Source organism: Symplocastrum torsivum (assembly GCF_059505465.1).
The window spans coordinates 90484-147809 of sequence record NZ_JCACKQ010000113.1; the positions used below are offsets into that span (position 1 = coordinate 90484).

At 45.5% G+C, this 57326-nt stretch carries 55 protein-coding genes and 2 tRNA genes (2 of these 57 only partly in view); 28 read left to right on the top strand and 29 right to left on the bottom strand.

The genetic code is table 11. The features are described 5' to 3' along the window. Both AC5JL3_RS26770 and AC5JL3_RS26775 read left to right on the top strand, forming a co-directional pair. A protein-coding gene (locus AC5JL3_RS26770; RefSeq protein WP_496077372.1) for a sulfurtransferase crosses the window boundary here: on the top strand, positions 1–358 show its end. 620 nt of this gene lie to the left of the window's left edge; 358 of the gene's 978 nt are visible here — the last part of the coding sequence; its start codon lies off the left edge, out of view; it ends in the stop codon at positions 356–358. A 230-nt stretch (positions 359–588) separates the two neighbouring features. Then, a complete protein-coding gene (locus tag AC5JL3_RS26775; protein ID WP_192222610.1) occupies positions 589–747 on the top strand; it encodes a hypothetical protein in 159 nt (52 codons plus the stop codon). 310 nt (positions 748–1057) lie between these two features. On the opposite strand, the gene AC5JL3_RS26780 is transcribed toward AC5JL3_RS26775, so the two are convergent. From AC5JL3_RS26780 to AC5JL3_RS26790, 3 genes are all read right to left on the bottom strand, one after another. Next, positions 1058–1139: transfer RNA gene (locus AC5JL3_RS26780), tRNA-Leu, on the bottom strand. 129 nt (positions 1140–1268) lie between these two features. Then, positions 1269–1877 (bottom strand): fasciclin domain-containing protein, encoded by a 609-nt coding sequence (locus tag AC5JL3_RS26785; RefSeq protein ID WP_496077373.1) that lies wholly within the window; start codon positions 1875–1877, stop codon positions 1269–1271. A 190-nt stretch (positions 1878–2067) separates the two neighbouring features. Further along, the gene (locus tag AC5JL3_RS26790) at positions 2068–2850 is read right to left on the bottom strand and encodes an SDR family oxidoreductase (RefSeq protein WP_192222757.1); all 783 of its coding nucleotides are present in this window, start codon (positions 2848–2850) and stop codon (positions 2068–2070) included. A gap of 228 nt (positions 2851–3078) precedes the next feature. Between AC5JL3_RS26790 and AC5JL3_RS26795 the strand changes: the two genes are divergently transcribed. Next, entirely contained in the window at positions 3079–3402 is a 324-nt protein-coding gene (locus AC5JL3_RS26795) for a hypothetical protein (RefSeq protein WP_496077374.1), read from the top strand. A gap of 67 nt (positions 3403–3469) precedes the next feature. On the opposite strand, the gene AC5JL3_RS26800 is transcribed toward AC5JL3_RS26795, so the two are convergent. Continuing rightward, on the bottom strand, positions 3470–3754 hold the full coding sequence (locus AC5JL3_RS26800; protein ID WP_192222614.1) for a DUF427 domain-containing protein: 285 nt from the start codon (positions 3752–3754) through the stop codon (positions 3470–3472). A gap of 74 nt (positions 3755–3828) precedes the next feature. Between AC5JL3_RS26800 and AC5JL3_RS26805 the strand changes: the two genes are divergently transcribed. Together AC5JL3_RS26805 and AC5JL3_RS26810 are read left to right on the top strand one after the other, a co-directional pair. Then, positions 3829–4539 carry a response regulator gene (locus AC5JL3_RS26805; protein WP_496077375.1) on the top strand — a complete coding sequence of 237 codons (711 nt, stop codon included), beginning with the start codon at positions 3829–3831 and terminating at the stop codon, positions 4537–4539. Positions 4540–4543: 4 nt separating this feature from the next. Further along, positions 4544–5680 carry a sensor histidine kinase gene (locus AC5JL3_RS26810; RefSeq protein WP_496077376.1) on the top strand — a complete coding sequence of 379 codons (1137 nt, stop codon included), beginning with the start codon at positions 4544–4546 and terminating at the stop codon, positions 5678–5680. Between the two features lie 75 nt (positions 5681–5755). On the opposite strand, the gene add is transcribed toward AC5JL3_RS26810, so the two are convergent. Both add and AC5JL3_RS26820 read right to left on the bottom strand, forming a co-directional pair. Further along, positions 5756–6790, bottom strand: coding sequence for an adenosine deaminase (add, locus tag AC5JL3_RS26815; protein WP_496077377.1), 1035 nt, complete (start codon positions 6788–6790; stop codon positions 5756–5758). A gap of 312 nt (positions 6791–7102) precedes the next feature. After that, complete coding sequence (locus tag AC5JL3_RS26820; RefSeq protein WP_192222619.1) at positions 7103–7483, bottom strand: hypothetical protein; 381 nt, start codon at positions 7481–7483, stop codon at positions 7103–7105. 387 nt (positions 7484–7870) lie between these two features. On the opposite strand from AC5JL3_RS26820, the gene AC5JL3_RS26825 reads away from it, so the two are divergent. After that, entirely contained in the window at positions 7871–8464 is a 594-nt protein-coding gene (locus AC5JL3_RS26825) for a M23 family metallopeptidase (RefSeq protein WP_496077378.1), read from the top strand. A gap of 163 nt (positions 8465–8627) precedes the next feature. Here the strand turns inward: AC5JL3_RS26825 and ftsH are convergent, their stop codons facing one another. Next, positions 8628–10583 carry an ATP-dependent zinc metalloprotease FtsH gene (ftsH, locus tag AC5JL3_RS26830; protein WP_496077379.1) on the bottom strand — a complete coding sequence of 652 codons (1956 nt, stop codon included), beginning with the start codon at positions 10581–10583 and terminating at the stop codon, positions 8628–8630. Between the two features lie 418 nt (positions 10584–11001). Here ftsH and AC5JL3_RS26835 point away from each other — a divergent pair, with 418 nt between their 5' ends. Beyond that, entirely contained in the window at positions 11002–11547 is a 546-nt protein-coding gene (locus tag AC5JL3_RS26835) for an NADPH-dependent FMN reductase (RefSeq protein ID WP_496077380.1), read from the top strand. Positions 11548–11650: 103 nt separating this feature from the next. On the opposite strand, the gene AC5JL3_RS26840 is transcribed toward AC5JL3_RS26835, so the two are convergent. Beyond that, a complete protein-coding gene (locus tag AC5JL3_RS26840) occupies positions 11651–12799 on the bottom strand; it encodes a ferrochelatase (protein ID WP_496077489.1) in 1149 nt (382 codons plus the stop codon). A gap of 303 nt (positions 12800–13102) precedes the next feature. Between AC5JL3_RS26840 and AC5JL3_RS26845 the strand changes: the two genes are divergently transcribed. Next, positions 13103–13705 carry a Coq4 family protein gene (locus AC5JL3_RS26845; RefSeq protein WP_496077381.1) on the top strand — a complete coding sequence of 201 codons (603 nt, stop codon included), beginning with the start codon at positions 13103–13105 and terminating at the stop codon, positions 13703–13705. A 63-nt stretch (positions 13706–13768) separates the two neighbouring features. Here the strand turns inward: AC5JL3_RS26845 and AC5JL3_RS26850 are convergent, their stop codons facing one another. The 4 genes from AC5JL3_RS26850 to AC5JL3_RS26865 all read right to left on the bottom strand — a co-directional run bounded on the left by AC5JL3_RS26850 (position 13769) and on the right by AC5JL3_RS26865 (position 16832). Then, positions 13769–14335, bottom strand: coding sequence for a hypothetical protein (locus AC5JL3_RS26850; protein WP_496077382.1), 567 nt, complete (start codon positions 14333–14335; stop codon positions 13769–13771). Between the two features lie 137 nt (positions 14336–14472). Then, positions 14473–16212, bottom strand: a complete 1740-nt coding sequence (gltX, locus tag AC5JL3_RS26855) for a glutamate--tRNA ligase (RefSeq protein ID WP_496077383.1) — start codon at positions 16210–16212, stop codon at positions 14473–14475. Between the two features lie 83 nt (positions 16213–16295). Continuing rightward, a tRNA-Asp gene (locus tag AC5JL3_RS26860) sits at positions 16296–16369 on the bottom strand. Between the two features lie 97 nt (positions 16370–16466). Then, positions 16467–16832: a response regulator gene (locus tag AC5JL3_RS26865; protein WP_496077384.1), complete on the bottom strand. Its 366-nt coding sequence runs from the start codon at positions 16830–16832 to the stop codon at positions 16467–16469. A 199-nt stretch (positions 16833–17031) separates the two neighbouring features. Between AC5JL3_RS26865 and AC5JL3_RS26870 the strand changes: the two genes are divergently transcribed. Next, complete coding sequence (locus AC5JL3_RS26870) at positions 17032–18309, top strand: S41 family peptidase (RefSeq protein WP_496077385.1); 1278 nt, start codon at positions 17032–17034, stop codon at positions 18307–18309. A 209-nt stretch (positions 18310–18518) separates the two neighbouring features. On the opposite strand, the gene AC5JL3_RS26875 is transcribed toward AC5JL3_RS26870, so the two are convergent. From AC5JL3_RS26875 to ispG, 4 genes are all read right to left on the bottom strand, one after another. After that, a complete protein-coding gene (locus AC5JL3_RS26875; RefSeq protein ID WP_496077386.1) occupies positions 18519–20075 on the bottom strand; it encodes a TM0106 family RecB-like putative nuclease in 1557 nt (518 codons plus the stop codon). A 106-nt stretch (positions 20076–20181) separates the two neighbouring features. Next, the gene (locus AC5JL3_RS26880) at positions 20182–21474 is read right to left on the bottom strand and encodes an FGGY-family carbohydrate kinase (RefSeq protein ID WP_496077387.1); all 1293 of its coding nucleotides are present in this window, start codon (positions 21472–21474) and stop codon (positions 20182–20184) included. Positions 21475–21498: 24 nt separating this feature from the next. Further along, on the bottom strand, positions 21499–22086 hold the full coding sequence (locus AC5JL3_RS26885) for a Uma2 family endonuclease (RefSeq protein WP_496077388.1): 588 nt from the start codon (positions 22084–22086) through the stop codon (positions 21499–21501). A 232-nt stretch (positions 22087–22318) separates the two neighbouring features. Continuing rightward, entirely contained in the window at positions 22319–23536 is a 1218-nt protein-coding gene (gene ispG / locus AC5JL3_RS26890) for a (E)-4-hydroxy-3-methylbut-2-enyl-diphosphate synthase (protein WP_496077389.1), read from the bottom strand. A 292-nt stretch (positions 23537–23828) separates the two neighbouring features. Between ispG and AC5JL3_RS26895 the strand changes: the two genes are divergently transcribed. Beyond that, positions 23829–24194 (top strand): hypothetical protein, encoded by a 366-nt coding sequence (locus AC5JL3_RS26895; protein WP_496077390.1) that lies wholly within the window; start codon positions 23829–23831, stop codon positions 24192–24194. A 194-nt stretch (positions 24195–24388) separates the two neighbouring features. On the opposite strand, the gene glnT is transcribed toward AC5JL3_RS26895, so the two are convergent. Continuing rightward, the gene (gene glnT / locus AC5JL3_RS26900; protein ID WP_496077391.1) at positions 24389–25714 is read right to left on the bottom strand and encodes a type III glutamate--ammonia ligase; all 1326 of its coding nucleotides are present in this window, start codon (positions 25712–25714) and stop codon (positions 24389–24391) included. 513 nt (positions 25715–26227) lie between these two features. On the opposite strand from glnT, the gene AC5JL3_RS26905 reads away from it, so the two are divergent. Beyond that, positions 26228–27091 (top strand): Npun_R2479 family HD domain-containing metalloprotein, encoded by an 864-nt coding sequence (locus tag AC5JL3_RS26905; RefSeq protein ID WP_192222633.1) that lies wholly within the window; start codon positions 26228–26230, stop codon positions 27089–27091. Positions 27092–27318: 227 nt separating this feature from the next. Here AC5JL3_RS26905 and AC5JL3_RS26910 read toward each other — a convergent pair whose 3' ends face one another. Beyond that, positions 27319–28053 carry an aspartate/glutamate racemase family protein gene (locus tag AC5JL3_RS26910; protein ID WP_496077392.1) on the bottom strand — a complete coding sequence of 245 codons (735 nt, stop codon included), beginning with the start codon at positions 28051–28053 and terminating at the stop codon, positions 27319–27321. A gap of 207 nt (positions 28054–28260) precedes the next feature. Between AC5JL3_RS26910 and AC5JL3_RS26915 the strand changes: the two genes are divergently transcribed. From AC5JL3_RS26915 to AC5JL3_RS26930, 4 genes are all read left to right on the top strand, one after another. Further along, complete coding sequence (locus tag AC5JL3_RS26915; protein WP_496077393.1) at positions 28261–29496, top strand: LL-diaminopimelate aminotransferase; 1236 nt, start codon at positions 28261–28263, stop codon at positions 29494–29496. Between the two features lie 126 nt (positions 29497–29622). Next, positions 29623–31554 carry an RNA/DNA-binding domain-containing protein gene (locus AC5JL3_RS26920; protein ID WP_496077394.1) on the top strand — a complete coding sequence of 644 codons (1932 nt, stop codon included), beginning with the start codon at positions 29623–29625 and terminating at the stop codon, positions 31552–31554. A gap of 296 nt (positions 31555–31850) precedes the next feature. After that, entirely contained in the window at positions 31851–32279 is a 429-nt protein-coding gene (locus AC5JL3_RS26925; protein ID WP_496077395.1) for a hypothetical protein, read from the top strand. Between the two features lie 4 nt (positions 32280–32283). Next, on the top strand, positions 32284–32976 hold the full coding sequence (locus tag AC5JL3_RS26930) for a chromophore lyase CpcT/CpeT (RefSeq protein ID WP_496077396.1): 693 nt from the start codon (positions 32284–32286) through the stop codon (positions 32974–32976). Between the two features lie 287 nt (positions 32977–33263). On the opposite strand, the gene AC5JL3_RS26935 is transcribed toward AC5JL3_RS26930, so the two are convergent. The 5 genes from AC5JL3_RS26935 to AC5JL3_RS26955 all read right to left on the bottom strand — a co-directional run bounded on the left by AC5JL3_RS26935 (position 33264) and on the right by AC5JL3_RS26955 (position 38677). Continuing rightward, positions 33264–33512, bottom strand: coding sequence for an endonuclease domain-containing protein (locus AC5JL3_RS26935; RefSeq protein ID WP_496077397.1), 249 nt, complete (start codon positions 33510–33512; stop codon positions 33264–33266). A 342-nt stretch (positions 33513–33854) separates the two neighbouring features. Beyond that, positions 33855–34955: a hypothetical protein gene (locus AC5JL3_RS26940; RefSeq protein ID WP_496077398.1), complete on the bottom strand. Its 1101-nt coding sequence runs from the start codon at positions 34953–34955 to the stop codon at positions 33855–33857. Between the two features lie 59 nt (positions 34956–35014). Further along, entirely contained in the window at positions 35015–37624 is a 2610-nt protein-coding gene (gene acnB, locus AC5JL3_RS26945) for a bifunctional aconitate hydratase 2/2-methylisocitrate dehydratase (protein WP_496077399.1), read from the bottom strand. Positions 37625–37984: 360 nt separating this feature from the next. Then, positions 37985–38365 (bottom strand): arginine synthesis PII-interacting regulator PirA, encoded by a 381-nt coding sequence (gene pirA / locus AC5JL3_RS26950; RefSeq protein ID WP_496077400.1) that lies wholly within the window; start codon positions 38363–38365, stop codon positions 37985–37987. Between the two features lie 129 nt (positions 38366–38494). Further along, positions 38495–38677 (bottom strand): DUF4278 domain-containing protein, encoded by a 183-nt coding sequence (locus AC5JL3_RS26955; RefSeq protein ID WP_192222645.1) that lies wholly within the window; start codon positions 38675–38677, stop codon positions 38495–38497. Positions 38678–39314: 637 nt separating this feature from the next. On the opposite strand from AC5JL3_RS26955, the gene AC5JL3_RS26960 reads away from it, so the two are divergent. From AC5JL3_RS26960 to AC5JL3_RS27000, 9 genes are all read left to right on the top strand, one after another. Next, positions 39315–40316, top strand: coding sequence for an endonuclease/exonuclease/phosphatase family protein (locus tag AC5JL3_RS26960; protein WP_496077401.1), 1002 nt, complete (start codon positions 39315–39317; stop codon positions 40314–40316). 56 nt (positions 40317–40372) lie between these two features. Beyond that, positions 40373–40507, top strand: coding sequence for a hypothetical protein (locus tag AC5JL3_RS26965; protein ID WP_496077402.1), 135 nt, complete (start codon positions 40373–40375; stop codon positions 40505–40507). 160 nt (positions 40508–40667) lie between these two features. Further along, positions 40668–40994 carry a hypothetical protein gene (locus AC5JL3_RS26970; protein ID WP_192222647.1) on the top strand — a complete coding sequence of 109 codons (327 nt, stop codon included), beginning with the start codon at positions 40668–40670 and terminating at the stop codon, positions 40992–40994. 255 nt (positions 40995–41249) lie between these two features. Then, positions 41250–42779 carry a photosystem II chlorophyll-binding protein CP47 gene (psbB, locus tag AC5JL3_RS26975; RefSeq protein ID WP_496077403.1) on the top strand — a complete coding sequence of 510 codons (1530 nt, stop codon included), beginning with the start codon at positions 41250–41252 and terminating at the stop codon, positions 42777–42779. Between the two features lie 119 nt (positions 42780–42898). Beyond that, on the top strand, positions 42899–42997 hold the full coding sequence (locus AC5JL3_RS26980; RefSeq protein WP_192222649.1) for a photosystem II reaction center protein T: 99 nt from the start codon (positions 42899–42901) through the stop codon (positions 42995–42997). A 274-nt stretch (positions 42998–43271) separates the two neighbouring features. Beyond that, the gene (gene nrdR, locus AC5JL3_RS26985; RefSeq protein WP_496077404.1) at positions 43272–43814 is read left to right on the top strand and encodes a transcriptional regulator NrdR; all 543 of its coding nucleotides are present in this window, start codon (positions 43272–43274) and stop codon (positions 43812–43814) included. Between the two features lie 231 nt (positions 43815–44045). Continuing rightward, the gene (locus tag AC5JL3_RS26990) at positions 44046–45083 is read left to right on the top strand and encodes a 30S ribosomal protein S1 (protein WP_496077405.1); all 1038 of its coding nucleotides are present in this window, start codon (positions 44046–44048) and stop codon (positions 45081–45083) included. Between the two features lie 102 nt (positions 45084–45185). Beyond that, positions 45186–45926, top strand: a complete 741-nt coding sequence (locus AC5JL3_RS26995; RefSeq protein ID WP_496077406.1) for an HAD family hydrolase — start codon at positions 45186–45188, stop codon at positions 45924–45926. 85 nt (positions 45927–46011) lie between these two features. Further along, on the top strand, positions 46012–46575 hold the full coding sequence (locus tag AC5JL3_RS27000) for a Uma2 family endonuclease (protein ID WP_496077407.1): 564 nt from the start codon (positions 46012–46014) through the stop codon (positions 46573–46575). A 91-nt stretch (positions 46576–46666) separates the two neighbouring features. Here AC5JL3_RS27000 and AC5JL3_RS27005 read toward each other — a convergent pair whose 3' ends face one another. From AC5JL3_RS27005 to AC5JL3_RS27020, 4 genes are all read right to left on the bottom strand, one after another. Continuing rightward, complete coding sequence (locus tag AC5JL3_RS27005; RefSeq protein ID WP_496077408.1) at positions 46667–48679, bottom strand: ABC transporter ATP-binding protein; 2013 nt, start codon at positions 48677–48679, stop codon at positions 46667–46669. A gap of 147 nt (positions 48680–48826) precedes the next feature. Further along, positions 48827–49996, bottom strand: coding sequence for a glycosyltransferase family 4 protein (locus tag AC5JL3_RS27010; protein ID WP_496077409.1), 1170 nt, complete (start codon positions 49994–49996; stop codon positions 48827–48829). Between the two features lie 240 nt (positions 49997–50236). Next, positions 50237–50443, bottom strand: coding sequence for a hypothetical protein (locus tag AC5JL3_RS27015; protein WP_496077410.1), 207 nt, complete (start codon positions 50441–50443; stop codon positions 50237–50239). 138 nt (positions 50444–50581) lie between these two features. Further along, positions 50582–52261 carry a glycosyltransferase family 39 protein gene (locus tag AC5JL3_RS27020; protein ID WP_496077411.1) on the bottom strand — a complete coding sequence of 560 codons (1680 nt, stop codon included), beginning with the start codon at positions 52259–52261 and terminating at the stop codon, positions 50582–50584. 131 nt (positions 52262–52392) lie between these two features. On the opposite strand from AC5JL3_RS27020, the gene gloB reads away from it, so the two are divergent. From gloB to dnaB, 3 genes are all read left to right on the top strand, one after another. Beyond that, on the top strand, positions 52393–53166 hold the full coding sequence (gene gloB, locus AC5JL3_RS27025; protein WP_496077412.1) for a hydroxyacylglutathione hydrolase: 774 nt from the start codon (positions 52393–52395) through the stop codon (positions 53164–53166). Positions 53167–53334: 168 nt separating this feature from the next. After that, positions 53335–53793, top strand: coding sequence for a 50S ribosomal protein L9 (gene rplI, locus AC5JL3_RS27030; RefSeq protein ID WP_496077413.1), 459 nt, complete (start codon positions 53335–53337; stop codon positions 53791–53793). 407 nt (positions 53794–54200) lie between these two features. Continuing rightward, positions 54201–55553 carry a replicative DNA helicase gene (gene dnaB / locus AC5JL3_RS27035; protein WP_496077414.1) on the top strand — a complete coding sequence of 451 codons (1353 nt, stop codon included), beginning with the start codon at positions 54201–54203 and terminating at the stop codon, positions 55551–55553. A gap of 203 nt (positions 55554–55756) precedes the next feature. On the opposite strand, the gene AC5JL3_RS27040 is transcribed toward dnaB, so the two are convergent. Further along, positions 55757–56317, bottom strand: coding sequence for an FKBP-type peptidyl-prolyl cis-trans isomerase (locus AC5JL3_RS27040; RefSeq protein ID WP_496077415.1), 561 nt, complete (start codon positions 56315–56317; stop codon positions 55757–55759). A gap of 23 nt (positions 56318–56340) precedes the next feature. After that, positions 56341–56664, bottom strand: a complete 324-nt coding sequence (locus AC5JL3_RS27045; protein ID WP_192222662.1) for a phasin family protein — start codon at positions 56662–56664, stop codon at positions 56341–56343. A 437-nt stretch (positions 56665–57101) separates the two neighbouring features. Between AC5JL3_RS27045 and AC5JL3_RS27050 the strand changes: the two genes are divergently transcribed. Continuing rightward, positions 57102–57326, top strand: the 5' portion of a protein-coding gene (locus AC5JL3_RS27050; protein ID WP_496077416.1) for a TIGR03792 family protein. 84 nt of this gene lie beyond the right edge of the window; the window shows 225 of its 309 coding nt (coding positions 1–225); its start codon is at positions 57102–57104; its stop codon lies beyond the right edge, outside the window.

Here is a 57326-nt window from a genome sequence, read left to right on the forward strand (position 1 = left end):
CAGACCGCCAAAGGTATTCCAGGGTGAGGAAAATATTTGGGTACGCAACGGGCATATTCCAGGTGCAAAAAATATTCCTTGGCCTACCTTTACCGTCGGAAACGCAGCTACCGATGAAGGTAATTTTCACCAGTTGAAACCCTTAAGCGAAATTCAGAAGCTGTTAACTGACCGAAGGATTACTCCAGACCAAGACATCATTGTGACGTGCAGCACGGGACGCGAAGCAACGCTACAATATGTCGTCCTTAAACACTTGCTAGGTTATCCCAAAGTGAGAATCTACGAAGGTTCGTGGACTGAGTATAGTTCTCAGCCGGACTTACCAGTAGCGACTGGTCCAGAAAAGGCTGCATAGCAACAAAATGCTATTTACGAGCAGTTTGTCGGTCAGATAAGTTGTTGTGCATTTAAATTGCAGTTTGGAATCGCTAAAAGGCTTAGCTCTATCGGTTCGCACGATTTTGGCTTTAGACTTGCTCAATACCCTCCTCCGCTATATCAAAAGTAGCTGGTGGAGGATTTGTTTCCTTCATCAGTTAACCTCTAATTGCCTGAAGTATTTGGAACCCATGGAGGTCTTTAACCATGAAACTCAGTATTTTATCAATCGTGGGACTACTAACCGCGTTCAGTTTAGTTACCTCCGTTATCGCTGAAAGTGCGAATCCGGAGAGTATTGTTAGTTGCGGTCCAACTCCGAGTCCTGATCGCAAACCGCCAAATCCAGACCAACCCACTACCTAAGCCAATGGCTATTCAATGTGCCTGGTGAGAGGCAGGAGACGCAGGATGAGAGGATTATGCAATGGCTAGACCCTCCTCTCACAAACCATCTAAGTAAAAGGCGATCGCTTCTTTTTAAGCAATTGCTCTTGAAAATCTCGTGTACATTAAAGAGCTATTTGTCGCGTTTAAATACTTGTTGTCCCGGTCAAACCCTCGTACAGCAAAGGCTTTAGCCTTGACACTAGCTGCTTAAATTAGACAAAAATCTCTTCTTTGTAGTACAAGCATACTACAAAAATACTACAAATTTTATTTACTCAGTCTTATATGCGGATGAAAGGACTTGAACCTTCACACCTTGCGGTACTAGAACCTAAATCTAGCGCGTCTGCCAATTCCGCCACATCCGCGAACATCGCCTTGGCTATCATAGCAAAAACTTGAGCATTATATGAACTTAAGTCAAAAGACGACAACGCCCTGCTTAAACGCTGCCGTCCTGGTTAATCAAGCTTAGGTTCTCACAATCGAAGACCTGCTTAGGTTTGAGGAGGCATAATCACTTTATCAACAGCGTGGATAACACCATTGCTTGCCTCAATATCTGGCTGAGTCACTGTCGCATCGTTCACTTTAACGGCACTACTGGCGCTATCCACCTGAACATTGACGGGTGTTCCCTGAACAGTGCCTACTTCTCCAGGCTTGATTTGGCTAGAAGTTACTTTACCCGGTACCACATGGTAAGTCAGAAGCTGCACCAACTGTTCTTTGTTTTCCGGCTTCAACAAGTTGTCTACTACCCCATCTGGCAAAGCTTCAAACGCAGCATCAGTTGGAGCAAAGACTGTATAAGGCCCTTGTGCTGATAGCGTTTCCGTTAAATCTGCGGCTTCAACGGCTTTGGTGAACGTTTTAAAGGAATCATTGGTAGATGCTAACTCTACAATTGTTCCGCTCGCTGCGGCATCAGGAGAGGCTGTAACGGCTGGACTATTTGCAGGAGGTACCTCAGGAGCTTCAGCAACAGGTGATTGGCTGACATTAGCCTCTGGTGTATTTTGGCTACAAGCAGATAACGCAGCGACACTGCTCAAACTCACAAGTCCAACGAGAACGATCTTGGAAATACCGTTGATACGTTTCATATGGGATTCTGGGGTGCAGATAATGTTAAGAACTTTTAACAACCCTAACTACTTCTTAACATTAATGCCCTCAGCCTTCCGGAGGGCGATCGCTTCTACCCCCAGACAGACACAGAACGATCGCTTTCTCATTAAGTGATCGCCTAAAGTCTATTTCTTCATAATGCTCAACAGCTAAAAGCTTCCTGCTTCACCCCATCAGCAGGGACTCACCACCATCAATCCACATTTCTGTTCCCGTGATGTGGCTAGAAGCATCCGAGGCTAAAAATAACACTAGCTGTGCTACTTGTTCAGATGAACCCGGTTTACCGTCCGTTAGCGGAATTTTTCCTTCAGGAAATTCCACAGGTTCGCGAATCTCGTCTAAATCTCGTTGCTCGGTGCTTTCTTCAATATTCGTTGTAATTGCTCCTGGGCAAACAACGTTAACACGGACGCGGTGTTCTGCAAGTTCCAGAGCAACCATTTTGGTAAAGGCTACCTGAGCCGCTTTGGTACAGGAATAAGCAGTAGCCCCCGTATTGCTGAAGATGCGCGTACCGTTGACGGACGATGTCACAATAACTGAGCCACCCTGTTTTTTCAGATAAGGTACGGCATACTTGACAGTCAAAAATGTTCCTTTGAGATTGACGTTGATTGTCTTGTCCCACTCATCAGGTTCCAGTTCCTCCAAAGGTGCCCAAACGCCATTAATTCCAGCGTTGGCAAACACAATATCAAGACGCCCCCATTGATTCACAATCTTTTGAACCGCTTGTTGCATCTCATCAGGCTGTGAGATATCAGCCCCTACTGGAATGGCTTCTCCACCAGCATCTTTTATCTGAGTAACGGTTTCTTGGAGTTCATCCTCAGTTCTACCCAGCGCCGCAATTTTTGCCCCTTCTTTCGCCAGCAGCAGTGCGGCTGCTTTGCCAATGCCGGAACCGGCACCCGTGATCAACGCGACTCTTTCTGCCAGTTGCATCGGCTTTTTCTCCTTCGATTCTCTAACCTGATGGTTAAACATCGAGAGAGGCTGAACATCCCTCTTGTGAGGGAAGTCTGGAGGTGTCGCGTTTAGAGTGTGTATACTCAACTACTGGCTGTAGCAAGAGCCTTATCGTGCTAGTTCCTCACTCCATATAAACGGTGTCAAACGGGAGTAGAGTCTCAAGTCTTGCAATAAAATCAAAAAGTTTTAAAGAGTCTAGCCATGTCATTCCACGAACAGAACATCGAAGCCTTTATTCAGTTGTTGAAAAATCAGCGATCGCTTTTTTCGGCTCAACATCGGGCAAGCCTGGATAAACTTGCCGCTACTCTTCCCGATGATGAAGAAAAGATATCAGAAGCGATCGCTTCTTGGTACGAGCAACACCCAAAAATTCTTGACGCTCAGCTAGATACCCTCAATACCCTGCTTACTAACGAAATCAACGTCAGTAGAGCGATTGCTAGAACAGACTCCAGCGCTAGCGACGAAGAGGAAAATTACCGAAAAAAGCTGATTGACGCGATTAAAACAAGTGCCAGATAAAACCAAATAAGTCTGCCTAGGCAGACTTACTTCCATCGAACAGCGACTCAACGAATTAAAGTATTCGCTATACCTCGACTTTTACACCTTTCCAGAAAGCGATATAGCCTTCAATGTTCTTCGCCTTGTCTTTTGCCGTTGGGTAATACCAGGCAGCATCCTTGTTCTGTTGCCCATCTACTTCAATGGTGTAATAACTGGCTTGTCCTTTCCAAGGACAGCTAGTGTGGGTACTGCTTTCTTGAAAATACTGCTTGTTGATCGAGTCGGGTGGGAAATATTGGTTACCTTCCACGACTTCGCACTTGTCGCTCTCGGCGAGAACTGCACCATTCCAGATTGCTTTTGGCATTGTTACTTTACTTAATAAACTTTCTAACTACTATTATGAGGCGATAAGTACGAGTAAAACTTAGTCGTGAGCTTATGGATATTTTAATTGTTGAGGATGAACCAGAAATCGCCAAGCTCATCCAGCTAGCTTTAGAAAGAGAAGGGTTTTCCTGCCACTGGTGTCGTGATGGACTAGAAGCCTTGCAGGCGTTTGGGAAGCAGCAACCCGATGTCATTATTTTGGATTTGATGCTTCCTGGTTTAGATGGTTTGGAGCTATGTGCGAGAATTCGTCAAAAACCAGGTGCAAAAGACCCCTATATTTTGATGCTGACCGCTAGAGGGGAGGAAATTGACCGTGTAATCGGTTTATCGACTGGTGCGGATGATTACATGGTCAAACCGTTTAGCCCGACAGAACTGGTTGCGAGAGTTCGGGCACTACTACGGCGTAGTCTACGACATGGCGGACAGCATCTGGTTTACCAGACTCAACATTTTGCTGTTGATGTAGATCAACGCATTGCGACACGCCAACTCGATGCTGGCAAGTCAGAAGCCTTAGACTTAACAACGCTAGAATTTAACCTCCTAGCAACGTTTATCAGTCAGCCAGGTCGTGTCTGGAACCGGACTCAGCTCATCGATAAACTTTGGGGTAATGACTTTTTTGGGGATGAACGGGTGGTAGATACGCATGTGGCACGGTTACGGAAAAAAATAGAGCCTGACCCAGCTAATCCAACATTTGTAAAGACAGTTATCGGTGTCGGCTATAAGTTTGAAGATGTAGCTGTTGCTTAAAGCGATGAGTAAGACTGGTTTACGTAAAACGAAGTCTTTGCCCCTGGTATCACGCCTCTTCCTCTCTCATCTCCTAGTCATGATGGTGGCAGTGAGTTCTCTTGTGATCATTGGCAAGTTGTCTTCCCCGCGTTTCTTTGTTTTGCATCTGCAACAACTCGAAGGTAGAGGGGTTACTTTACGCTATGCCCGTACCAATTTAATAAAAGGGTTTGAAACCGCTTGGAATCGCAGCACGTTCTGGGCAGTGATTGCGGGTGGCACAGCGGCGGGTGGACTCAGTTATTGGGTTTCTAAACGGATTGTGCAACCTTTGACTCAGATTGAGCAAATTACTCAAAGGTTTGCCGCAGGACATTTGGATGAACGACTGCCGCCGAGTGAAATTCCCGAAATCAATCAACTGACGACCAGTTTTAACCGTATGGCAGTCAGTTTAGAAGATGTGGAACATAGACGTAGAGAACTAGTAAGTGACCTCACTCATGAATTGCGAACTCCGTTAACTGTTCTTCGTGGTTATCTAGAAGAACTTGCAGATGCCCGGATTGAGCCAACCCCAGGGGTTTATCAGCAACTAGCAAAAGAAACTAGACGCTTAGAACGCTTAATCAATGATTTGCAGGAACTTTCCAAGGCAGAAGCTGGCTATCTACCGATTCATTTGCAAGCGGTTAACTTGCGTCCGTTGTTGGAGTCGCTAGTACAAAAATTTTCTGACCAGTTGCTAGAAGATGGGCCATTATTACGATTGGAATGTCCTGACCAACTACCGAGTGTACTCGCTGACCCTGATCGTGTAGAACAGGTTCTGGTTAATCTTATTGGTAATGCCCTAACTTACACCAAAACAGGCTCGATTACTGTTCGGGCTTGGACAGAAGCTGAAGGAGCAACTAGCCGCTTACCTCAACTGTGGATTGCGGTGACGGACACGGGAATTGGGATCGCCGCCCAAGATTTGCCCCATGTTTTTGAGCGTTTCTGGCGTGCTGAAAAGTCTCGAAATCAGCACACTGGAGGCACTGGTATTGGTCTTGCAATTTCTCAACGCTTGGTTGAACTGCAAGGTGGGCAGCTTGAAGTCGAAAGTCAACTAGGTATAGGCAGTACATTTCGGTTTTACTTGCCTTTGGCGTAAGTTGACTGGATTGGGATAACGACAAGTGAGTACCATAAACATTTGCTGTACCAAATATTTGCTTATTTTCTCTCCCTATTCTTGCCAAGCCGCATCGCTGTAAAATGAGGCAGCAAGCTGTTGTTTCTGATCTTCTGATAACCAAGATGACTCTATTCCATGAATAATCAGCATTCGGATATCATGGCGAGAAAAGCCTAGTTTTTCTTCTAGTAGTTGATACTCTTGGGCTAAGGAGTTATTAAACATTTTTGGGTCATCGGTATTGATAGTTACGACGATACCCTGCTCAAAATAGCGTTTTACTGGGTGCGCTTCCAGAGATGAGACTACCCCAGTTCTTAGATTAGAAAGGGGACACATCTCTAGGGGAATTTGGTGTTCAGCTAAGTAGTCAAGCAGAGACTCATCTTCCTCAGCGCGAGTTCCATGTCCGATGCGATCGCATTGTAAACTGCGGATAGCTCCCCAAATACTCTCAGCTCCTGCTACTTCTCCTGCATGGACACTGGTACAAAAGCCGAGATGACGTGCCTTATCGTACACTTGGGCAAATGGTTCTGGTGGATACTCATGTTCTGAACCGCCAATCCCAATCCCAATAACGCCCAAGCTCTTGATCTCACTGACTTCTGCCAGGGTCACAGTTGCTCTCTCTGGTCCAAAATCTCGAATCAAATCGGCTACTAATGCCACTTCAATGCCTGGAACTTGAGTAAGTCCTTTCCGGATGGCTTCAGTTAACTCCTGGGTTTTTAAGCCATGCCGAGCAAAGTCACCTGGGGAATAAAAGGCTTCTACATAGCGAATATTTTGCTGCTCTAGGTCTTGTGCAATGGCTTTTGCAATAAAGGTAAAGTCTTCGTACTCTCGGAGAAACTGGTTTTTCCAAAGCCAAGTGTCAATAAAGTGAGGAAAATCGCGGTATTTAAACCGTTGTTGGAGTGCTTCAAGGGTTGAAACTGATGGGTCACCTCCATATTTTTGTACAAGTTCCCACAAGGCTTCATGGGGAATTGCTCCCTCTAAGTGTAGGTGCAATTCAACTTTCGGGACTTGCTCAAACCAGGTCTTTCCTGAACGTAAAGCCATATTAGTAGCTTGATTCATCTTAAAAGTGTAAGCATTTCTACTGACTTGGAGTAACAATAAAGTTTTACTCTGTAGTCGCGTCAAGATAAGCACTAAGAAGAAAAGCTATCATAAGCCAGAGCGTTGCCGTTTTAGCAAGTCGATAATATCTTTTCAATAATTTAATAAGCCAATGTGCATTCAAATTGCATATAGGAATAAGCCTAACTGCTTGCTACTCCTAAGACGAGGGAAAAAGCGATCGCATATACCAAGGACTGACATTGAAATACGGATAATTCACCCAGTCCCGCTCCACAAATAGGCTGGAAACTCGACAAGATTTAAAACTCAAGACTGACCATCACGACGCCCCAGTTCATAGACACCACACCCCATACAGGCAAGGATACCCATACTAATTGCCCAGCTACGACCTAGACTCAGTTCAACGCCCCAGTTACACAAGCTACCAATAAGTAAAAAAGGCACAATACTCAATAGTGATGCGTATAAAGCATTTTGTGCTTCTCTACCCTTACGAGTTTTCTCAAATTCCTCCACTGAGGTATAGAGCAATCGTTCAGCAAAGTTAAACCAACGATTGAGTTGCTCCATCACCCACTGGGTCAAGGACGAGAAGCTTAAATACAGTGCCAGCGACCATAAGGACGCACCTGCGATCGCACTAGCATCTAGATCGAATCGGAACGGGAATAGTTGAGTCAGCATCGGTTGAGGGACAGGCTCAGTTGCAGTAGATTGAAGCCTATTCAGGCATCTTAACAAAACTACAGGATTCTGAATACTTACAAAGTCTCAAACCTGTCTAAGAGTAGAAATTGAACACTTAGCAAACCTTTAATAGGGTGTTGACAGAGCAACACTCTAGAGTATGATCTTGCGAAGAATTAAATTTGTGTGAGCAAAAAATTCACGAAACAAACTCTTACTACTCAAAACACAGTAGAGGGTGTGAACGATTGCTTGGGTGTCAGCTACTGAACCATAGCCACCACCAATCATAAGAGTGAACAAATGCAGCAAGCGTCTAAACCCCAATGGCATCCAAATCACAAGAGGTTACTTCTAAGCCTTCTATTTTTGCTAGGGCTGACTATGAGCAGTTTTATTACGCTAGGAGGGGTAAGGCACGAATCGGTGAGTGCCTCAGAAGCTAAGTCAGTTCAGGCAGCAAACTCCAATTCCTGGAAAGGAGCTTCCTTTCCTGTAGAAAATTTTCAAGGCTACACCTCTGGTTTCGGCTACCGTCGCTCGGCTACAGGCGGTTCTGGTAGGGAATTTCATCGAGGCTTAGACATGGCAGCGCCAGACGGAAGTTACATCCGCAACTGGTGGACGGGTCAAGTTGTAGAAGTTTCTGATAATACGCTGTGCGGCACTTCAATCAAAATCCAGTCAGGAGAGTGGACACACATCTACTGCCACATGAAAGGACACGTTGAAGGAGGGTCAAGTGGTCGTTACTTCATTGACCGTACTGGTGGTATTCAAATCTGGGAAGGTCAACAAATACTAGTTGGCGCAAGAATTGGTCGAGTTGGGATGACAGGTCGTACTACTGGACCTCATCTACATTGGGGTCTAAAGTACGCTGACCAATATATAGACCCAGCGACTGTGCTTCGGGCAATGTACACTGACCAAGGGAGCGCTGGGAACGTTTCCAGCAACATGCAACAGCGAGACTAAACAGAAAGCGGCGGGAAACTCCTGCCTTCTACGAAGGTGAGGAATAGCCGTCCGCCGCTTTGTTATTTGTTCTTTGCTCTTTGTTGTTTGTTAAAGAATACGAATAACCAATAACCAACAACAAATAACGCTTTGATCCACGTCCTTGCTGACAAGGGATGAGTTAACCAGAAACGACTAACTTTTCCCCTTGTAACTGGCTTTGCTCATTCATGATTTCCAGCAACTGGTCACCGTCAATTGTTTCTTTCTCAATCAACAGCTCAACTAATTGGTCAATGACAACGCGATTGTCACGGATGATTTGACGAGCTTTGTCATGGCAGTGTTCAACAATTGTGTGGACTTGGGCATCAATCCGGGCAGAGATTTCCTCTGAGTATTCCGCCGACCTCGACATGAAGCCGCCCCCCAGAAAGACTTCTCCTCCTTGTGTTTCTAGGGACAGAGGGCCTAAGTCACTCATGCCAAAGCGCGTCACCATTTGCCGTGCCAAAGACGTTATGGTTTGCAAGTCACCACCAGCACCTGTTGTCACTTCGGCATCGCCAAACACTTCTTCCTCTGCTGCTCTACCCCCTAAGGCGGCAGTGATACGCGCTAGTAGCTGGGCACGGGAAACTAACCCCTGTTCTTCATTGGGAGTAAACCAGGTAAGACCACGGGCTTGTCCACGAGGAATTAGAGTGACCTTTTGTACAGGGTCATGTTGGGGTAGCAAGGTGCCAATGACAGCATGTCCGACTTCGTGGTAGGCAATCAAGCGCTTGCTCTTGCTGTCCACTAAGGGGGTGCCTTCCATCCCTGCGACAACGCGGTCAACAGCGTCGTTAATCTCCAACATGGTGATCGCATCTTTGCGACGTCGGGCGGTGAGGATTGCCGCTTCGTTGAGTAGGTTGGCAAGGTCTGCACCTGTAAATCCAGGAGTACGCCGTGCGATCGCTTCTAGGGAAACTTCTGGGGCAATCTTTTTATTACGAGCGTGGACTTCCAGGATTCCCTGCCGTCCTTTGAGGTCAGGCGCATCGACCATCACTTGCCGATCAAAGCGTCCTGGACGCAACAGGGCGGAATCAAGAACATCAGGACGGTTAGTCGCTGCGATGATGATAATCCCGGTATTCCCTTCAAATCCGTCCATCTCCGTGAGCAACTGGTTCAGGGTTTGCTCTCTTTCATCGTTCCCTCCACCGATACCTGCACCACGCTGTCTACCAACTGCGTCAATTTCATCAATGAAGATGAGGCAGGGAGCATTTTCTTTGGCTTTCTTGAACAAGTCACGGACGCGGGAGGCACCAACACCAACGAACATTTCAACGAATTCTGATCCGGAGATACTGAAGAAAGGCACTCCAGCTTCACCTGCGATCGCTTTTGCCAGGAGAGTTTTTCCCGTACCCGGAGGCCCAACTAAAAGGACACCTTTAGGGATTTTTGCTCCAACAGCCGTGAAACGTTCCGGTTGTTTGAGGAAGGTAACCACTTCTTGCAGTTCTTCTTTGGCTTCTTCGATTCCGGCAACATCATTGAAAATTACGCCAGTTTTCGCTTCCATTTGGAACCGTGCGCGGGATTTGCCGAAATTTAAAGCTTGTCCTGAGCTATTGCTAGAACGCCGCAGGATCATCATTAATCCTGCAAGTAACAATAAGAGCAAAAATAAATTCGCAACAAGCCCCAACGCAGCAGAGTTATCTGCCGTAGGCTCTACATCAAATTCAACCTTGTTGTTGCGGAGTCTCTCAATTAGCTCAGAATTTTGCTCCAGCAAAACCACTTCTTGTGGAGCGTCACTCTCTTTCTGCCCCACTAGCTTGACTTTAGCAACCCTTGTCGCTGGGTCAATTTCTACTCTAGTAACTTCACCCGCATCAACCTTTTGCAACAACTGCCCATAGCTGAGAGACTTCTGCTCAGTCTGCTGCGCTTGAACTGGAGTACCTAGCATTACTCCTTGAAAAATCAGCAAACTGGCGGCAAGACGCCAGAAGTTGCGTGGCGCGACTTTTGGCTTCTGTTGCTTCGAGACAAGCGCCTGCGTCTCTCCTTCCTTTCTCAAATCACTGGTTGGTTGGTTTCCCATCCATGCCCTCATCCAGGAACTGTTTTTCATTTTTCATTTCCTTGTGCGTCCTGCCTTGACTCAACTCTTATTTAAAGCGCGTTACGCTCCGATCGCCTGACGTGGAGTTGAACTATCTAGTTTCTAGTGTAACTTTCTCAATTCTTGCCGTAGCTTTCCATCCGGCAATGGATTGATTTGTGATACTAATCCCAAGTTTTAAGGTCAAGGGTAATTTTAATTTTGTTGACTGTTCGTTCACGCTTGCTGACAACACATGGGGTTGTTATGGGTGAGGAAGCAACGTTTGCCAAGTTTTTGCAAAACCTGTTATATTAAGTGTAGTCGTAATGAGTACGCCTTACTTGCATGATTATTCCTCAAGCCTCATCTATGGGGAAAGCAGGAACCAACTGACTAAAGTTAAGCCAAAGTATTTTTGCTGTTTAACGTGGAGACTGTAAGTGAAATGGTGAAGATTGTTGGAATTGGCGGTAGTTTGCGACCTAACTCTTCTAGTTATCAAGCTTTAGATGTAGCGATTCGGCGAGTGCAAGCCTTAGGGGCTGAGACCCAAGTGCTTGACCTACGCCAGATGCAGCTTCCATTTTGTAATGGTGAAAAAGAATATCCAGACTACCCGGATGTCATTCGGTTGCGTGAAGCGGTTCAGGAAGCCGATGGCTTAATTTTGGCAACACCGGAATACCATGGCAGTGTTAGTGGTGTGTTGAAAAATGCTTTGGATTTGATGAGCTTTGACCAGCTATCTGGCAAGGTTACAGGGCTGATTAGTGTACTGGGAGGTCAGTCTAACAGCAATGCCCTGAATGACCTACGAGTAATTATGCGTTGGGTACATGGCTGGGTAATTCCAGAGCAAGTTGCGATCGGTCAGTCTTGGAAAGCGTTTGATAAAGATGGCAAGCTGTTGGATGACCAACTTTCACAACGGTTCGATCAGTTTGCTGAAAGTTTAGTAGAAAATACCCGTAAGCTTCGTGGGGTGTCATAAGACGTAGCTTGTTGAAAGATGTTAGAGGTTTAGATTCCCGACTTCTCTAAAAAGTCGGGAATCTCGCTTTCACAAATCATCTAGGACGGCTATGTACGACCCCTTAATGATGGTGATGGTGGTCGTCGTGGTGATGATGGTGGTGAGAAGCCTGCGCTGCTGCTTGTTGAGGGTTCACTGCCAAAGCTTGCTCAGATAACAACGCTTCAATTTGAGGATTTGCCCAATCTGCTGCCATCTTTAAGAAATCAGGATGATCGTTAACGCAGGGCATCTCGACGTAGGTAACATGAGGGCTACGTTTCTTCAGATTGTGGACGATGTGATGGACATCCAGCAGAGTTTCATGATTTTCTGTCGCAAAGCCAATCGGCATCATGACAATTGCGGTTGCGCCCAAGTCAATGAGATTCTTTGCCGCTAACTCGGTGTTAGGCTGAGTCCAGTCAATTAGAGGTGTTTGGTGGTTGAGCCAACCTACTGAAATTAAGGGATACTTGTTAATCAGTTTTTCTCGTACTCGCTCATAAAGCGCCTCACTTTCCATGATGCCAGAGGTAAAGCCTTTGGCTTTGTGAGGACAACCGTGGTTCATCAGCACAATACCCGTTTGCGAGGGCAAGTGGGCTACAGCTAAATCGGCGGCGATTTTCTCCTCAACCAGTCGAGCTAGTAGGTCAATATAATCCGGTTCGTTGTAGAAAGAAGGGATGTAGCGCTGTCCCTTAACCCAGTGTGCGCTTCCATCAGTTAACTTCACAAGAGCATTGTTCACTTGCTCGACAGCAATGCCACTGGTGAAGATGGAATCAACAACCAACAAAGGATAAATCAGGAGTTTGTCAAACCCTTGGGCTTTAATTTCCTCTAGGACTTGTTCAGGAAGGAAGGGAGCGCAGAAGTTAAAGGCTTTGAAAACTTTAATGCGATCGCCCCATTTTTCTTGCAGGTTTTTTTCAATACCCGCTCGTTGCTCCTCAAAGATTTTGTTATGGGGAGAGATAAAGTTATCATGTTGGTGTCCCCACTCGTGGAAGTCAAAAATCGCTAGAAGCTTTGCTAGTGGTGGATAAATCCAGGTGGGTACAGGGGCAAATTTTGCGGTAAGTAGATTTAAGGCTTGTTCGTTGTAGTTAGCAAAGTCTTCGTAACTCTCAACTTCACCGTAGCCCATGAGTAAGACAGCAACGCGATCGCTACCGCCAGTGGGTAGATCTGTTACCTGATGTAGTTTTTCGGGAGTGGCAACCACTTCACGTTCCTCAATAGATTCAACTTTATATAGCTGAGGCATCTTAGGATTGTTTTCAGATGCACCCCGGCTATCCTTTAGCCTAGCATCCCCTCTAGGGGGATGAAGTAGGGGTTCCACAACTGATTAATTAAGCTTTCACCCCTTGAAATGCATATCAGCTTAATTCAACTTGTTTCGCACTCGCCTCATTGAACAAGCTGCGCGATGATATCGAAAACTCAAGCTCAAGAACTAGTTGCAAGTCTCGCGACTTTTAGTTAAGTCAAATTGTCCAACTTAACTTTGAAGGGAGGTACAGCAATGGCAATTAAATTTAAACAACTCGTACAGGCACGTCAGGCTCTCAAAACATCTAATAACCTTGGAGATTTCGCAATTCTTAAAGCTGATGCTTTTGGTGCAAGAGTCAATCCAGAAATAGCGTCTAAACTGCAACCGCTTGTCGGATACCACCCACCAATCGATTTAGAGGAATTAAGCCACTACCCTAAGGGTAGCTTTGGCTGGGAATACGCTCATCACATGAAGGTGAATCATCTAAAACCCTTTAATGTGAGTCCTGAACTAGAGGAGATTGCTACACGCAATGTCTTTGCCCTGAGATATGCCGTCACCCATGATATTTTTCATGTTTTGCTGGGATTTGACACGAGCTATGCTGGGGAAATTGGAGTTCTTGCTTTTGCTGCTGAGCAAAACTACAGTTCATCTCTAAAAATTAGCTTAAGCTTAGCGAAGGTACTTTATCCAGTTGTGGCTCCCTCTCAAATCAAGGAGATTTTTGCCAACCTTCATAAAGGGCAAGAACTGGGAAAGAAAGCCGAATTTCTTCTGGGATTTCGCTTTGAGGATTATTGGCAACGACCTCTGAGTGAAGTCAAAGCGATGCTAGGGCTGACGTAAGCTGCCGGAACTACTCTCCCTGCTTCCCCTGCAACCCGTTTCCTCACTCTATAGCCAATTTACTTACCGTCGATAGGGTCCAGGATTGAGTAACGGCGCTTCAGTGATTCTAATGATATAGGGGTGGTAGTTGTTGGTGTCGTAAGAACCCACCCAAACTCGATAAGTGCCAGCTAGCCACTGACCTGCTACACCTGGGTTTTTACCTTGATAATCATCATTACACCAACTACCACCAGGGCCACTAATCAAAAGAGTTGTGTCCTCTGGACTGTTTACTTGCAGGCTTAGATAGTTAAAAAACGTTGTCAAAACCACTGTATGGTCAGGCGCTTGATCCACAAAACCCATGCAGGGGCCAGTGGGTGTCTGGGCACGACCAGCAATATTTCTTGCTGGAACAGCGCCACCGCTGATACCCCTGATTACTACAGGGTCTGGGGAAAATTTTGGTCCCAGTCTAACGTTCTCGAAGATTTGCTGCGACTGGGCTGGTAGGGCTTGAGCTAAGGCTCCGATGAATAGCCCACCAGCTAGTATTGCAGTCAGATTAGCAAAGTAGGCGGCAAGGTTGATTGAGGTTACCCAACTAGACATACCGACGAAATTTTTCCCTCGCTGCTGTTTCACTGGTTTGTGTATTTTAGTGGCTATGAACGGCGCGTTGATATTGAATATGAACGGCTCTAATCGTAGCAGTGACGGGATAGTTGTCGATAGTGTTCCGAACAGCCTTTTATTCAATCGTGAAGGTGTTCATCGATTATTCATGCCGCCAAAGATAGTGCCTTTTGCAGGCGGGTTTTGTCGATCCCTTGCTGGTGGAGAAGTACCCAAGATTCAACGAGATCGGGCCCATTAACATCGCCTGTAAGACCAGCACGAAGCGATCGCATCACTAATCCTTTCTTGACATTTTTCTCTTTGGTGACTGTTTTAATAATCTCCTGAGCTTGCTCTGAACTGAGTTCAGGATAATTATCAAGAGTATCAAGGATCGCTTGAACAACTTCACTAGCACCCTCTTTTTTCATCTGAGCAGCAGCTTCTTCGCTAAACTCAACTGACTCAGTAAAGAGCATCCTCGACATCTCTACCGCTTCTGGCAAGCGAGCCAAACTTGGTCCAATTACCGCTGCCAACTGTTCTAACCATGCGCGATCGCTTACTGGATCAAATTCAAAACCAGCCTTCTGCCAGTAGGGAATCAATAACTCCACTAGCTGAGGGGCTGGCATCGCATGGAGGTATTGACCGTTCAACCAGTCCAGCTTTGCCCAGTCAAACTTTGCCCCTGCTTTGTTAACCCGCTCAAAGCTAAACTGATGCGCCGCTTCTTCCAGAGTAAAAATTTCCTGCGTTGAGTCCGGTGGCGACCAACCCAGCAACGTCATGTAATTGACTAATGCTTCCGGTTTGAAGCCCATTTCCTTGAAGTCAGAGATCGAAGTCACGCCATCACGCTTCGAGAGTTTCTGTCCCTTTTCGTTCAGGATTAAGGGTGTATGGGCAAACTCCGGTACTGCTGCCCCTAGCGCTTCGTAGAGCAAAATTTGTTTCGCTGTATTCGCGATGTGGTCTTCGCCTCGGATGACATGAGTAATCTGCATATCAATGTCATCTACTACTACGGCAAGATTGTATAGTGGCTGACCAATAACAGAGGACGGTGGTGATGGATCTGTGCCAATAATCTGTTTCTTGATAACTTCAATCTTCTTGGACAACTCATGGCGTTTATCCGCAAAAAGTAAGGATTGGGAAACAAACCAGATTGTGTAGCCGAGTCCTACTGACTTAAAAATAGTCGGTAGTAAAGGAATATCATTGATTGCACCGAACACATTCAGCAGCAACTTGCCAAGAATAACTGCCGCTAAAATAATGAGGACGAAGGTAACAATAGGCTTTTTCCTCAAGAAAAAGAAGATATCGTCACTTGGGGGGTCTGGTTCCTGCTTCTCAGAGCGGGCAATCACCATATCACCCCCAAGGTCACTGCCTTTCCATGTGACTTTTCCGCGCACTAAGTCGTTCCAGACAATCTCCCGGTCATCATCAATAATGAAGCGAATGACTGACTTCCGACCTTCGGCTTCAAAAGCTGCACGTTGCTCCGATGTCAGGTTACGATGCCGATTATCATAGCGGGGTGCTTCTTTTCTCGCTTTTTGGGCTGCCCGCATTTCCTCTAGTTCAGCTTCTGTGTCGTAGCTACGATAAGCTAGTCCTTTATCCAGAAGTGTTTGAGTCGCTTGACGATACAGGTCAAGGCGTTTGGATTGGAACGTAGGGCCCTCGTCCCAGTTCAGTCCCAACCAGGCGAGACCATCAAGGATATTTTGGGTATATTCAGGACGCGATCGCGTTGTGTCTGTATCTTCAATACGCAGAATAAACTGACCGCCGTGGTGACGGGCATATAGCCAGTTAAAGACGGCTGTTCTTGCCGTACCGATATGTAAGTTTCCAGTTGGACTGGGGGCAATACGGACTCTAACAGTCACGAGATAAATCTCTTTTGAGTTGGTTACTAGTTATTTAAGCTACCACTTTTGGGGATAGCTGGTTGCCTAGGAGCTACTTTCTACGGGACTGACGGGGCTCGAACCCGCAACTTCCGCCGTGACAGGGCGGTGCTCTAACCAATTGAACTACAGTCCCAATTTTCAAGCCTTTACCAGTATTCCAAGCTTGAGGAGATTTGTCAAGCAGGTTTTCCAATAATTTTTTCGTTGACCTGAGACAAGACGATTACCCCTCATCCTCGTAAGAGATACTTTACCGTTTCGACTAGCTCTTGGGGGTAAAAAGGTTTGGCAATGTAGGCATCGGCACCTTGCTTGATTGCCCAGTAGAGGTCAAATCGTTCGCTCTTATTGGTACATATAACTACAGGTGAGTTCTGTGTTCTCTTATCAGATTTGAGCCGACGGCAGACCTCGTAGCCATTCATTCTCGGTAGGATGATATCTAGAACGACTAAATCTGGACATTTCCCCTGAACTTGTTGGAGAGCTTCGACACCATCACCGGCAAAACTAACATTCAGCCCATTTGCTTTAAGCAGACCTGAAATCATCTCTCGTTGTGTAGGACTATCTTCCACGACCAGAACTGTAGCCATAACTATTTAACATAAAAGTGTCTTATTGGCTTTAATTACATTTCTTACGGTTGAAATTAGCGTCAATCAGTGGATGGAACTTTAGTTTTGTCTTACTCTTCCTTTGGAGCGAATCGAGCAGGAGAGGGGAATGGGGAGGGGCGTCTTTCAAGGGCAAGTTTTTTAAGAAGGCGAAAGAAGAAAAAGCAAGGAGATTTGTATGAAAGAATTTGGACTGACGAAGGATAGCCGCTTAGCTATAGTTAGCTTGCTCTCCGTCTTGGTTATGCTCCTTTGCTGGGTTATTTCGCCAGTATTTCCAACTACAGAGCCGAAGGCAGCAATTTTTGAGGAAGTTTGGGAAACCGTGAACGATAACTTTTACGACCCAAACTTTAACGGCGTAGATTGGAGAGCAATGGGCGAGAAGTATAAGCTTCAAGTCATGCAAGCCCAATCCAGCGAAGACGTTGTGGCTGTGATTAATCAAATGCTCTCTGAGTTAAAGACTTCTCACACCTACTTCTACACCCGCAATGAGCCAGCCTACTATCAAGTTTTAGGGATTTTTGCACCTAGGAGTCCTGACTTCCGGCAGCAGCTAAAGAAATTTTTCCCTACAAGCAAGATTGAATATAGTGGCATTGGCATCTTTACTAAAGACATCAACGGCAAAACCTTTGTTAGCGCCGTTCTCGATGGAAGTCCGGCAGATAAAGCAGGGCTGCAAGTGGGAGATCAATTACTCAGCGTTGAAGGAAGCCCCTTCCAGCCAATCCAGTCTTTTGCCGAGAAAGCAGGTCAAAGTGTCACACTAAAGATTCAACGCTCAGCTAATCCCAGCACTCAACAAGAAATCGCTGTTACGCCGACGATGCTGGATGCAACCACCATGTTCCTGGATGCAATGCAAGCGAGTACTCAGGTGATTGAACGGGAAGGTAAGAAAATTGGCTACGTTCACATCTGGTCTTATGCAGGCGACCAATATCAGCAGCAGCTTGAGGAAGAATTACTTTATGGTCGTCTTAAAGATGTAGATGGGTTTGTTTTGGATTTAAGACATGGTTGGGGTGGTGCGCCTCAAACTGCTCTTAACATCTACACAGCTAAAGATCTTTCAGTGACCAATATTCCGCGCAACGGCACGCGAAATACTTATCATTCTCAGTGGAATAAGCCAGTGGTCATGTTGGTGAATGAAGGTAGTAGGAGTGCCAAGGAGCTTCTAGCGTATGGCTTTCAAGAGTTCGGGATTGGTTCCGTAGTTGGGGAAAAAACGGCTGGGGCGGTGGTTGCTGGTCGTCCTTTTCTGATGCAAGATGGCAGCTTACTATATGTCGCCGTTGCCGATGTATATGTTGGCGGGAACCAACGTTTAGAAGGGAACGGCGTTATACCCGATATCGTTGTTCCATTTTCTCCAGAATATGCTCAGGGAGCAGATCCACAGAAAGAGCGGGCGATAGAGACAGTCCTAGAAGCCGTGAAGCAATAGGGACGCAAAGCTTTCATTGGTGGTCAACTCTTAAGCTAGGCTTTGCGGTTGAAACCGCAGCTATATAAACACGCACCTGCAAGAAAGCGCTTGCGCTCTTGCTAGCGCACCACGCAGGTTTCAAAAACTTTGATTTTTCGTTAATCCGTGCAGGTAGGGTGCGTTATGACGCACCCTACTTACAATTACTAGTAGCGTAAAATCTATTTTCAGATTTCTTCATGGTGTGCATCGCCTATGGTGTCTTGTAAGAAATTAACCAACCAGTTTTTGAGGTGATAAGTAGCGCGGCAGTCGTCTTCGTTGTAGCGTTGGATGAGATCAAGTAAAGAGCGATCGCCTGTTTTTAACCACTTATCATACAAACAGACACATTGAGAGCCTGTCACTCCTGCATCACGCCACTCAAAGCCTAGCCATCGAGCCAAGTGTTTCAGAGAATAGCTCTCTACAGGCAGTGTTACAGCACTCATCACACGCTGATGCACATCCACAAATCGGGGAAGTAGGGGTCTTATTTCCTGAAAGGGAGTACCGTAGAGCTTAGCTAAACGCTTCACGGTTTCTACCTCATAGTCAGAAAAATGGAAGATTGGAGCATTCGGGTAGAGCCAAACTAAATCTAGAAATTGTTGCCAAATAGAAGCTTCATCGCTTGGGTGTTCTGCTAGTAGGGGATGGAATACCTCGGTTTGGTTACGCCTGTCGATTACTAAGACACCTAGCAAGTAGTCAAGTTGCAAATCTGGCTCAGCTTCAATATCAAAATAAAGCTCAACGGAGGCTGTCGGTAAGCTGTTGATATTGATGAAAGACTTGGCTGTTGCGGCGTTGGTGTTTCCTACATCTCCTAAGATTGGGTAGTGTCTCTCACGGAGAAGCGCTCGCTTTTGGACTGTAGATTGAGCTTGCAGCACTAAATCCGAGGCAATTTCACTTCCTACGGCGGGTTCTAGGGTGCTAATGGTGGTTTCAGCTAAAGATTCTACTGTGGTGACTCCAAGCGCTTGTAAATCCCGGTAACGGCTGGGTGTTACTCCTGGTAAGAGGGAGATGTGTTTTTGAGATTGAGCGATCGCATAACAACTGCTATACCAGTGGCAAAGACTACACCGTTGTCGGGAAATAAACACTTCTGGCGCTTCTTCCTGTAACAGAGTTTCAAGGCATTCGGTGAGAACCTCTTGCATCAATGGTAGCCAGCGTTCTAGTTGGACTGTAAAGGAATCGTGGCGACGCAAAATCAAGTGTGCGGTTCTCGGTATTGCACGCTGGACAGTAGCTAGAAGTTGGGCGCTAAAAGCGGCAACAATTTGATATTCTGGCTTGGGACGCCGCCCTAGCTTAATGCTAGTGGGAACATACATCCAATCCCCAAAAATAGACTCCCCTGGCTGTTTAACTAATAAATCAGGACGACTCAGCAGCGTAATACCATCAGCCGTTTGCATCAGCAGTACAGCTTGAGAAATCCGCTCAACTCCCTGCTGCATCAATTCCAACGTTGCCTTTGCTCCAGCTTCCCAATCTCTGTGAGGATACTTGGGTGAGGTATGAGGTGCGATCGCCAAAACTGCCTGTCGATGAGCAAAGCTATCCTGTCGTAGTTTAAGAATAAAGTCTTGCTCTTTGTCTTGCTGGCTAAAGTCTCCATAAATGTCTAGAAACGCCCGACGCCGACAGCGTTTGTAGTATAGGAGTAAATCGTCTGTTACCAACATAGCTTCAAGCCAGGAGAAGTCAGCTTGCTCAACGGCTGACAGCAACTGGCATTCCCGACAACGATTTTTGGATGATAAAACTGTTTCATCAAAAACAATCTAGAAATAGGTAATGCATATCTTCCGTTGTACCTTGTAGAAACCTAGTCTGCTACGTACATGGCTTGATATCGCCTAACCTATATCCTTGTGCCAATAGCGCTGTACCATAGGCGGCGGCTGTTTGATTAGGTGAGAGGATAGGTACTCCAATCTGCCGCGCACGAATTGCCCTCCAACTAGGGTTTTTTGCCCCACCACCAGCCGTGTAGACATGAGTGAGTTGAGTTGCACCTAGCTGTTGTAGTAACTGATATCCCCGTGCTTCGATTCGGGCGATACTCTCAAGTAAGCCATGCAGGAATTCTACTGAGTCAGCAGGGCGTGGTTTTAGATTCGGTGGGAGGTGAGGGTCATTGATCGGAAAGCGATCGCCTTCTTTTAGCAAGGGATAATACTCTAATGGACTCTCTTTCTCAACTGGAATTTTACAACTGAGGCTTTCTAATTCGGCATCACTGAAAAAGTGCCTAAGTACTGCTCCACCTGTATTTGAAGCACCCCCAACTAGCCATAAATCTCCTAAACGATGGCTATAAATTCCATATTGGGCATCATCTACACGAGTATGGCTCAACAACTTTAGTACCAAGGTAGAACCGAGGGAAGTCACTGCTTCACCCGGAGACATTGCTCCACTCGCAAGAAATGCGGCAATACTATCTGTTGTCCCAGCACAGACTATGCAGTCTCTTGGTAAACCTAACTGGTTTGCAATTTCAGGTAATACGTTAGCAATGGGCGTACCAGGAGCAACAATTTTAGGTAAATGTATTGAGATTTGCAGATTTTTTAGCCAATCTGGGTAACATAAATTCTCTACATCGTAACCTAGCTTCAGAGCATTGTGATAGTCACTGATACCGAGTTGACCATGCAAGAGAAAAGCTAGCCAATCCGCCTGATGTAGAAAATAAGAATTTTGAATTTTGAATTTTGAATTTTGAGTTAACCAGAGAAGTTTTGCAAGGCTGGAAGTGGCGCTTAGGACTGTATGGTTTGGGGGTGCGATCGCTTTTACCATTTCCATTACTTCTACCCCTCGCCCATCGTTGTACATTAGGGGTTCAGTAATGGGTTGTCCTGTTGCATCACATAGCACCACAGTGGAGGAAGTTCCATCAAAGGCGATCGCTTTTATTTCCTTTCGTATTTGCAGAGGAATTTGCCCAATTAAGGTAAATAAAGCTTGCTTCCATACAATTGCTGTAGAGGTTAAGGCTTCCGTGCTACCTAATACCAATTCAAAAGAATATTTAGCTTCAGCTTGAATGACACCTGCGGCATCAATAATTACAGCGCGTGTGCCAGAAGTACCAAAATCAATGCCAAGGTAGAGGTTCATTGCTAGTTACACTTTCACGAATCCTTAAGCTAACAAGTCATCAACGGTAACACTGAAACCCAGTAATATAATTTGAGTACTAACAACTTCACCAGATGTAAATATAAGTCGCTGACTTTGAGTATTGACAATAATCCAACGATTTTCAGGAAATACTAGCCAGACTTCTTCCCCGCCAGAGTGCAAATATTCTTGAGCTTTAGCAATAACATCTTCAGCAAAATCCGTAGGTGAAACTATTTCAGCACTCAACGGAAAACTCTGTGGTAGCACCTTAGCATCACCATATTGTGTAACTAGTTCTGGGATGAGATAAGCAACGTCAGGAGAAAGTCCCTGCTTATTTGTGCGGCAAGGTGCTTCTGTATATACTTCCCCTCCTTGTCCACTAGAATCCTTATAACTTCTCCAGTAAAAGTATAGATTTCCTTGAATTCGACTGTGCTTGAGCGTCATCCTGCTTTTTTCAACAACTTCCTCATCCACCCAATCCATTGAATGTTTATCAACCAGTTTTCCATCCACCCATTCAGTGCCAGAGGGAGGATTTTCCATCCAATCTTCTAGAGAAAAAATTTGTAAATTTTTAGATATAGATTTAGACGTTACCATTACTGTCTATTCTTCTTTAGGTCTTTTACTGAACCTTATCGCTTACTTCAAAGTCTACTATCAGGTTTATAGCAGAAAGCCTTCAGCTATCAGTAGTCGTAGAGACGTTCCTCCGGAACGTCTCTACAAAGTTTATGGGTTGCGAAAAAGGACTGACAAGAGCAGGCTTAGTTTGTATAGCACTAGACTTTAGTCTCAGTACTTCTGCAATGGGTGAACAATCTTTCAACGACTACGGATCGACCCAACGACCATCGGCTTTAATTAAATTAATTAGTTCCTCAACACCTTGGGTTTCTGGAACTTTTTTAATTTCTTCCCTGCCGCGATAAAGAGAGATAAAACCAGGTTGCTTACCAACATAGCCATAGTCAGCGTCTGCCATCTCACCAGGGCCATTAACAATGCAACCCATAACGGCGATATCTAAACCTGTAAGGTGCTTGGTAGCTTCCCGGACTTCGTGCAGCACATCTTCTAAGTTAAACAAGGTACGACCGCAGGAAGGACAGGCGACATACTCCACCATCGTCTTCCGCAACCCCAGCGCTTGCAAAATGCTATAGCAGACAGGAATCTCTTTTTCCGGTGCCTCAGTCAGGGATACCCGAATCGTGTCACCGATGCCATCCGCTAGCAGTGTGGCAATCCCGGCAGTAGACTTAATCCGTCCGTATTCACCATCACCCGCTTCGGTTACACCCAAGTGTAAGGGGTAATCCATACCTAGTTCATCCATACGTTTTGCCATCAAGCGATAGGCGGCTAGCATCACAGGGACTCGTGAGGCTTTCATGGAAATGACCAAGTTGCGGAAGTTGAGGGATTCACAGATGCGAATGAATTCCAATGCCGATTCCACCATACCTTCTGGAGTGTCGCCGTAGCTAAACAGCATCCGTTCTGCTAAAGAACCATGGTTAACGCCGATACGCATCGCTTTACCCTGATCACGTAGGGAAACGACTAGAGGTTCCAGGGTTTCGCGAATTTTTTCGCCAATTTCATCAAATTCAGCTTGGGTATATTCAGTGCGATCGCTTTTTGGCTTCTCAAACACATATAACCCTGGATTAATCCGCACTTTATCAACGTGCTTAGCCACTTCCAGCGCAATCTTCATGCCATTGTGATGCACATCGGCAACCAGTGGCACGGGTTGATAGGTAGCAGCAAGTTTCTGCTTGATTTCTGCTAAAGCTTTCGCGTGTCCGATACTTGGTACAGTGACGCGGACAATTTCACAACCAATCTCATGTAAACGGCGAATCGCAGCAACAGAACCATCTATATCTAATGTGTCTTCATTAATCATCGACTGCACTACCACAGGGTAGCCACCACCAATGGTGACGCTGCCAACTTGAACAGGACGGGTTTTGCGTCGGCGGATAGTGGTATCTACTCCTGGTTGGGTAGGTGCAGTTTGCGGAGTCGGAAGGGTTTGCATAAACTGTTGGCAGATTACTGTAGCGAGAATATCAGGTATTTTTCTCTATTCTCTCAGAGTGCCATAGCGAGGTCGAGTTTGGGTTAAGGAGGGAGAAAGCTGAATTTGGGCTAGGGTAAATCTTGTGCGATCGCTCTTTAAACTTGTTACAAAAGTACTTACTCTCCCTTGAAAAGATTTTGCGATCGCAAAATCTTCACATTGCTTGGCGCTTCTTTCCCATCCCTTTATGGAAACTAGGCGACACTCTGAGCCAGTCTAGAGAAGCTGTAGTCAAGAGAATAGAACTGCTATGCGGATAACTACCTATATTGCCGCTACTTTGATAACTATTGCCATCACCAATGCTCCACTTTCAGTACAAGCAGAACCGATCCCCCAAGCAGGACTAGATTATCTAGAAAGTTTGAATTCCCTTATAGAGAACAGCAATCAGTACCAACACACCCTGACTGATGCAGAAAAAATTGTCGATGGAGTTGCAGTTTGTGAAGGCTTAGATGCTGGCTGGGACATAGACGAATTGAATCATCAAATATTAAAAAATCGAGTAGTTGAAGGGAACCCGCATAACCAAGACATGACGGAATATCAAGCCGCCGTATCAGTCTCTAGTCTTTACCATCTTTGTCCTAACCATAAAAAGCAATTACAGTGACAAAGAAGTAGATTTCAGAGGATTCGATATATAGCAAAAGGCAAAAGGCAGAGGGCTTTTATAGCAATTCTCATTTCAGTGAAGTACATCTAATTTTCTTGTCTATTCCCAATTCCCAATTCCCGAAGTCTGTACCTCATCCACATGAGACTCGCTATATGTTTATTACTAGTACATTGATGGATGGTTAGTTTTTAGCAGTTAATGTATTGCTCCAATTCCCAAGAGGTAACTTGAGCGTTATGAGCATTCCACTCTTGATACTTAAAGTCGAGGAAAGTTCTTGCTCCCTGTTCTCCTAAAGTGGACATCAATAAAGCATCTTGCTCTAAAGATTGCAGTGCTTCTAAAAGACTTGTCGGCAGGGTTTGTAAGTCAGGAAATTCCGTCCCTCGCACAAACATATTTTCATCTAACCGCTTACCCGGTTCTAGATGTTTTTCCATACCTTCCAATCCAGCCGCTAGAATTCCTGCCTGGGCAAGATAAAGGTTAGCAGCACCATCAATCAAACGACACTCAAAGCGTCCACCTTCGGGAATACGAATCATGTGAGTGCGATTGTTGCCACCATAGGAGATGTAGCGAGGACTCCAGGTGCTGCCAGAAGTCGTCATTGTTGCACCCAGTCTTCGATAGGAGTTAATTGTTGGATTACACAAGGCTGAGAGTCCACGTCCATGCGCTAAGACTCCTCCCAAAAACTCATACGCTAATTTAGAAAGCCCTGCTTCATCAGTAGCGTCAGCAAAAGCATTACTTCCATCGTTCCACAAGCTCATGTGGAGGTGAGCGCCATTACCTGTTAAATCACTAAAGGGCTTAGGCATGAAAGTAGCGGTGAGTCCACGCTGTTCTGCCAAGGTTTTGACCATGTATTTAAAAAACACATGACGGTCAGCCGTTGTTAGAGCGTTATTGTAAGTCCAGTTGATTTCAAATTGACCATTAGCATCCTCGTGGTCGCATTGGTAAGGCTCCCAGCCTAGTTGCTCCAGGTAACCGACAATAGTAGAGATGAAGTCAAACTGGCGCATCAAGTTCAGTTGGTCGTAGCAAGGGCGTGCTGCTGTATCCAGCGAGTCAGCGATTTGATAACCCTGTTCACTCTTTTTGAGCAGGAGAAATTCCGCTTCCACTCCAGTTTTGTAGCAGTAACCCAGTTCTTCACACTGTTTGAGGACTTGCTTGAAGATTACTCTCGGTGAAGCGGCGAAAGGTTCTCCATCAAGATACACGTCACTGGCTACCCAACCAACATTCGGTTGCCAGGGCAGAACGGTTAAGGAATTTGGGTCAGGGATAGCGGCAATATCATTAGCATCAGGCCCTAATCCGAGATTGGAAGCAAAGGCAGCAAAAAAAGCCCCATCTGATTCAACGGCGGCAATCTTAGCAGCAGGAACTAATTTAGCGCGGGTTCCTCCCAGGAGGTCGGTGTAGGAAACCAGGAAGAAATTTAAGTTCAGTTCTTTTGCCAGTTCAGTTAGCGATTTGCCTCTAGTCAGGGTGGTCGTCACTGCCGATACTCCAAATGAACTCTGGCTCCGAGTAAACCAAATCTTGTTATGACAAATTTGTATCTAGATATACCAGGTAAAGCCGGGTATGAAGCTTAACGGCTTGCAGGGCTTGGGTTGTAACCATCCTTCACGATTCCCATTGCGGAAAATTTAGAATTGAGCGATCGCAACACTCCAACGTTTACGATGAAATCAGTAGTCTTTGATGCGTGTGAGCTATCTCACAAACGCGATCGCAAACAATCACTTTTGCCTAAAACCTATCATCACAATCCTCTCAAAGATTTTCGCTGATACTAGATCTACTGAGTTCAGTTCTTATGGTGATGCATCTCCCAGTTCTTCTGCTTTGTGTAATATCTGAGGGATTTGCAAGCGCACATCATGAGGGCTGTCTGCCCCCACCCCATCACTCCCTATTTGGCAGTAAGCTAATCTGTTTGAGCATTCGTTTAGCATACTGCCTTGTCACATCAAATTCCCTGATGACTGCTGTTGAGAGAACTCCTTATGTTTGACACCACACAGATACTGATTGATCACTTTGTTCAACAGATTAAAGAAGGCTACCGTCGCACCTACGGAGGCTGGAAATCTAACTATGCAGAAATTATCGCCTGGGCAGGCAGTATGGCGTTGGAGAACATCGCCAATAGCGATGCTCTCTATCACAATGTTGAACATACGGTTTTAGTCACCTTGGTTGGACAGGAAATTCTGCGAGGCAAGCATATCCGTGAAGGTGGTATTTCCTGCGAAGACTGGATGCATGGCATTATTTCCTTGCTCTGCCATGACATTGGATATGTTAAAGGAGTCTGCCGACAAGACTCCATTAGTGAAGGGCTATATGCCACAGGTATAGGCAGCGAAAGGGTGAAACTTGCTCCTGGTGCTTCGGATGCTAGCCTGACTCCTTACCATGTCGATCGAGGAAAATTGTTTATTGACGAGCGCTTTGGCGGCAACCTACTGATTGATGCCGACGAAATTAAGCTCAATATTGAACTCACTCGTTTCCCTGTACCCAAGGATGAAGACCATCAGGATAAAGTTAAGCTTCCTGGTTTGGTGCGAGCCGCTGATTTAATTGGTCAGTTGAGTGACCCACGATACTTGAAGAAGATTAGCGCCTTGTTCTATGAGTTTGAAGAAACAGGGGTGAATCAAGCTTTGGGTTATCAGAATCCCGGAGACTTACGCCAAAACTATTCCAAGTTTTACTGGGGTGGAGTTTATCCTTACATCAAAGAGGCTTTACGCTACTTAGAGCTAACGCTTGAGGGCAAACAAATCATTGCGAATCTCTACGCAAATGTATTTGTGGTAGAGCATGAACAACCTTCTGTGCAAGCGACAGCAAGTGTAGCTTGAGTGTAGCTAATAAGTGCGTGGAAAAGGCGATCGCGTTTTTCTAATCTGCTACCATTAACACTATGGAAAAGGGTGCAAAAGTTTAGTATTTCCTGAACTTATGCACCCTTTTTAATGGGGATCTTCCATTCGTAGTATTGTTTTTTCTATTTGAGATAAATAGTCTACAAAATGATCGCTCTGGTAGCTTTACTCTCAAGGAACTTTCGCACTGACTGGATGACAATTTACTGAGGCTGGAATTGGGCAAAGTCACCAATATAGGGTTTAGGTAAAGGAAAGCTGTAGCTACCAACTTTACTCGTCGTGACACCAAGTCCCACTAATGCCTCAACCAGCTTCACCGCAGCAGCAACGCCATCAATCACTGGCACCCCCGTTTCTGAACTCAGCCACTGGGCTAAATCAGTCATACCAGCACAGCCAAGGAGAATGCACTCGGCACGATCTTGGGCAATCGCATTTTTCACTTCATCCCTTACCCTACACGCCGCATCTGAACCTACCGCTTCTAATGCCAAGACGGGAATTTCAGCAGAACGAACTTTACGGCAAAAGCGTTCCATTCCGTATTTCATGGCTAACTGCTCAATAATCCCAATCGAGCGCGGTAGGGTGGTAACGACAGAAAAACTCGTGCCTAGCATAGCTGCCGTGTACATTGCCGCTTCGCAGATACCAATAACGGGACTACGTGCAACTTCTCGTGCTGCATCCAAACCCGTATCATCAAAACAGGCAATAACGTAGCCATCATAGCCTTCTGCCTCACCCTGGCGAACGAGTTCCAGCATTCCAGGTACAGCATACGCACCATCGTAGTGACCTTCAATGCTCACTGGCCCTTTATTAGGGTTCAGCGTAACAATTTCTGTCGTCGGATTGGCGACTGCCCTTGCCGCAACCCCGATTTTCTCTGTCATTGAACCCGTAGTATTCGGGTTGATTACCAGAATCTTCACTCGATCAGGCTCCAATTCTTGTAGGTGGTAGGTGGTAGGTGGTAGGGCGAGAAGGCAATGTACAAGGAATCCAAAACCTTTAACGTTTCTAAGTCTTAATCTGACTTGTACGCTACAACCTACAACCTACAACCTAATACCTAACACCTTGAACTCGAAACGCGACAATTGGCAGTAAGCTGTTTACTGCATTTATGGCGATTCAAGATGGCAACCATTAACGATAACTACCTCAAACTCAAAGCAGGTTACCTGTTTCCCGAAATTGCTCGACGGGTGAATACCTTTGCAGAAGCTAATCCTGACGCAAAGATTATCCGATTGGGTATTGGCGATGTCACAGAACCGCTACCAGAAGCCTGTCGCACAGCGATGATCAAGGCTGTTGAAGAAATGGGCGATCGCGCTACCTTTAAAGGCTATGGTCCAGAACAGGGCTATGCTTGGTTGCGGGAGAAAATTGCAACTCACGATTTCCAGGCGCGAGGGTGCAATATTGAGGCTGATGAAATCTTCATCTCCGACGGCTCGAAGTGCGATACAGGTAACATCCTCGATATCTTTGGGCACGACAACACCATCGCTGTCACCGATCCTGTTTATCCGGTGTATGTAGATACTAACGTGATGGCGGGGAATACCGGAGCTGCGAATGATAAGGGTGAGTTTGAGGGCTTGGTGTATCTACCAATTACTGCCCAGAACAACTTCACCGCAGAGATTCCCTCCCAAAAAGTTGATTTGATTTATCTATGCTTCCCCAACAACCCAACGGGCGCAACTGCTACCAAGGAACACCTAAAGGCGTGGGTAGACTATGCCAAAGCGCATAGTTCGATCATTTTCTTTGATGCCGCTTACGAAGCCTTCATCACCGATCCGGAACTTCCCCATTCTATCTATGAGATTGAAGGGGCACGAGATTGTGCGATCGAGTTTCGCTCGTTCTCCAAGAATGCAGGCTTTACCGGAACCCGTTGTGCATTGACAGTTGTGCCAAAGACACTCACCGCAAAAGCTGCCGATGGTTCCGATGTAGAACTGTGGAAACTGTGGAATCGCCGCCAGTCCACCAAGTTCAATGGCGTGTCTTACATCGTTCAACGCGGTACTGAGGCAGTCTACTCCGAGGAAGGACAGGCGCAAACTAAGGCGCTGGTTAACTTCTATATGGAGAATGCCAAGATTATTCGAGAGCAACTGACGGCTGCTGGATTATCAGTATACGGCGGCGTGAATGCGCCCTATGTCTGGGTGCAAACACCTAATGGTCTATCTAGTTGGGATTTCTTCGATAAGCTGCTGCAAACAGTAAATGTTGTAGGAACCCCCGGTTCGGGTTTTGGGGCAGCAGGTGAAGGCTACTTCCGAATTTCGGCATTTAACAGTCGGGAAAATGTAGAAGAGGCGATGAAGCGGATTACGGAGAAGTTTAAGGTTTAGAGCAGATCAGGTTCAAGCATCCATTCTTGCTGCCTTCGTTAAACTCAATCTATCAGTCTCATAGGTTGTGGTGGGCGATGCCCACCCTACCTGACCACTTAACATAAAGCTGCAAAGTATACGAAAATGTTCACCGAAGAGACTCTCAAAGCAATAATTGCTGGTGGTGAAACTCTCACCGTCGAGTTCAAGAGTGATCGAGGACCTCTACAAGACAAAGATCTATTAGAAGCTGTTGTTTGTCTTGCTAATACGAAAGGTGGCAAGCTGCTCCTTGGTGTTGAAAATGACGGACGTGTAACAGGTTTACATCCGCTTCATTTGGGATCTGCCCCTCATCTTCTTGCTGCGCTCGTTGCCAATCGCACAGTACCACCTCTGGTAGTAGAGGCAGGATTTGTTGATCTCCCTGAAGGACGTGTTGCGATATTAGATGTACCAGCCGTTCCACAAATGGTATCGACCAGTGACGGACGAACTTTGATTCGTCATTTGGATACACGTGGCTCCCCACAATGCAGACCTCTCTACCCAACAGAAATAAATAGCTGGTACGCCGATCGTGGTCAACGTGATACGACTGCACGGCTTATGACAAATGCAAGGTGGGAAGATCTCGATCCTCTTGAGTTCGTCCGTCTACGTCGTTTACTGAATGAATATCGAGGCGATGCATCTCTTATAGATCTGTCAGACCAAGAGCTAGCACGTGCTTTAGGCTTTGTGCAGAGAGATAACGCAGTACCAACGCTGGCTGGTTTGCTTGTGGTAGGTCAAGAAGAAGTCTTACGTGAACAAGTTCCTACTCACGAAGTTGCATTTCAGGTGTTACGTGGGCAAGACGTTGCTATCAACGAATTCTACCGTTGGCCGCTATTGCGGGTATTTGAACGGATAATGGAAGCTTTTAGCCTTCGCAATGAAGAGAGTGAACTGACAATAGATTTATTTCGTGTAGGTGTTCCTGCTTACGATCCACGTGCTTTTCGTGAGGCAGTGAATAATGCTCTGACTCACCGCGATTACAACCGAATGGGAGCTGTGTATGTTCAGACTCACGACAATGCAATCGTGATAAGGAATCCGGGTGGTTTGATGGAAGGTCTTCGATTAGATAACTTGTTAAATACTGGCCCTGTTCCGAGGAATCCACTACTCGCTGATATTTTTAAGCGTTTAGGGCTTGTAGAGCGCACTGGGCGAGGAATTGGGCTGATATATTCTGGGCAATTACGAACTGGGCGGTTACTTCCGGATTACTCAGGAACTACTAACCTTATAGTCGCTGTCCGTCTACCTGGTGGAGAATCTGATCTCGACTTCGTAAAAATCATATTGTCAGAGGAAAAACGACTACAGAGATCTTTCAGTCTTGATGAATTACTAATGCTCAGTCTTCTTAGGCGAGAGCGAGAACTCAACCTATCGGAAGCAGGGCGTTTAATACAAAAAGGTGAGGATGAGGCTCGTCGTGTGCTTGAAGGACTAACGGAAGATGGTTTGATAGAAAGGCTGAAGACATCACGGCAACGAGAATATATGCTCAGTGCTTCTATGTATCGGCAAATGGGTAAGCCTGAAGCATATGTTCGTCGTAGAGGCTTTGAGCCTTTACAAATGGAGCAAATGGTTTTGCAATACATTGCTAAAAATGGACGCATTACACGAGCAGAAGCAGCACGTTTATGTAAGATAACCTTAGGACAAGCATCCTATCTCCTAACTAAGCTTGCTCATCGAGGAGTTCTACAAATGATGGGCACTGCTGGCATCGGTCGTGGTACACATTATGTTCTTCCCAAAGCTGCAATGTCTGAAGAGACTATGGACAATACGTCTATGGATTCTCAACAAATGCTTAGTTTAAACAATACTACTGATATCGATATATCAACATACTCTGAGGATGTTCTTTCCAAAGCTACAATGTCTGAAGAGACTATAGACGATACATCTATGAATTCTCAACAAAAGCTTGGTTCAAAGAACACTAATAATATAGATATACCCATATACTCTCAACTAGAACTTGACCTAGAGAACACTCTTGATAAGTAGGAGAAAACTGTCTATGTAAACTCATCCTAGTTATCCACATACAGGACTGTATTACCAGTTGCTCAGAGGCATTTTCAGCCCCTTTAGGGACGAGAAGATATCTAAGCCCCAGTAACGGAGCGATCGCCTAAATAAACATAGAGAAAGTGCGATCGCCTGCGGTGAGGCTGTATCCTCGCAAACTCGTCAATTTATCGGAGAGTGATGGAACGATAAATGCTTGAAAATGAGGAAGTAAGCACTACAGCCTCTGAAGTTTTGTATTACTCGTCCCTATACCTGAATCAATTAAAGCGATGGAAAAACCGATTGTCTGGCTACATGGTGACTGCCTTAGCCCCAAAGGGCCAGCGCTGCAAACCTATCCCGATGCTCCAGCAATTTGGGTTTGGGATGAAAAGTTACTCGAAGAATGGCAGATTAGTCTCAAACGAATTGTGTTTATTTACGAGTGTTTGCTAGAACTACCAGTGACGATTCGGCGTGGAGATGTAGCAGCGGAAGTTGTCGCCTTTGCTAAAGAACACGGTGCGGATGGCGTGGCAACAGTAGATAGCCCTAGTCCTCGGTTTGAGACAATTTGTGATGATATTGAAGCAGCATTATCGCTAGAAGTAGAAGTGTTGTCACCGGAGCCATTTGTCAAATACGACGGATACATTGACCTCAAGCGTTTTTCTCGCTATTGGCGTGTAGCACAGCAATATGTTTTTGAGTCGAAGTAGTTTTGTGAAAAATCAACGTGTTCGGACAGGCGTTCCACAGGTTGCAAAGCCAAGCGCCTTCATCGCACCAATCGCCTTTCTTTGGGCAGTGACAACTCCAGCTCAAGCAGTTCCTATACCAATTGAGCAACAGGTTCAGGATGTGGTGTCGCATCTCGTTGGAGTGATGGATACTTCTGCACAAGCTGCGGCAACTCCTGGCGCTCCAAATGTTCGGATGACGACGTGCCAAGTGAGTGTGGAAAATGCTGATACTTCACTCAACCCTCGCTCGTCAGTTTTCCTCTACCAGGAACAAGCGCTTTCTGAAAGTCTTAACTCTCCTTATCGGCAGCGATTTCTACGCATTGCTCCAAGTACAGGTGGAGAGAGTGTTGAATCGTTAGCCTTTAAACCGCCAACTCCAGAGGCTTTGATTGGATTATGCAATCAACTGGAGGCAAAGCGAGTTGTCCAGCAAAGTGACATTGGTGAAGCGGCGTGTAGCGTATTTTTGAAGCCGGAGGGCGAAAACTATATTGGTGAAACGCCTGCTGAGGGTTGCGCTACTAATGTCAGGGGTGCCGTAAGAATCACCAATAGAATTGTGCTGCATCAAACAGGGATGGATACTTTAGATCGTGGGTTTGATGCGAATGGTAATCGAGTATGGGGGGCAAAAGACCAACCTTATCAGTTTCGGTGGGTTGACAAATAACTTCTGATAAATTTAACAGCTTTGATTCCAATTCTAGGGGAACTTCCCTTGAAACATACTTTGCTTGAAGCGATCGCATATCTGAAATTCAAGGCTGCGTCTCTTCAATCAGCATTGACCTAGTTGGATAAGCGTTAAAACTTGGCGTTAAGTATTGACATAGAACCAGCAATGGTTTCTCCTGTAACCCGGATTGACCTCTCCCCCAACCCCTCTCCTACAAGGAGAGGGGAGCAAGAATAAAACTGCGGTTCCCCTTCCCTCGCGAGAGGTGCGGGGTTGGAGGGTTAGATCATTTCACAAGCTTTAGCAATACGCGCCAATACACTATCAAGATTTTGTCTCACGTCTTCATTTTTAATTCGCAACAGCCGCAATCCTCGTGCTGACAAAGCGCGATCGCGTTCTGTATCGTATTCAGCTTGTTGTTGATGAATCTGTCCATCTACTTCTATGACCAATCTGGCAGCGTGACAGTAGAAATCTGCAATAAATCCATCAATAATCTGCTGACGACGGAAGTGTAACCCATTCAACCGATTAGCGCGAAGGTGTTGCTAGATAATTTTTTCTTCCTCAGTCATTCGGTGACGAAGTTCCTTCGCACGTTGTACTTTGACTAAGGTGACTTTTTGCCCAATTAACGATGTTGTCAGTTGACTCCTTTTTTGGTGTTGGGGATTGCTGGGGAGTAATGTTATTCATTAATAAGATATGAGAATAAATTTGTATCTTCGATTGGGCGGGATTGACCTCTCCCCCAGCCCCTCTCCTACAAGGAGAGGGGAGCCGGAGCCTCTTGTTCCCCCTTCCCTTGCAGGGAAGGGGGTTAGGGGGTTAGGTTTTTCAGGGATGTAGCAGAGTGCGATCACCTGGAATCAAAAGCCTATAAAATCTTTTAAATCATATAAGATTTCAGCCATTAAATCTTCATTGCGAATTTCCCAATTGCTAACCCGAAAAACTTGCCATCCCTCTTTACGAAGTTTTCTATCTTCTTTTAAACGTTTTGAGTAATTTTCTTCGTTTGCCTGCCAAATATTATTTTGTTTTTTTCCATAGTGACCAATATCATCTATTAGAATTGCATATCTTTTGTTATTCCAGAAAGCCACAAAATCAATACGATATAGTTCATCAGAATGCTTGGAACCCGATGATCGTAAATCTTTTTTAGGTTGAGAATGCCATTGAATCCACGCCTGTGGTAGTAATGCAGGAATATCAGATATAGCCATTTTAAAGGTTTTTGCATATTTAATAAGAAAATCCTTCTCAAATTGTGTTTGATTCATATTTACTAAAGCTTTCTTTAAAGCTACATTAGTAAATTCATCAACTCCAAAAGCTATTTCTAGTTTCCTAAAATTAAAATTCGGATATACATCCTTTATCAAAATGCCCATGCCAGATTTTAGCTCAAACTGTAATTTTTGAATTCCCTTCTCTGAAAAAATTCTGAAATCAGGTTTAGCAATACCAAATGGCAACCCAGCCGGAAATTGTTGACAAAAGAAGTCTGATTTTGATTCCGATTTAATATTATCTGTTTCAAAATCAAAAACAGATTTTTTGCCTGTATTTAAAATAATAAATTTATATTTTTCTTGTTCAAATTTAATTCCTAACCCACTATGCTTGAGGCTATTATTTATATCCTTTACTGCATCTATATGTTTATCTGATTGAAGGTCTGCTACAGAAGTGAGTAACTCTATAATAACCCGAATGATTTTATCAGATGGTAGTGAGGTGTTACTACTATTACTTTCATTCAGTTCTGTTAAAACACTTATTACCCAACTATCCCTTGTACTTCCATCATGACGATAGTCTAACTCGCAACTATAAACAAAAAACTCTGTTAGTTCTGAACTAGATCGATAAATAAAGTTAGACCATTGATATTTATTCGCTGTACCATGACTTCCGCAAATCATTTGTGCTAAGTCTCTGATAGTTCGCGGAGATAACTTCATAAACTGATCTTAATGTTTTAGGAGGAGTAACAGGGTGGGCATTGCCCACCCTACTTGGATTATCGACCTACCGCCGTTGGCATCCCCAAAATATCTTCAATTCGTGGCATTTCTTCCAACGGAATCACACGACCTTCATCCTCAAAATTAGCAATTTGATCAAAGTTCAAATACCGATACAAATCACCAGCAAAAGGATGAATTTTCTTCGCCACAATGTCCATATATTCCTGCAAAGTTGGAATACGACCAAGCATGGCACAAACGGCTGCTAATTCAGCAGAACCGAGATAAATTTGTGCGCCTTTACCCATGCGGTTGTTGAAGTTGCGTGTTGAGGTAGAAAACACGGTTGTGTTATCTCCTACTCGTGCTTGGTTGCCCATACACAAACTACAACCAGGAAGTTCCGTTCTCGCACCTGCTGCGCCAAATGTGCCGTAAACTCCCTCGTCCTTTAGTTGCTTTTCATCCATCCGGGTTGGGGGACAAATCCAGAGACGAGTCTTGACGGGTGGTTCACCTTCCAACACCTTAGCTGTTGCCCGATAGTGACCGATATTGGTCATGCAAGAACCAACGAACACCTCATGTACGGGATCGTTAGCAACTTCAGATAGCAGCTTCACATTATCCGGGTCATTCGGTGCCGCAACGATTGGTTCCTTGATTTCATTCAAGTCAATCTCGATAATTTCTGCATACTCCGCATCTGGATCAGCTTCCATCAGCACTGGGTTTGCCAGCCATTCCTCCATCTTGGCGACGCGGCGCATGATTGTCCGAGCATCTTGGTAACCCCGCGCTACCATGTTTTTCAACAACGCTACATTAGAGCGTAGATACTCCGAGACTGTCTCCACACTCAGCTTAATTGTGCAACCCGCACAAGAACGTTCCGCACTCGCATCGGTGAGTTCAAAGGCTTGCTCTACTTTTAAATCAGGCAACCCTTCAATCTCCATAATCCGCCCGGAGAAAACATTCTTCTTATTCTCCTTGGCTACCGTTAGCAGTCCTTTTTGAATTGCCACATAGGGAATCGCATTCACGATATCCCGTAGCGTTACTCCAGGTTGCAACTCACCTTTGAACCGCACTAAGACAGATTCCGGCATATCCAAGGGCATTACACCCAACGCCCCTGCAAATGCGACTAACCCAGAACCAGCGGGGAAGGAAATTCCCAAGGGGAAGCGGGTGTGAGAGTCGCCGCCAGTTCCCACAGTATCCGGCAGTAGCATCCGGTTCAGCCAGGAGTGGATAATGCCATCGCCCGGACGCAAAGCGACACCACCGCGAGAGGAGAAGAAGTCAGGCAAGTCCTTATGGGTTTTGACATCCACGGGTTTGGGATAAGCTGCTGTATGACAGAAGCTTTGCATCACCAAGTCTGCACTGAAACCCAGACAGGCGAGTTCTTTGAGTTCGTCACGAGTCATCGGACCCGTGGTATCCTGAGAACCGACCGTGGTGATCAGTGGAGTGCAGGCAATACCCGATCGCACACCCGGTAAACCACAGGCTTTACCCACCATTTTCTGAGCTAAGGTGTAACCTTTACCAGTATCGACGGGTGGTGTGGCACGAATGAAGATCGGGCTAGGATCTAAGCCAAGCGCAACTCGTGTTTTATCAGTTAGGCTACGCCCAATCAGTAGTGGAATCCTTCCACCAGCTCGTACTTCATCTAGCATAGTTTCAGGCTTGAGCGTGAAAGTGGAAATCACTTCCCCTGCTTCATTGGTGATTTCACCTTTATAGGGATGGATGGTAATCACCATTCCTGTTTCCATCTTTGTGACATCGCACTCGATGGGTAGTGCCCCGGCATCTTCAGCCGTGTTGAAGAAAATCGGCGCGATCGCACTCCCCAAAATATACCCCCCAGCCCGTTTGTTCGGCACAAAAGGAATATCTTGCCCAATGTGCCACAGCAAGGAGTTAATTGCTGATTTGCGGGATGAACCCGTCCCGACGACATCCCCCACATAAGCAATGGGATACCCTTTCTCCTTTAGCTGGGCAATGGTTTCTATGCCTCCTGGCATCCGAGATTCCAGCATCACCGTAGCGTGTAATGGGATATCCGGGCGAGTCGTGGCGTGGGGTGCTGGGGATAAATCGTCAGTATTCGTCTCTCCCGGCACCTTAAACACCGTAACGGTAATGGCTTCCGCCAATTTTGGGCGTCCGATGAACCAGTCAGCGGCTGCCCAAGAGTCAATTACCTGCTTAGCATAGGGATTAACATCAGACAGCGCCAGCACATCGTTAAAGGCATCAAATACCAGTAGCGTTTTACTCAAGGCGGCAGCAGCTTCCACTGCGAGTCCAGTATCCTTGGACTTGAGCAGATCGATTAAAGACTGGACATTGTAGCCACCAACCATTGTCCCTAAAAGGCTGACAGCCCCTTGAGGAACAATTAGAGGGCTAGTCGTCTCGCCTTTAGCGATCGCCGTTAAAAACGCGGCTTTGACATAAGCGGCGGGATCGACTCCAGGAGGAACGCGATCGCGCAGCAGTTCCATTAGCGTTTCTTCTTCCCCAACGGGCGGATTTTTCAGCAATTCACATAATTCGGATGTCTGTTGGGCATCTAATGGTAGGGGGGGAACACCCAAAGCTGCCCGTTCAGCAGCATGTTGACGATAGGATTCAAGCATTAAAACAGTCTCCAGAGGTCTATCTGCAAAGTTTTTGCCATGTATGGCGTTCTCAAGCATAAGGTTACTGCCACCCTAACGAACTTCGCTGTTGACAGTGAACGCCTTCATACACAGAATGCATGGCTTACTATTTCAATTGTTACAGTAGGTTGCGCTACTGACTGTTTGGGACGTTAAATCTGCCCTAACCTTTATGGCGACAGCTATACTACCCTTCCCGACAGCCACAAAAAAAAGGCGATCGCTCACTGTTGATCGCCTTTGGTTGCGCCTGAAGTTAAAAATGGCTTGGCTTAGCCCATACCTTGAAGAGAAAGAGGCAGGGTTGCCGTTCATTGCGGAAAAAACTGTTTACAACTACAAGGAAAGCGCCATTTGCTTGGACTCCGCTTCCAGAAGCTGAATCAAGTTTTGGTCACCATTCGCTTTCGCTACCTGTAGCCGATGTTCCAGACTGCGACGGATGTTTTGCAAGTGCAGGTTCGTCCACTCATCTATGACTTGTTCACGCTCGTTGCGGATGATACCTGTTTTAGCTGGTGTTGTAGCGATTAGTTGACTTGTACCGTAGGGAACCCCACGATATTTTAGATTATGGATTGGTAGAGGGGTGGCAATGTGTCTCGGATAGTGATAGCGCCAATTTTGACCCCGATACATTCCGCCAATCTCACCTTCAGTGACTTCCAGTGTTGATGGTGCCTGGTCGTAGTTGACACCCCGATAAGATAGTTTCATATTCTTGGTCTCCAATAGCTGTATTTGATTTAAAAGGGTTTTTGTTCAACTGTTGCCCTGAGGCTGAGGTGTGAGGTGCTACTAGATTTAGACGATGCCGTTTGGCTTGTCATGCACCTGGAATCGCGATTATCGTCTGTAGGGAGCGCCACGATAAGTCAACTCGACAGGTGCTACAACTCTGCGGCGACTTTGCTTAGGAGTGTGAGTTCTCCAAGCTTGTCCTCGGTACATACCACCAATCTCGCCTTCAGTTACTTCTAGCGTTGAAGATTCTGCTTCGTAGCTGACACCACGGTAAAAAAGTTTCATTGCTGTTGCGCCTCCGATGTGCTTTCCTAAAAAGTTTGTGTGTGAGGTGAGGAACGCAAAGTAAGCGCTTTTCAAAGCTAGCCTTAGGCATGGCTTTGTTGCTTTCTTGTGCCTCAGGGCATCTGACTTAGGCAGATGTCCCAGAAAAAAGGTTGTTCAGAAATTTATTTCTGTATCTATTTTTACAGTTTTTCTTTTGGTTGTGTCAAATATTAAGAAACTCACACAAACCACTCGAAATAAAGCCTATGAAGAATTGATTTTCGCTTCAGCCTGTGCATACCTAAGAACAAAGACAGCTCAACTCCTCTCAAATAGATAGAGTTATCCCGCAAAATGCCGTGTGTACCGATAAGGTGAAATTTTGGACAGCCGAGAATGACTCCTACGACAGAGGATTTAGGATTACTAGCGGCAGCCATAGCAGAAAGCCTTCAGCTATAAGCTTTTTAGTTTCCCTTGTTGTCTCTAGGTTCACACACCTCCCGCAATACCTCATCTCTCCAGGAAACTGCTATAGCTTTGCACATCACATGGCAAGTTGCCGAGCACGCGAAAGGCAAGCTTGCAATCACTGTTTCGCGATCGCACTAACAGAATACGGATCTTAGATTGGATAACATTTTATATGAGTTTGATGAATGGAAGTACCTGGCAAAAATCCCTCATTAGCATAATTCCCTATTTATTGGTGCTGGGCATTCTTGCAATAAGTCTACTATCCTTAGCTAGTCATATTAGCTGGACTTTGTACCTAGAACTATTTTCTCATTTCAAGCTGCAATATCTAGGTATAAGTTTAATTTTATTTACTTTATTAGCTATTACTCGAAAGAAGTTGTTAATACTGATTGGCTTGTTTCTTGTTGTCATTAATTTGACAGAAGTTGCCTCTTGGCATTTGCCTCCAAGGTTAGGAAGTACTAGCACTAGTAATCTACGTGTTCTCAGTTCAAATATAAATATCAAAAATAATAGTTATTCAAAACTTCTGTCATTTGTTAGGAAAGAAAAACCAGATATTGCAGTGTTTATGGAGGTCAATAACGCTTGGGTAAAACAGCTATCATCCCTAGCCGACATCCTCCCTTATTCTTTTACAAAGCCTAATCCCTATAATTCTGGGATAGCTGTCTATAGTAGAATGCCCTTAGAAAATGCAGCGATTAACCTTTTCGGTACTTCCGGCAGTCCAAGTATTGTTAGCAGCTTAAAAATTAATGGCAAAATTGTTTCTTTTATTGCGGCTCATCCACCGCCACCCTTTAAACCAGATTCTTTCTACTCTCGAAATAAGCAATTAGATGAAATTCGCAAATATGTCCAAGAGCTAACAACGCCTGTGGTAGTAGCAGGGGATTTGAATGTAACGATGTGGTCACCGTATTACAAGAGATTTGTTAGTAAAACAGGACTTCATAATGCTCGTAAAGGGTTTGGGGTTCTCCCCTCGTGGCCGACAAAGGCTACCTACTCGCACTACTCTAAGTTTCCAGCTTTTGTATACCAGTTGTTATCAATTCCGATTGACCACTGTCTAATCAGCCCAGACATCAAAGTTTCTAAGATTCACACGGGACGGAATGTTGATTCAGATCATCTACCACTGGTTACTGATTTGGTGATTCCCAAAAAATAAAGCGATCGCTTTTATAGCCATCAGCAGTCAGCTTTCAGCGGTCAGCTTTCGGTCAAATGGCTCTAGTTAAGGAACACTCTTCTCCCCTTAATGTCCTAACATTAGTGGCTACTGCTATATCACCTACGGTATGCTTGGCTGGCACGGGCTATGGGTTTTGTAAGCAACACAGCACCTTGAGCGATCGCTAACTTCAAGTAGTGGGTCAAGCCCTTGGAAAACCTTGGTTATCAGTTACCGCCAGTCTCAATCATGAATCGCGTTCAAGCCCAATGACAAAAAAAAGCTAACAAAGACTACCAAAGTGCTACCAAGAAAAGCCATAATGCCGACAAACACGGTTGTACACAGATGTCTGCGAAGTACTTTTTTCTCTCCGACGGCTGGACTGTCGGTCGGGTTTGGGAGTTTGGTGGACTTTGGAACATAAACGCTTGGCGACGCCCTCCTGAAATCCAGCAAATGAACCTTTGTATCCTAGAGCAAGGGGAAAAGTTGTGGCTCTATCGGGTTGAAGAAGCTGTTCTCATGGTTGAAGTTAGACCAACACCCGACGCCTCAGCTGAGTCAGCAAAAACAATTGGTCAAGTCGTCCTGAAGCGCCTGATTACTGCTGACCAAGCAATAGAACGATTAGCAAGCCCACAGACTTTATTCAACCCTCCTTCTGTAGAATAATGTAAGGACTATGTAAAGAAGGTTAGCGAAGTTCTCCCGATGTGGGATCACAAATCTCGCGTCGCTTGCAATCAACTCTAACAATAGTTACACTTCTTTAAACAATCTTCAGTTTCACGGATGCCTTGTCCGACAATCTACGTTGTTTTTCCTAGGTTTATTTACAAAGTCTAGGTTTGATGACAGCGATTTCTAACATCTTCAAGAAGAGAAGCGTCGAAGTAGAAACTCTATTCACGAGGAGGAGCGTAGTCAATGGGACTACCTTGGTACCGAGTACATACAGTCGTCCTGAATGATCCAGGTCGCCTGATTTCTGTACATTTGATGCATACTGCTCTTGTGGCAGGTTGGGCTGGTTCAATGGCCCTTTATGAATTGGCAATTTTTGATCCAAGCGATCCAGTTTTAAACCCAATGTGGCGTCAGGGCATGTATGTCCTGCCTTTTATGGCTCGTCTGGGTGTCACGGAGTCTTGGGGAGGTTGGAGCCTTACGGGTGGAACGGCAACAGACCCAGGCTTCTGGTCACTTGAAGGCGTTGCGGCTGCTCACATTGTTCTTTCCGGTCTGTTGTTCCTAGCTGCTGTGTGGCACTGGGTTTACTGGGACTTGGAACTGTTTAGAGACCCCCGCACGGGTGAACCCGCTCTGGATTTGCCAAAAATGTTTGGCATTCACCTGTTCTTATCAGGTCTGCTTTGTTTTGGCTTTGGGGCATTTCACCTAACAGGGCTATTTGGACCTGGAATGTGGGTATCTGACCCATATGGTGTCACTGGTAGTATTCAACCTGTAGCACCATCCTGGGGACCAGAAGGGTTTAATCCCTTTAACCCAGGCGGTATTGTGGCTCACCATATTGCCGCTGGGATTGTTGGCATTATTGCAGGTTTGTTTCACCTAACGGTTCGACCACCAGAGCGGCTATTCAGAGCCTTACGGATGGGGAATATTGAAACCGTACTCTCTAGCAGTATTGCCGCTGTGTTCTTTGCCGCTTTTGTCGTGGCAGGAACGATGTGGTACGGCAATGCCGCCACACCAATCGAACTGTTTGGTCCAACCCGCTACCAGTGGGATAGTGGCTATTTCAAGCAGGAAATTGAACGGCGCGTTCAAACTGAGCTTGCTTCAGGAGCAAGCTTGTCAGGAGCTTACTCGACGATTCCAGAAAAGTTAGCGTTCTATGACTATGTTGGTAACTCTCCCGCTAAAGGCGGTTTGTTCCGTACAGGTCAAATGAACAAGGGTGATGGCATCGCTCAATCTTGGTTGGGTCATGCCGTGTTCAAGGATGGTGAAGGACGGGAATTGTCGGTTCGTCGTCTTCCTAACTTCTTTGAAACATTCCCCGTCATCCTTACCGATGCTAATGGTGTCGTTCGTGCGGATATTCCCTTCCGTCGGGCGGAATCAAAATATAGCTTTGAGCAAGCTGGTGTAACCGCTAGCTTCTATGGTGGTGCGTTAGATGGTCAAACATTTGATGACCCAGCGGAAGTGAAGAAGTATGCACGTAAAGCTCAGCTTGGTGAATCCTTTGAATTTGACCGCGAAACCCTGAACTCTGACGGTGTATTCCGTACCAGTCCACGGGGTTGGTTTACTTACGCTCACGCTGTATTCGCCTTGCTGTTCTTCTTCGGTCACATCTGGCATGGCTCTCGGACTCTCTTCCGGGATGTGTTTGCTGGTGTTGAGGCAGATTTGGAAGAGCAAGTCGAATGGGGTCTGTTCCAGAAGGTGGGTGACAAGTCTACCCGGAAAAAAGAGGCTGTTTAGAACAGCAATTTAGTAAGAGGTAAAAGGCAAAAGTTAACCGATTCTCTTTTGCCTTTTTACTTTTACTTTTGTGTTGCAAGGTAGACTAGTAATAAAGCAGATAATCAGGAATTATTGACATGGAAAGCATTGCTTATATCTTTATCCTGGCTTGTGCAATTGGTACGCTCTTTTTTGCGATCGCCTTTCGTGAGCCACCTCGGATTGAGAAGAAGTAGTTCACGGCGAGGAGCTTGCTCCTTTGGTGTCATTTGGCTCCTAGAGCCGCTGTTTTAGCACAGGTGCAGTTCTGCACCTGTTAACGTTTACTATAAGCTTACAGCTCTGTTGGATGCCCTGAGCCGCAAAAGTCCATCGGCTCCTCTACATAAGAGGAAACTGATTGAGACAAACCTCGGCTCAGTTTTTCGCATTTATTGACAGCCTCCTGACCAGAGCCTTCTCGTTGATTTGCTGCCTTTGAGTCCACAAAGCTAAAAAGGACTTTTCCCTATGCGATGCCCCTATTGTCAGCACACCGATAGCCGTGTCCTTGAGTCCCGTTCGACGGAATCAGGGCAAAGTGTACGGCGACGGAGGGAGTGTTTGAGATGTAAACATCGCTTTACCACCTACGAACGGATTGAATTTGTACCACTAACCGTTGTTAAGCGAGATGGCAGGCGGGAATCATTTGACCGCTCCAAGCTACTACGTGGAATTGTACGTGCTTGTGAAAAAACTGGCATCCCTCAAAGACGCCTAGAAGTTTTGGTGGAAGAGATTGAAGCCGAACTACAACACCGGTTTGGACGAGAAGTCAACAGTAATCAAGTGGGTGAATTAGTCCTGCGGTACCTGCGCGGCGAGAGTGAAGTCGCCTATGTGCGTTTTGCCTCAGTCTATCGACAGTTTCAAGGCATCCGAGATTTTGTTGAGACATTGGATCATCTCCAAAGTGATGCTGAACTCATCGAAACTACCCAAGCCTCACCAACTGCCGTCTCAGAAGCTGAGCAACAGGAAGCCCCAGAGTCAGTGATGACACCCTCGTGAGCTATCAGGTGAACCCGTTGTTCACTTAAAATCAACCGTTGCTGTAATCATTATCAAGCTGACAAATAAGTAATCCAGCTTGAGTTATAATTACCTGTCTGGACTTTATTAAATATTTTAAAATAGGGTTGAGACAAAGCGATGTAGGTGTAGGCGGCACAAAGCCGAAGTGCGTGTACATCGACAGGAGGCATAGTCATTACGGAGATAAAACTAGGAATTACAACACACATGCTCAGTCAGAAAACAACCGCTACAGATATTGGCTTCACTCACGAAGATTTCGCCGCCCTCCTTGATCAGTATGATTATCACTTTAGTCCTGGCGATATTGTCGCGGGTACCGTATTCAGTTTGGAGCCGAGGGGCGCTCTGATTGACATTGGTGCGAAAACCGCTGCATATATTCCAATTCAGGAAATGTCAATCAACAGAGTTGACAACCCTGAAGAAGTCTTGCAGTCAAACGAGACGCGGGAATTTTTCATTCTGACTGACGAGAATGAAGATGGACAACTAACCCTCTCTATCCGTCGCATTGAGTATATGCGAGCTTGGGAGCGAGTGCGGCAGCTACAGACGGAAGACGCTACTGTGCGCTCTCTTGTCTTCGCAACCAACCGTGGAGGAGCGTTGGTACGGATTGAGGGGCTGCGTGGCTTTATTCCCGGCTCTCATATCAGTACTCGTAAACCGAAGGAAGATTTGGTGGGAGAAGAACTGCCGCTGAAGTTCTTGGAGGTTGATGAAGACCGTAACCGTCTGGTTCTCTCACATCGTCGTGCGCTGGTTGAGCGCAAGATGAACCGCTTAGAAGTAGGTGAAGTGGTTATTGGTTCCGTTCGCGGCATCAAACCTTACGGTGCCTTCATCGACATTGGTGGTGTCAGTGGCTTGCTGCACATTTCTGAGATTTCCCACGATCACATTGATACGCCTCACAGCGTCTTTAATGTCAATGACGAAGTAAAAGTGATGATCATTGACTTGGATGCTGAAAGAGGTCGGATTTCTCTATCTACCAAGCAGTTAGAGCCAGAGCCAGGCGATATGATTAACAATCGTGACCTGGTCTATGACAAGGCAGAAGAAATGGCAGAGAAGTACCGAGAGAAGATGCGTGCTGCTCAACAGCAACCAGCCGTTCTCGAACTCGAACCCGAACTCGAACCCGAACTCGAACCCGAAGCCGAACCTGAGAGTGAGATTGAGATTGAGCTTGAGCCTGAGGTGATGGAAGAAGAGATTGTTGCGGCTATCGAAGAATAATCTTTCAGTTGATTATTCGTGATTGAATCATCAAGATATTGTAAAAAGAGGGAGTTTCCCTCTTTTTTTTGTAGCTATGTCAGGGAGATAGGAGAGTAGCACTTGGTAACGATTCGCTGTCGAGATGTCACGTTTCCTAATATTCAGGCGATCATTTTTGATAAAGATGGCACGTTAGAAGATTCTCAGAACTTTTTGAGAGAACTAGGCCACAAGCGATCGCGTCTGATCGATGCTCAAATTCCTGGCATCGGAGAACCATTGCTGATGGCTTTTGGCATCAATGGTGACACCCTCGACCCAACAGGTTTGATCGCAGTAGGTAGCCGCCGTGAAACGGAAATCGCGGCAGCGGCTTATATTGCTGAAACAGGTCGAGGTTGGATAGAGTCACTTGCGATCGCGCATAGTGCCTTTGAAGAAGCCGATCGCTATCTCAAAGACACGGCTAATACTTCACCCCTGTTTGCGGGTAGCTTGGATGTGCTGAAAGTTCTCTATGACGCTGATTTGAAATTGGGAATCCTCTCAGCCGCGAGAACCGCCAATGTCCAAGCCTTTGTCAAGCGTCATCAGCTTGAACCTTACATCCAGTTATGCCAAGGCGTTGATGAGGGTCCGAGTAAGCCTGACCCGACCCTATTTCTCCAAGCCTGCCAAAGCCTAGGTGTTGAACCCGCGTCAACCCTAATGGTTGGGGACTCTGCGGGTGATATTGAAATGGCACGACGTGCAGGTGCGGCAGGTTGTATTGGCATTTGTTGGGGAACACCCGCCGCCGCACATTTAGAAGCCGCAGATGTTGCGATTTCCCAACTTGATGAAATCCTAGTGCTGGAATAGCGGCACGGTTCGGTGCCATCCTCCTACAGGCTACTAGCGAGCGGCTGGAAACTTTACTGAGGGTAAGTTAGTAAAACTGAGAAGTATGCTACAAACACCATCCAAACCCATCACATTAGAAGAATTTCTGAGGCTACCAGAAACGAAACCTGCCAGCGAGTACATTAATGGACAAATTATTCAGAAGCCAATGCCACAGGGAAAGCACAGCACGATTCAGGGTGAACTGGTTACAGCTATCAATGGTGTCATGAAGCCTCAGCACATTGCACGCGCTTTTCCAGAACTGCGGTGTACTTTTGGCGGACGCTCAACGGTGCCTGGTGTGTCTGTGTTTGTTTGGCAGCGAATTCCCCGTGATGAGAATGGGGCAATTGCTAACATTTTTCGATTAGCCCCTGATTGGACAATTGAAATCTTGTCACCTGACCAAAGCCAAACGAAAGTCACGAAAAATATTCTGCACTGCCTGAAATACGAGACTCAAATGGGTTGGCTAATTGATCCGGAGGAACAAACGGTGTTTGTTTATCGCGCAAACCAACAGCCAGAAGTGTTTGATGAACCAGAACAGCAACTTCCTGTGCCATCGTTTGCCAGTGAGGTACGGCTGAGTGTAGGGGAATTGTTTGGTTGGCTATTGGAGTAAATCCAATTCGGTAATGGTGCGTCACGACAAACCTAAGGCACTCTACCAAATTACTCAACCCAACCGACTAACGCCCCCACTCAACTACACCTTAAGCAGACTTTATGTTTTCTTCCAAAACCTCTAAATTCTTGAGCAGACGAATGGCTGATTGATACGCTTCCTCGGTTAATTCCTGCCGTTCTTCGCTACTCTCTACTAAGTCATCTACGACTAATCCTAAGAAGCCAATCATCGGGTTAAGACGAGTCCGAATCTCATAAGAGGTTTGGACTAAAACATCATTAACAGCCGCGTTCGTCACACCATCGGCGTTTCGATCAAATTGCATCCAATACAAACGAGTGTAGTAACCGCCTTTTTTGAGGAGTTCCTCATGCGTGCCAAGTTCTACCACTCGTCCTTTATCCATGACAGCGATTTGATTGGCTTTCTGGATTGTCGAGAGTCGGTGAGCAATCACAATTGTAGTGCGATCGCGACAGAGTTCATCAATTGCCTGTTGCACCAAGCGTTCGGAAACGGTATCTAAGGCACTTGTTGCCTCATCCAAGATTAAAATGTCAGGGTTACGCAAGAGGGCGCGTGCGATCGCCATTCGTTGCCGTTGTCCCCCTGATAGCATCACGCCGCGATCTCCAATTTCTGTATCAAACCCTTGTGGTAACTGAACAATAAACTCATACGCATTAGCACGTTTTGCCGCCTCAACGATTTCATCCTCTGTAACATCCTCTCGTCCATAAGCAATATTGTTACGAACTGAGGTATTAAATAAGAAGGTATCTTGGCTGACAATCCCCATCGCTTGCCGAAGCGATCGAATATCATACTCCCTTAAATCTTTTCCATCCAAGGTAATACGACCCTTAATCGGGTCATAAAATCTTGGCATCAAATCTGCTAGCGTTGACTTTCCCGCACCAGAAGCTCCTACTAAAGCAAGAGTTGTCCCTTTTGGTACCCATAAATTAACCTCATTAAGTACCAAATTTTCATGTCCAGGATAGGCAAACGATACATCTTCTAGACGAATTCCTTGCTCTATTTTTGTATATAAGCTCTGACCATTAGCCATAAACGGCTTATCATTTCGCTGCAAGAAATCTGCAACAATTGCTGTACTAGGAGCCGAGTTAGCAAATCCACTTCTTTGTGTATTCAACTGACTCACAACTGGCAGTAACCGAAAAAGTACAGCTAGATAAATCAGTAAAACAGTCGAGAGAGATTCTATCTCCTGCAAAAACAACGTTTTTCCCAAATAGACAATTGCTAAGATTGCCAAAATCCCTGCCACTTCATTAATCGGTCCAATAGCGGCAAAATTAGCTTGTGACTGATAATCTGCTCGTTCTCGTTCGTCAATCAGTCTTTCGATGCGTTGATATTCAACCTTTTCATTCCCAACCGCTTTGATGAGACGTATACCTGTCAGTATTTCTAGTAAAGCTGTGGAGTAAGCACCTGACTTTTCCGAGAGTACCTTCCCAAATCCTTTAGCACGTCTCACAAAATACTGATTGAGCAAAGTTACTAATAATAATAAAGCTGTAGAAGCAATAGTTAATTTCCACGATATTGATATTAAAATGCCAATAAATACCAAGATTGTAACTGAGGTTGTAAAAACTTGGATAGCAATTCTAATTGCCCCCGCAGCCCGACCGACTTCTCCTCCGATTCTATTGATAATTTCTCCAACTTTTATTTTTGCATAATAATCTAAGTCAACTTCCAGTAATAACTGAATTCCTGCTTTCCTAATATCATTAACAAGTTTCCTTGAAAGAAGACTAGAGGTCAGGAGGTTAACATAATTAGCAATATTCTTGAGGACGATAGCTAGAATGACAGCCAACATCATTAAGGCGAGGTGATTGCCACCTCGATCACCGTTAAAAAGAGATAACGCTTTTTGAATGATTGGCGGTCCTCCTTCTAGATTAATGTTATCTTGACCTAGAAATCCTAAGACTAAAGGCACAATTAGCGTTATTCCAACACCATTAAAAAGAGCGCTAGAAAAGCCAAGAATTATAGTAAAAACAATCCAGCTAGGATAGCGTAGTGCATAACTCAGAAGTAGCTGATTAGGGGACATATGGTAGTGCCTGGTGTGAAATACAATACAAAGCTTTCAGATAAACTTATAGCGGGTTTCAGTTGGATGAGGTAGAGATTAGGGGCTTGAAACCTAGAGAGAGCAAGAAAAACAAAAAAGCTGATATCTGACAGCTTTCTACTATATTTAGTTAAGCTCTACAAGAACATCCGAAAGAATTGCCGCCATTGTATCAATACTATAGTGTTCGATACATCGCTTCCTCGCTTGAACTCCTTGAGCATTTGCAGCATCTAGGTTTTGAAATATCCATTGAATTTTTTGGGCAAGTTGTTCGGGAGAACTTGGATCAACGAGATAACCTGTATCCCCTAAAATTTCTGGGATGTCACCAACACGAGTAGATAAAATTGGCTTTGCCATCGCCATCCCATCAGTCAATTTGAGAGGAAACTGCGCTCTAGTTTCAGGAGAATCTCGCTGGGGAACGACAATAATGTGAGCAGAAGATACAATCTCAGGCATCATCTGCACTGAACACCGAGGTAACTGGATTATCCAATGTCCCCAACGTTGAATTAATTGCTGATCATAGTCATCATAAGGACTGCCACCAACAATCACTAGTCTCAAATCAGGCTCATTCAAGTAATCTAGCGCTATCAAAACATCTTCTAGACCTTTATAAGGGCGTGGCGCTCCAGGAAACATTAAAATTCGGTATCCTGAGAGGTTGAAGCGAGTTCTACTAATTTCAGCGTCATAGCGTTCTGGGTCAAATAAAGAGATATTTTTACCATTCGGAACAATAATTCCCCCAAAACGCTTCTGAAGAAAACTAGTATGTACTGTTACAGCATCAGCTTTGCTAATTAACTTTTCCATCCATTGCAGGTACAGTGGATGATCAGGTCGCCTCAACGCTCCTTCTTTTTTTAGCAAGTCTCTTGCTAATTGCTTGGGTGTGGGATAATACTGCCAGTCATCTCCGCCATACCAGCTCAATTCCCAATCATCAATATCTAAGATGACTGGTAGACGGCTAAACAATTTTTTCAGTAAGGCTAAGCCGAAGCTAGCTGGTTGAGGTTTAATCGCGTAGATAAAATCTCCATCAATTTTATTTAGAAGTTGAGCAACTGGTTTAAAAAATTCCGGATACTTGCCACCTGTTACCGAATAAATAGGTAAGTCTGAAGGAACGGCTGTGTATAGGGGTTGGTCAAATAGAAAGCCAAGCACTTCAACTTCATAGTTAAGTTTCCTCAAAGCCTCACTGAGTAAAGAAGCCCGGATTATTCCATCATTTGCTGATAAATTCCATACGAGTAGCGACACCTTTAATCTGTCTTTCATTAATCTCGGCTATTTCAGAAATTAGGTAGATGTCAGCATCCAGATAAATAATTTTTTCAAAGATGATTCCTGCTAGAAAGCTACTGTGTTCGCAAGCCTAAGAGCTTATTCCCAAAAAAACTTCCTCTCCTTCCTCCAGGAGGGGTAGAGAGGATCGATCCAGAATAACACCTTCCGAACTTAGGATTGACTTCACAAAAAGCTCTAAAACAAAACTTGTATTAGTCAGTTTTACTTAATCTAATCAAGAATCTTTATACGACCTGTTTGGATATCGTCAAAGACACGATTGATTTGATGGCGTTCTTCATCAGTCACCCTGTAGTCAGAAAGGATGGTGGTAACTAACTGTAGATGCTCTATACGGCTTAATTGACCAGAATTAAGAATTCTGTCTACGATTTGCTTGAGCGTTTGAGGAAATTGACCCTGAATATCTCCTGCCATTAGTGGCTGGTCACATAATAACGTTTTGGTTTTCTGGCTGTTGTCTTTTATTGTCTACTAAAATAACTGGCTTGGCACGAGTGCTACATCAACCTTTTCCCTTTCTCCCTGACCATTTCCCCTTCTCAATCGCGACTCCTAAGCTCTAGGCGCAGAACGCTGATAAAGATGGGCGACAAACTGATCTAACTTCATCGTTCCCACTAGTTGCTGTGTCTTTTCCAACTGGAACTGCCTGTCTAAAACCTGCCGGACTTGCCTTCTTTCCCCGTCTGTACTGGGAGGCGACCAGACAGGGTCAGCGCTATCTAGCCAGAGAATACGTTGATACTGAGTTGGTTCAGATGAAAGAGACTTTTCTAAAGCAGGTGCTAGCTGAGCAGACTTCTGAGCCAATAACATGACTGGTAACGTTGGTGGAATATAGTAAGCCAGACGCAGGACATGACCCCAAGCCGTAGAGTTCATCATCACTAAAGTTGGTGTCGTAGAATCCTGAGCAATGATGTCAGCTACTTGGTGGAATATCCGGCGGTGCCGAGTTCCTAAGTCAGCGATGCTGGTACTCAAATATAACAGCAGCAAAAGGGCTGCTGTCAGTCGTTGCCATTGCCCAGTTGCTCGTTCTATCCACATAGTCAGCAATAACAAGCATCCCGGCAAAATAAAAATCATCGACCGTCCCCAGCCAAAACTGATTGTGAACTTGCCGCTGATGATATCTACGACTAACCCCAGCAAGAGTGGAAAAATCCCTAAAAGCAAAGCTATACACACAATTCGACGCTGATTTTGATGCCAGAGGCTGATACTACAAGCGAAAAGCACCAGCACTGATACCCCACCAGCAACAGTAGCGCTTACAGGTGGAAGGCTACTAATCCAGTCTCCCAACACCAAATGAATTCCCAGAGTTTCAACGACATCCTGAAAGTGTCGCAATCCAGTTTCAACGATGCCAGTGGCAGTCGAAAATCGTTGTAAGTCAGCATTGTGTAGCTGCTGTCGGGTTCCCCAAAGTACCCAAGGAATTGTCAGGAAGACACCTGCACTGAGGCACCCTCCAGCTAACCACCACCGTTGTCTGTCCAGAAATAGCACCAAGGCGGCTAGAGCAAGAAGCCAATAGGCAAAGAAATAAAACGTCATCAGTCCAGCCGCCACTGAACCAATTAGAAGTAGTGACCAAAGGAGTTTTGTGTTGTCAGAGAAGAAACGTTGACGCTTCAGTTCTGACTTTTGAGTGTCAATTAGCTGTAGCAGTGCCCAGGCGCTCAGGATTGCCCAAAGCACGAGTGAATTGTACATCCGCACATTTAAGGAGTGAAATATATAGTAGGGATTAATTCCTATAAGTGCAGCAAACAATAGACCTCCCTGTTGTCCCAGTAAACAACGACCTAAACCATAAGCACTGCCAATTGCCACAACACTCAATAAAGCTCCGAGGCTTCGTGTTGCGACTTCTCCATTCCCGAACAGGTGCAACCAAAGATGTTGAGCGAGGAAAAAGAGGGGGGGATGCGGTTCGCCACCCGCTAATCCTCTCAGGAGGTTTTTTAGAGTTTCCAAGATGTCATGAATACTGCTTTGTGGTGGCAGACTCAGCAAGGCGGTATAGTCAGCTAAAACTACTGGCAAATCCTGAGGAGGTTGATAGGCAATTTTTTGACCTGTAGAAAGGAGTAGTGACAGCACCTCGTCATACCAAAATTCCCGGCTTCCTAAATTGAGTATTCTTGTCGGAATTGCGATCGCAATAATGATCAACAGTATTGAAGAAAACCGTAGGGATAGTTTGTGGTGTGGGTGGGACATCTCACACGTCTAGCCGTGAGTAGAGCTATGGTAAAAAGTAAGTGCTGCTGAACAGGTCTATCTAGAGTATCCAGTGTTCGTTGGTTACTGGTTGAGCAGAAACGATTTATTTACAAGGAGACGCTATAAAAATGCAGGTAATTCTGCTGCCAGCACTTTCTGACAACTATATCTTTTTACTCCATAACCCTAAGCAGAACGTTGCAGCAGTTGTTGACCCCGCAGAGGCGCAACCAGTGCTGCGGCGTTTAGAAGAACTTGGGGCTGAACTGGTGATGATTTTTAATACTCATCATCATATGGATCATGTCGGCGGTAATCGGGAACTGATCGAATATTTTCCGAATGTCTACGTGTGTGGAAGCGCCCAAGATCGAGGGAGAATTCCTGGGCAACAGGTGTTTTTGCAGGAAGGCGATCAGGTTGAATTTACCGATAGAATTGGCGAGGTGATATTCGTTCCCGGACACACCAGTGGACATATTGCCTACTACTTCTTTCCACGAGTAGAGGGTGAAACGGGTGATTTATTCTGCGGTGATACCTTATTCGCAGGCGGTTGTGGCAGATTGTTTGAAGGTACACCAGCGCAGATGGTGGATTCCTTGATCAAGCTGCGGGCTTTGCCGGACAACACGCGAGTCTGGTGCGCTCATGAATACACGCTGAAAAATCTTCAATTTGCCCTTACTGTAGATCAGGAAAATCTAGATTTACAAACTCGATATACTGAAGTTCAAGAGGCTCGTCGCCGTTTAGAGGCAACTATACCCTCGCAACTGGGGATTGAAAAGCGTACCAATCCATTTTTGCGATGGGAGCAACCAGCACTCCAGTCCGCCGTCAAAGCGACAGAACCCGTACAGACATTTGCGCGGCTGCGAGGCATGAAAGACCGATTTTAAGTTGATGAGGTGACGAGAAAGGGATTGGCTTTGGGAAAAACTTCTCCCAATCCCCAATTTTTCATTCCCTTGTTCTGCCTGGTTGCGATCGCGTACCAGATTTTCGTACTATGAAGTGTTCTGGAACATTATTACTCCCTGAAGAAGTCCGTACCCGAAATAAAGACTATGGCGAAACGTGTGCAATTAGTTTTAAATCAAGACGTTAGTAAGCTGGGAAAAACTGGCGACTTAGTTGAAGTCGCTCCTGGCTATGCTCGTAATTATCTACTTCCCAAGAAAATCGGAATTAGAGCCACCCCTGGCATCCTCAAGCAAGTTGAGCGGCGTAAAGAACAAGAGCGTCAGCGTTTGCTCGAAGAGAAACAGCAAGCTGAAACCCAGAAGACGGCACTAGAAACCGTGGGTCGCTTCACCATTCACAAGCAAGTGGGTGAAAATGAAGCAATCTTCGGTACTGTTACCGCTCCAGAAGTCGCTGAAGCCATTCAAGCGGCAACAGGTCAGGAAATAGACCGACGGGGTATTACTCTACCGGATATCAGCCAACTCGGTGTCTATAAGGCAGAAGTTAAGCTACATCCAGAAGTCACAGCAGTAGTTGAAATCCAAGTAGCTTCCAACTAAGTAGGTCGGTATTAATATTTGTCGTTGAGACAAGGCAGAGGGCAGAGGGCAGAAGGGAAGAGGATTTTATTCTCTTAACATTTGTTGACATACCTTCGCTTATTTGTTCCTACCTACTTAGTGCAGTGTCTAACGGACTAACTACCCTTTAGTTCAAGTTGACCCGTTTTTTCAGGTCAAGTAATGGGGTTGAGCGAGGTGCTAGAAGCCGTCACTCAACCCCTTAATTTATTAAGCTAGGTTAGAGGCTAGTGTGCGTTTCAATGCATGACGCAGTAGACAGTGAAAGGGTAAGTGTGAAAAAATCAACCCTTAACCTTTTCCCTTTCCCCTTTGACCTAAAACGATAATTTGATAATGCCATTTAAAGGTTCATTAGCTTCTCCATTCCCCTCGTTGCCTTGAACATGGCTCAAGAACTGCAATTTTCGACATTTAGCAACTCCCTACCCCCTCAAAACATTGATGCCGAGGAGTCGATTCTCGGAGGGATTTTATTAGACCCTGAAGCCATTGGTCGAGTGGCTGATATACTTCCGGCTAACGCTTTTTACATTACTGCCCACAAAGAAATCTACAAAGCCGCTCTAGCGCTCCATAGCCAGGATAAGCCAACAGACTTGATGAGCGTTACCACCTGGCTGTATGACCACGAATTATTAGAGAAAGTTGGTGGTCAGAGTAAATTAGCACAGCTCGTTGAGCGCACTGTCTCAGCGGTTAACGTTGACCGCTATGCGACGTTGGTGACCGAGAAGTACCTCCGCCGTCAACTGATCCAGGCAGGTAATGAGATTGTGCAGTTGGGTTACGAAACCTCAATCGAGTTGGAAACTGTTCTTGACCAGTCAGAGCAAAAGATTTTTAGCCTTACTCAGACTCGCCCTCAGCAAGGTTTAATTCCTATCTCTAAAGCCCTAATTGAGACATTTAACAGTATCGAAACCCTTCATGAAGGAGTAGCACTGCCTGGTATTCCTTGTGGGTTCTATGACTTGGACACTATGACTGAGGGGTTTCAGCGTTCTGACCTGATTATATTGGCTGCCAGACCATCGATGGGAAAAACAACCCTAGGATTGAATATTGCCCACAATATTGCTGAGAATCAAAAGTTATCGGTGGCAATTTTTAGCCTGGAGATGTCTAAAGAACAGTTAGTGCAGCGATTGCTCTCAAGTGAGGTGGGAATTGAAAGTAATCGGTTACGGGCTGGACGAATCAGCCAAAATGAGTGGGCACCGTTGAGCAATGCGATTAGTACCCTTACTCAACTACCCATCTTTATTGACGATACCCCAAACCAAACGGTGATGCAGATGCGATCGCATGTGCGGCGTCTTCAGGCAGAACAAGGGGGTCAATTGGGATTAGTTTTAATCGACTATTTACAGTTGATGGAAGGGAATAGCGATAACCGTGTACAGGAACTGTCCCGGATTACGCGAAGTCTCAAAGGGCTAGCCCGCGAACTAAATGTCCCAATCATCGCCCTATCTCAGCTAAGTCGGGGGGTCGAAGCTCGTAACAACAAACGACCAATGATGTCCGATTTACGTGAAAGCGGTTCAATTGAGCAGGATGCGGATTTAGTTATCATGCTCTACCGCGATTCTTACTACAATCCCGATTCACCTGATCGAGATATCGCAGAAGCAATCATTGCCAAACACCGAAATGGTCCCACTGGGACTGTCAAGCTGTTATTCAGACCTGAATTGACGAAGTTTCTCAACTTAGCCTCTCCCAATCGGGCATGATTTAACGCAAAGGCTCTTATGCAAAGGGCAGAAGGCAGAAGGTTTTATTACTAGTACATTGTTGTTTGAGGAGAAAGGGTAAAGGGTAAAGGTTGTTCCCTTTTACCTTTCACCCTGCCCCTTATCCCAAGAGGGGACTCCACCTTCCCCTTTTCCCTAAAACCGATTAGTTAAATAGGCAACGCGAGATGCTCAAGGGCAGCTTAGCTAATTCTTAACAGTTCAACATCAAAAATCAGCGTAGCGTTTGGAGGAATTACACCACCGGCGCCACGGGAACCATAGCCTAATTCGGCGGGAATAATTAACTGACGACGTCCGCCAACTTTCATCGAACCAACGCCTTCATCCCAGCCTTTAATGACCTGTCCAACGCCGAGTTTGAACGAAAACGGGCGATTGCGATCGCGTGAACTATCAAACTTGGTACCATTCTCCAGGGTACCCGTGTAGTGAACGGTGACAGTTTGTCCCGTTTGGGGTGTTGCTCCGTCTCCCTCCTTAAGGTCAACGTACTTCAGACCAGAAGGCGTCGTCATAGTGGCGCTATCTGTAGTCTGTTCGCTGTCTGAACCAGAATCCATCGCAATAAGTCTTGTATTATTAACATCTGGGTTAGCACTTGTATCGAGTGCAACCACGGCGGCTTGAGTTGTGGTCAGTTCATCAGCACTTGCGCTGGCTTTCCCGGTAGTAAATTGCCCTACAAGCAGTAGCACGCCACACGCTAAGACAACCCCTAAACTGATTAAAATTTCCCTCAAAATTTCTCCTCCAAATTGTTTCTTCAACGCCAGAGTTTATTTTCTAAATCTCGCACCTGACGTTCTAGACGGTCAATGCGACCACGCAATTCATCGACTTCCGCTTGGCGAGGGACACCTAAATCTTGCAACATATTACGCATCTGTCGTTCCATCTGCACCTCAAGATTACCTTGGTCTGACTTGAGCTGTTGCATCATATCATCGACAAATCCCTTCGCTTGCTCAGGATTAATCTTACCTTCCCTCACCCATTCATCACTAACCTCACGCATTTTCTCTGCAGCCATTGAAGTCGTGCCAATACCAACCATCAATAACTGCTTGAGCCAATTGTTATTATCCATACTCTTTTCCTATTACTCGGCACTTAATTGGGTAGCTGAATGTAGACTGTTTCCCAAGGGGGCGAAACATCCTTGCCTACAGTTCTATTCTGTGATATCTCCACGGGTACCTGCTGCTTTCCCTGCGCTTAGATAGATCATGACACAATAGATCTCTTAGGACTAAAGCTAAGGTCTCTACAGATAAGGTAGGGATTGCCCACCCTACTGCTATCAATAGCGTTCAAACCTTCAACCGAAGGCAGAGGCAGAAGGTTCAGTTCTGTTCAGAAGGGAATTGTGACCCTTGCTCCCTTCAGTCGCTTTCCGGGCTTGGGCTATCGGCATCGGGATAAATTCCTTCTACCTTCTGCCTTTCTTGGTTCAAACTGTAAGTCCTGTCTCTATCTTCGTTGACACTATAAGTCTCAAACAACAAAAGCAAATTATTACCTACTATGGTTATTGAATGGCTCAGGGTGAGCGTTTCTCCGGAACTTCGAGAAAGATATATTCAAAAAGATGCTGAAATCTGGACATCCATGCTTGCCCAGCATCCTGGATTTTTAGGCAAAGAGGTCTGGATTAATCCAGAAACCCAGAATGAGGTTATCCTAATCATCCGTTGGGCAAGTCTTGAAGCGTGGAAAGCCGTTCCAGCAGAGCAGTTGGCACAAACTGAC

Excerpts from the sequence above, each read along its gene's own strand:
- AC5JL3_RS26960 (WP_496077401.1), top strand. The coding sequence starts at position 39,315 with ATGAATGGAAGTACCTGGCAAAAATCCCTCATTAGCATAATTCCCTAT.
- AC5JL3_RS26810 (WP_496077376.1), top strand. The coding sequence starts at position 4,544 with ATGAGTAAGACTGGTTTACGTAAAACGAAGTCTTTGCCCCTGGTATCA.
- AC5JL3_RS26775 (WP_192222610.1), top strand. The coding sequence starts at position 589 with ATGAAACTCAGTATTTTATCAATCGTGGGACTACTAACCGCGTTCAGT.
- AC5JL3_RS26795 (WP_496077374.1), top strand. The coding sequence starts at position 3,079 with ATGTCATTCCACGAACAGAACATCGAAGCCTTTATTCAGTTGTTGAAA.
- AC5JL3_RS26835 (WP_496077380.1), top strand. The coding sequence starts at position 11,002 with ATGGTGAAGATTGTTGGAATTGGCGGTAGTTTGCGACCTAACTCTTCT.
- AC5JL3_RS26870 (WP_496077385.1), top strand. The coding sequence starts at position 17,032 with ATGAAAGAATTTGGACTGACGAAGGATAGCCGCTTAGCTATAGTTAGC.
- pirA (WP_496077400.1), bottom strand. The coding sequence starts at position 38,365 with ATGAAACTATCTTATCGGGGTGTCAACTACGACCAGGCACCATCAACA.
- AC5JL3_RS26805 (WP_496077375.1), top strand. The coding sequence starts at position 3,829 with ATGGATATTTTAATTGTTGAGGATGAACCAGAAATCGCCAAGCTCATC.
- AC5JL3_RS26940 (WP_496077398.1), bottom strand. The coding sequence starts at position 34,955 with ATGAAGTTATCTCCGCGAACTATCAGAGACTTAGCACAAATGATTTGC.
- AC5JL3_RS26880 (WP_496077387.1), bottom strand. The coding sequence starts at position 21,474 with ATGAACCTCTACCTTGGCATTGATTTTGGTACTTCTGGCACACGCGCT.
- AC5JL3_RS27010 (WP_496077409.1), bottom strand. The coding sequence starts at position 49,996 with ATGAAAGACAGATTAAAGGTGTCGCTACTCGTATGGAATTTATCAGCA.
- AC5JL3_RS26790 (WP_192222757.1), bottom strand. The coding sequence starts at position 2,850 with ATGCAACTGGCAGAAAGAGTCGCGTTGATCACGGGTGCCGGTTCCGGC.
- AC5JL3_RS26925 (WP_496077395.1), top strand. The coding sequence starts at position 31,851 with ATGGAAAAACCGATTGTCTGGCTACATGGTGACTGCCTTAGCCCCAAA.
- AC5JL3_RS26970 (WP_192222647.1), top strand. The coding sequence starts at position 40,668 with ATGTCTGCGAAGTACTTTTTTCTCTCCGACGGCTGGACTGTCGGTCGG.
- AC5JL3_RS26885 (WP_496077388.1), bottom strand. The coding sequence starts at position 22,086 with ATGGTAACGTCTAAATCTATATCTAAAAATTTACAAATTTTTTCTCTA.
- AC5JL3_RS26865 (WP_496077384.1), bottom strand. The coding sequence starts at position 16,832 with ATGGCTACAGTTCTGGTCGTGGAAGATAGTCCTACACAACGAGAGATG.
- AC5JL3_RS26990 (WP_496077405.1), top strand. The coding sequence starts at position 44,046 with ATGCTCAGTCAGAAAACAACCGCTACAGATATTGGCTTCACTCACGAA.
- rplI (WP_496077413.1), top strand. The coding sequence starts at position 53,335 with ATGGCGAAACGTGTGCAATTAGTTTTAAATCAAGACGTTAGTAAGCTG.
- dnaB (WP_496077414.1), top strand. The coding sequence starts at position 54,201 with ATGGCTCAAGAACTGCAATTTTCGACATTTAGCAACTCCCTACCCCCT.
- AC5JL3_RS27000 (WP_496077407.1), top strand. The coding sequence starts at position 46,012 with ATGCTACAAACACCATCCAAACCCATCACATTAGAAGAATTTCTGAGG.
- AC5JL3_RS26825 (WP_496077378.1), top strand. The coding sequence starts at position 7,871 with ATGAGCAGTTTTATTACGCTAGGAGGGGTAAGGCACGAATCGGTGAGT.
- AC5JL3_RS26895 (WP_496077390.1), top strand. The coding sequence starts at position 23,829 with ATGCGGATAACTACCTATATTGCCGCTACTTTGATAACTATTGCCATC.
- acnB (WP_496077399.1), bottom strand. The coding sequence starts at position 37,624 with ATGCTTGAATCCTATCGTCAACATGCTGCTGAACGGGCAGCTTTGGGT.
- AC5JL3_RS27020 (WP_496077411.1), bottom strand. The coding sequence starts at position 52,261 with ATGTCCCACCCACACCACAAACTATCCCTACGGTTTTCTTCAATACTG.
- add (WP_496077377.1), bottom strand. The coding sequence starts at position 6,790 with ATGAATCAAGCTACTAATATGGCTTTACGTTCAGGAAAGACCTGGTTT.
- AC5JL3_RS26800 (WP_192222614.1), bottom strand. The coding sequence starts at position 3,754 with ATGCCAAAAGCAATCTGGAATGGTGCAGTTCTCGCCGAGAGCGACAAG.
- psbB (WP_496077403.1), top strand. The coding sequence starts at position 41,250 with ATGGGACTACCTTGGTACCGAGTACATACAGTCGTCCTGAATGATCCA.
- gloB (WP_496077412.1), top strand. The coding sequence starts at position 52,393 with ATGCAGGTAATTCTGCTGCCAGCACTTTCTGACAACTATATCTTTTTA.
- AC5JL3_RS26920 (WP_496077394.1), top strand. The coding sequence starts at position 29,623 with ATGTTCACCGAAGAGACTCTCAAAGCAATAATTGCTGGTGGTGAAACT.
- nrdR (WP_496077404.1), top strand. The coding sequence starts at position 43,272 with ATGCGATGCCCCTATTGTCAGCACACCGATAGCCGTGTCCTTGAGTCC.
- AC5JL3_RS26845 (WP_496077381.1), top strand. The coding sequence starts at position 13,103 with ATGGCAATTAAATTTAAACAACTCGTACAGGCACGTCAGGCTCTCAAA.
- AC5JL3_RS26955 (WP_192222645.1), bottom strand. The coding sequence starts at position 38,677 with ATGAAACTTTTTTACCGTGGTGTCAGCTACGAAGCAGAATCTTCAACG.
- AC5JL3_RS27045 (WP_192222662.1), bottom strand. The coding sequence starts at position 56,664 with ATGGATAATAACAATTGGCTCAAGCAGTTATTGATGGTTGGTATTGGC.
- ispG (WP_496077389.1), bottom strand. The coding sequence starts at position 23,536 with ATGCAAACCCTTCCGACTCCGCAAACTGCACCTACCCAACCAGGAGTA.
- ftsH (WP_496077379.1), bottom strand. The coding sequence starts at position 10,583 with ATGAAAAACAGTTCCTGGATGAGGGCATGGATGGGAAACCAACCAACC.
- AC5JL3_RS26905 (WP_192222633.1), top strand. The coding sequence starts at position 26,228 with ATGTTTGACACCACACAGATACTGATTGATCACTTTGTTCAACAGATT.
- AC5JL3_RS27015 (WP_496077410.1), bottom strand. The coding sequence starts at position 50,443 with ATGGCAGGAGATATTCAGGGTCAATTTCCTCAAACGCTCAAGCAAATC.
- AC5JL3_RS26980 (WP_192222649.1), top strand. The coding sequence starts at position 42,899 with ATGGAAAGCATTGCTTATATCTTTATCCTGGCTTGTGCAATTGGTACG.
- AC5JL3_RS26915 (WP_496077393.1), top strand. The coding sequence starts at position 28,261 with ATGGCAACCATTAACGATAACTACCTCAAACTCAAAGCAGGTTACCTG.
- AC5JL3_RS27005 (WP_496077408.1), bottom strand. The coding sequence starts at position 48,679 with ATGTCCCCTAATCAGCTACTTCTGAGTTATGCACTACGCTATCCTAGC.
- AC5JL3_RS26965 (WP_496077402.1), top strand. The coding sequence starts at position 40,373 with ATGGCTCTAGTTAAGGAACACTCTTCTCCCCTTAATGTCCTAACATTA.
- AC5JL3_RS26820 (WP_192222619.1), bottom strand. The coding sequence starts at position 7,483 with ATGCTGACTCAACTATTCCCGTTCCGATTCGATCTAGATGCTAGTGCG.
- AC5JL3_RS26785 (WP_496077373.1), bottom strand. The coding sequence starts at position 1,877 with ATGAAACGTATCAACGGTATTTCCAAGATCGTTCTCGTTGGACTTGTG.